Genomic DNA, 53,863 nt, shown 5'->3' on the forward strand with positions numbered 1-53,863 from the left:
CGCGTCCTGTCCGCCATCGGCACCACCAGGGCCGCGTTCGAGCCCGACCGGCTGAACGTCGCCATCAACGGCGTCTGGGTCTGTAGGAACGGTTCCGTGGGTGAGGACCGCGAGCTGGTCGACATGCGCTACCGCGAGGTGCACATCGTCGCCGACCTCGCCGCGGGCGGCGAGACCGCGACCATCTGGACCAACGACCTGACCGCCGACTACGTCCACGAGAACAGCGCCTACTCCTCATGACCACGACGCGGAAACACACGGCACTGCCCAAGGCCCAGATCCTCGTCGAGGCGCTGCCCTGGCTGACCCGGCACCACGGCAGGACCGTCGTCATCAAGTTCGGCGGCAACGCCATGGTGGACGAGGACCTGAAGGCCGCCTTCGCCCAGGACGTCGTCTTCCTGCGGCACGCCGGCCTCAAGCCGGTCGTGGTGCACGGCGGCGGTCCACAGATCAGCGCCGCCCTCGACCGGCACGGCATCGTCAGCGAGTTCAAGGCCGGGCTCCGGGTCACCACCGAGGACGCCATGGACGTCGTACGGATGGTGCTCGCCGGGCAGGTGCAGCGCGAGCTGGTCGGCCTGCTCAACCAGCACGGCCCACTCGCCGTCGGCCTGACCGGCGAGGACGCCCACACCATCACCGCCACCAGGCACCAGCCCGAGATCGACGGCGAGCTGGTCGACATCGGGCGGGTCGGCGAGATCACCGAGATCGACACCGGCGCCATCGAGGCACTCCTCGCCGACGGCCGCATCCCGGTCGTGTCCTCGATCGCCAGGTCACAGGACGACGGACATGTCTACAACGTCAATGCTGATACGGCGGCTGCGGCACTCGCTGCGGCACTGGGGGCCGAGACCCTCATGGTCCTCACCGACGTCGAGGGCCTCTACGAGGACTGGCCGAACTCCGACGAGGTGATCAGCCGCCTCACCGCCTCCCAGCTGGAGAAACTGCTGCCGGAGCTGTCCGCCGGCATGGTCCCGAAGATGGAGGGCTGCCTGCACGCCGTGCGGGGCGGCGTACGCACCGCCCGCGTCATCGACGGCCGGGTGCAGCACTCGATCCTGCTGGAGATCTTCACCGACGAGGGCATCGGCACGATGGTCGTGCCCGACGAGACCGAGGGGGAGCAGTCATGACGGGCAACCAGGAGCTGACCGCGCGGTGGCAGGGCGCGCTCATGAACAACTACGGCACCCCCCGGCTGCCCCTCGCGCGCGGTGCGGGCGCCCGGCTGTGGGACGCCGACGGCAAGGAGTACCTCGACTTCGTCGGCGGCATCGCGGTCAACGCGCTCGGCCACGCCCACCCGGCCGTGGTGGAGGCCGTCAGCCGGCAGATCGGCTCCCTCGGCCACGTCTCCAACCTGTTCGTCGCCGAGCCGCCGGTCGCCCTCGCCGAGCGCCTGCTGCAGCTCTTCGGCCGGGACGGCAAGGTCTACTTCTGCAACTCGGGGGCCGAGGCCAACGAGGGCGCCTTCAAGATCGGCCGGCTCACCGGGCGGACCCACATGGTCGCGACCCAGGGCGGCTTCCACGGCCGGACGATGGGCGCCCTCGCGCTCACCGGCCAGCCCGGCAAGCAGCAGCCCTTCCTGCCGCTGCCCGGCGACGTCACCCACGTCCCGTACGGCGACGCGCAGGCACTGGCCGCGGCGGTGACGGAGGAGACGGCCCTGGTCGTCATCGAGCCGATCCAGGGTGAGAACGGGGTCGTGGTGCCCCCGGCCGGCTACCTCAAGGCGGCCCGCGCCATCACCGCCGCCACCGGCGCCCTGCTGGTGCTGGACGAGGTGCAGACCGGCGTCGGCCGGACCGGCAACTGGTTCGAGTACCAGGCCCACGAAGGCGTCCTGCCGGACGTCGTCACGCTCGCCAAGGGGCTCGGCGGCGGGCTGCCGCTCGGCGCCACCGTCGCCTTCGGGCGCGCCGCCGAGCTGCTCCAGCCCGGTCAGCACGGCACCACCTTCGGCGGCAATCCGGTCGCCTGCGCCGCCGGACTCGCCGTCCTGGACACCATCGCGGACGAGGGACTGCTGGAGAACGTCAAGCGGCAGGGTGAGAAGCTGCGCGACGGAATCGAGGCGCTGGGCCACCCGATGATCGATTATGTCCGGGGCGCGGGCCTGCTCCTGGGTATCGTGCTCACCGGGCCGCACGCGCCACAGGTGCAGCAGGCGGCCCAGGAGGCCGGGTTCCTGGTGAACGCGCCCGCTCCCGACGTCGTACGGCTCATGCCGCCGCTGAACCTGCGCGACGACGAGACGGGCGCCTTGCTGCGGGCACTGCCCGGCATCCTCGACGCAGCCGACGGGGACGGACGATCCGGGGAATGAGACGACGATGAGCCAGGCGCAGGACCACGAGCAGGCGGCGGGTGCCGGACCCGCCGTCCCGCAGACCCGCACCGCACGCCACCGCCGGATCGTGGACATCCTCAACCGGCAGCCGGTGCGGTCCCAGAGCCAGCTCGCGAAGCTGCTCGCCGACGACGGGCTGAGCGTCACCCAGGCGACGCTCTCCCGGGACCTCGACGAGCTGAACGCGGTGAAGATCCGCAACAACGACGGCGACCTGATCTACGCGGTGCCCAGCGAGGGCGGTTTCCGCACCCCGCGCGCCCCGCTGGGGGAGTCGGCGAAGGAGGAGCGGATGCGGCGGCTCTCCCAGGAGCTGCTGATCTCCGCCGAGGCCTCCGCCAACCTCGTGGTGCTGCGCACCCCGCCGGGGGCTGCCCAGTTCCTCGCCTCCGCGATCGACCAGGCCGAGCTGCACGACATCCTCGGCACCATCGCCGGTGACGACACGCTGCTGCTGATCAGCCGCGATCCGGTCGGCGGGCAGGCGCTCGCGGCCCACCTGCTGCGGCTGGCGCAGAACGGGCAGTGACCCGCGTGCGGGTCCCGGCCGACCGGCGGACAATGGCCGTGTGATCTTCCGGAGCCGGGGCGCAATCCCCAGGCGTCGGGCGACCGTATACAGAGGTGTGTCGGGTTACGGGACACGGGTGGACCGCCTTCCGGACGAGGCTCTGCTGTCCGGGCTGTCCACCGGTGACCAGGAACTCGCCGTCGCCTTCGTACGGAGGTTCCAGCACAGGGTCTTCGGTGTCGCGATGGCCGTCACCGGTGATCCGCAGCTCGCCGAGGACATCGCCCAGCAGACGTTCGAGCGCGCGTGGCGTCACGCGCAGATCTACGACTCGCGCCGCGGGTCGGTCACGACCTGGCTGACGACCATCGCGCACAACCTCGCCATCGACGCCGTCCGCGCCCGGCGGACGCAGTCGGTGGCGCCCGAGGACCTCGAGGCGCTCCTGGGCGTCGTCACCGAGACCCCCGAGCGGTGGGCGCTGGCCGACGAGGCCTCGGCCCAGCTCCGGGCCGCTCTGGCGCGGCTGCCGCGGGAACAGGCGCGTGCCCTGGTGATGGCGGGTGTCTACGGAATGACGGCCCAGCAGATCGCCGACCGGGAGAAGATCCCGCTGGGCACCGCCAAGACGCGGATCAGGGCGGCCATGGGCAAACTGCGGACCACCCTCGCGGCTCCGAAGCGAGGCGACCATGTCCAGTGAGGTGACCTGCGGGAGACTGCGGGAGCTCGGTGCCGAGCTGGCCCTCGGCGTGCTCGAAGGACGTGAGCGCGCCTCAGCCGTCGAGCATCTGGACCACTGCGCGGACTGCCGCGAGTACGTCGGGCATCTGACCCTCGTCGGTGACCGGCTGATCGGCCTGCTGCCGTGCCGCGAGCCGCCGCTCGGCTTCGAGACCCGGGTGGCGCGCGCCCTGACCCATGACGCGACGGCGTACGAGCGGCGCCCGCACGCACCCGCGCCCCTTCGCGAGGGGCTGCGCGGGCGCGCCCGGCGGGTCCGGCTGCGGATGGCCTCGGTGGCGGTCGCGTTCGCCGTCGCCTTCGGCTTCGCCGGCTGGGGGATCGGCACCGCCATCGAGGAGGTCACGGCCGCGCCCGCGGCGCCCGCCGGGACGGAGACCATGCTGGTCGGCGATCTGACCTCGGCCGGGGCCGGGGCCCGGCCGGCCGGCGAGGTCTACGCCCACCCCGGGAGCCCCGGCTGGGTGTTCATGACCGTCGACCTGACGGGCCGCGGCACCGCGTACGACGGCAAGGTCACCTGTCTCCTGGAGCGCCCCGACGGCACCACGGTCCGGATCGGCGAGTTCCCGATGCACGACGGCCGCGGCGCCTGGGGCGTGGCCGCTCCCGTCGATCCCGACACGGTGTCGGGCGCCCGCCTGACCTCCCAGGACGGCACCGTCCTCGCCACGGCCCCGCTGCAGACCGGCCAGGTCCGCACCGGCGAGGCGTGAGCCCGGGCGCCGGTACCGCCCTCAGCCGCGGGGGCGGGCGCCGGGCCGGGCGGAACCCAGGGCGGCGGACAGGTCGGTGAGCGAGGGCCGGGCCGGTGGATCGGGCCGCAGGCAGGCGTCGACGGCGGCGGCGAGGGCGGGCGGCAGGCGCCGGCGGGAGGCGACGGGCGGGGCCGCCCGTTCCCGTTGCGGGCAGCGCCGGGCGTCCGGGTCCCCGGTGCCCTCTTCGAGACCGAACGGCGGATCGCCGCAGGCCACTTCGAACAGGGTGACCCCGATTCCCCACACGTCGGCGGCGGCCGTGAGCGGACCACCGAGGGCCTGCTCCGGGGCCAGGTAGCGGAACGTGCCCACGCCCGCGGGTGCCGGGCCGGGCGGCCGGGCGACACTCAGGTCCAGCACCTTCGCGTACCCGCGGTCCACCACCACGTTGGACGGCTTGAGGTCCAGGTGCAGCAGGCCACGGCGGTGGAGGTAGTGGACGGCGGAGCACAGCTGGACCCCGAGGAGTGCCACGTCGGCGGCGGACGCCCGGTGCCGCAGCCGACGCACCAGGTGGGACAGCGTCTCCCCGGTCAGCGTCTCCAGGACCACGAGCGGCTCGGGCGAGTCGAAGATCTCGTAGCCGCGGACCAGATGGGGATGGCTGAACTCCCGCAGCCACCGCCCCTCCCGCAGCAGCCGCTCGCCCAGCCCGGCCTCGTCCCGCCGGTCCGGACGGAGCACCTTGATCACGCACCGGCAGTCCCGTTCCTCGCTCCAGGCGTCGTGGACGTCCAGCCAGCGGGTGCGGGTCAGCCGGCCCAGGATCTCGTAGCCGGGGACCGGCCGTGTGCCCGGCGCCAGGGCCGGGGCCGGTTCCCGGGCGGTCCGGGCGGCGGGCGCGCTCATGAGGGCACCCGTCCCGGGGACGCGACGCCGTTCAGGGCGTTCAGCCGGTGCAGCCGCGCGTAGGCGCCGTCGTGGCCGAGCAGCTCGTCGTGGGCACCCTGCTCGACGACCCTGCCGTGGTCCAGCACCACGATGCGGGTGGCGTCCTGGACGGTCAGCAGGTTGTGGGAGATCACGATGGTAGTCCGCCCGGCCATCAGCCGGCGCAGCGGGTCCATGATCCGCCGGCCCGAGCGGACGTCGAGACCGGTGGTCGGCTCGTCCAGCACCAGCACGGGCGCGTCCCGGATCATCGCCCGGGCGATGGCCAGCCGCTGGCACTGTCCCCCGGACAGGGTCCGGCCCCGCTGGCCGACCAGCGTGTCGTAGCCCTCCGGCAGTGTTTCGATGAACTCGTGCGCGTCCGCCGCGCGCGCCGCCGCGACGATCTCCGCCTCCGTCGCCTCCGGCCGGCCGTAGGCGATGTTCTCCCGCACGGTGCCGTGGAAGACGAGTGTCTCCTGCAGCACCACGGCCACGCTGTCCCGTACGTCGGTCAGGCTGAGCTCCCGCAGGTCCCTGCCGTCGAGGCGGACCGCGCCCTGGTCGGGGTCGTAGAAGCGCAGCTGCAGCTTCGCGATCGTGGACTTGCCGGCCCCGCTGGCCCCGACCAGCGCCAGCGTCTGACCGGGCGCCACCTCGAAGGACACGTCCGACAGGGCCCAGGACGCGGTCCCGGGATAGCGGAACCGGACGCCGTCGAACTCCACCTCGCCGCGCGCCCGACCGGTGCGCCGGGGGTGCGCGGCCTCGACGACCTGCGGCCGCTGGTCCAGCAGTTCGATGATGCGCTCGGCCGAGGCGGAGGCCGCGTAGAAGGTGGGGCCCAGGTGGGACAGGCCGCGGATCGGGCCGTAGAGCTTACCGATCAGGGCCAGGAAGACCAGCAGGCCGCCCAGCGTGAGCTGTCCCTGGGCCAGCTTCCAGGTGCCGAGGCCCATCACGGCAATACCGCCGGCCACCTCGATGATCTCCACGACGGGTCCGTAGACGGCACGGATCCGGGCCGACGCCATCGCCGCCCGGAACCTGCCGAGGTTCTCCCGCTCGAACCGACGCTCCTCCCACCCCTGCCGGTTGTACGCCTGCACCAGCGCGACATTGCCCAGCGACTCCTCGGCGATCGCGCTGATCGAGCCGCTGCGCCGCCTGCGCTCCCGCGACGCCGCCTTGATCAGCCGCGAGAAGTGCCGGGCGGCACCCCAGAACAGCGGCACGATGGCGAGGGCGAGCAGGGTCAGGTCCCAGCGCAGATAGAACAGCAGCCCGAGGAAGACGCCCAGACGGATCACGTAGTAGAGGACGTCCGCGACCCCGGAGAGCAGGAACGTCTCCACGGCGTCCACGTCGCCGGTGACCCGCGACAGCACGTCGCCCAGCCGCCGGCGCTCGAAGAAGCCGAGCGACAGCCCCTGGACGTGCCGGAAGACGTCGGAGCGCAGGGAGAGCAGAAAGCGTTCGCTGACCCAGGTGGACGTCACGTCGTCGCCGAACCCGAGGATGCCGGAGCAGAGGATGAGCCCCAGATAGGCCGGCGCGATCCACAGGAAGGGGCGCAGATCCCGGGGGACGAGCACATCGTCCACGACGATCTTGAAGAGCCAGATCTCGGCCGCGTCCACGGCCGGCCCGGCAAGGCTGAACAGGGTCAGGGGAACGAGCCAGCGCCGGCCGCCACGGGTGTAGGGCCAGAACCGCCGGAACACCTCACGCAGGGGCACCGGGGGCGCGGCGGCGACCACGGCGTCGGAGGTCTCTCCCACCGACAGCAGACGCCGCAGGACCTGCGCCATGGCATGCGTTCCTCGGGAGTCGGCGGCGGAGCGGACCGGGTCCTCCGGTCACCGGTCCGCTCCGCCTCGGGATGCGATCAGTAGCCGCCGTGGCCGTGGCCGTGGCCGTGGCCGTGGCCATGGCCGTGACCGTGGCCATGGCCGTTTCCGTGACCGTGGCGGTCGCCGTGGCCGTGACGGTCACCGTCGTCGTGACCGAAGCCGTTCCGCGAACCGCCGTCGAACGACGTGTCGTCGCCGTTGTCATGGCCGTTGGCCGGCATGAGATTGCTGAAGATGGCCATGCGTTCCTCCTGAAACTTGCTTCACAGGGGGTACGTCGCAGGGCCCGAGTCGGATGGCCTTCGGAGGTAAAAAGACAAGAATTGAACTTTCAGCCCAGCCGTTCCGCCAGACCCCCGGTGCACCGCACCTCGTCCCCAGCCGTGATCAGCAGGCCCTCCACGCCGGGCAGCGATTCCAGCCACGCGAGACCCGCCCGCGACCCCATCGCGAACGCGGCCGTGGCCCAGCAGTCCACCCACGTCAGCCGCGGCCCCACCACCGTCACCGAGACCAGGTCGGTGACCGCCGGGCGGCCGGTGCGCGGATCCACGATGTGCGCGCCCCGCTCCGCCGTACCGGACGTGGCCACGGACAGCTCGTCCACGCCGGCCGCCGAGATCACCGCGGCCAGCCCGCCCGGCCGGAGCGGGTCGGCCACTCCCACCCGCCACGGCCGCTGCGGCTCCGGCGCGCCCAGCATCTGGACGTCGCCGCCGCCGTTCACGCTGACCCCGCACACCTCGTCCACCGCCGCCAGCAGCCGGGCGGCCCGTTCCGCCGCCCAGCCCTTCACGATGCCGGTGGGGTCGAGTCCGCCCTGGTACCGCAGGCTGAACCAGCCCTCGCTGGCCCGCTCCGCCTCGGCCGCCAGCTCCAGCACCTCGGCCACCTCGGGCGCGCACCGCGCCACGGTCAGCTCGCCCCGGGCCAGCCGGGACAGCTCGCTGTCCTCGCGGTAGGTGGAGAACAGCGCGTCGGCCCGGTGCAGTCCGGCGACCGCCCCGGCCAGCGCCTCGCGCACCGCGTCGGGCCGCCCGCCGCGGACGTCGAAGGAGAAGACGGTCCCCATGACCTCCTCCGCGTGCCGCACCACGGCGGGAGGGTCGGCGGGCTCGGTCACCGGGTCAGCCACCGGCCTGGTCGAGCGCCGACTGCAGCGACTGCTTGTAGCCGGTGCTCGTGTACGTCGCCCCGGACACCGCGTCGATGTCGGCGTTGCCGGCGGCCACGGCCTCCTGGTTGAGCTTGGGCACGGCGAGCGCGGTCTTCTGGTCGCTGACTCCGCCCTTGGGCGCCTGCACCGCCTCGGCCCGGGTGATCCTGCCCCCGCTGACCGTGATCCTGACCTGCACCGGGCCGTACTGCGTCTGCGCGACCCGGCCGCTGACGGTCCGGGCCTGCGCCTGCGCGGACCCCGAGGAACCGGCACCCGAGCCCGAACCGGTGCCCGCACCCGCGCCGGACCCGGAGGACGACGCCTTCGCCTTGTCCAGCGCCGACTGCAACGACTTCTTGTACCCCGCGCTCGTGTACGTCGCCCCGGACACCGCGTCGATGTCGGCGTTGCCGGCGGCCACGGCCTCCTGGTTGAGCCTGGGCACGGCGAGCGCGGTCTTCTGGTCGCTGACTCCGCCCTTGGGCGCCTGCACCGCCTCGGCCTTGGTGATCTTCCCGTCCGCGACGGTGAGCCGGACCTGCACGGCCCCGTACTGGGTCTGCGCCGCGTCACCGGTGACCGTGGCCGCTCCACCGCCCTGCTGCCCGCCCTGCGGTGCCTGCTGCGCGGCCGCGCCCGCCTGCGAGGCCGCACCGGCCGCCGGCGCCGCGGCCGGGTCCGAGGCGGGCTTCAGCGACAGCAGCAGCACGACTCCGGACACGGTGGCCGCGGTGGCCAGCACCACGCGCCGAATGGGGTGGCTCTTCCTCATCGCTTCGCAGCTCCCGCTCACATCTCGAACGACTCGTGGTGGATACGGCGCGCGGGGACCCCCGCGCCGCGCAGTGCCTCGAACACGGACTGCGCGAACCCGGGCGGCCCGCACATGAAGACGTCGTGGCGGTCGACGTCCGGGATCTTCCGCTGGAGGTTCTCCGCGGAGATGTCCGGCCGCTCACCGTCCGGGCTGTTGACCGCGTACATCAGGCGCGCACCCCGTTCCTCGGCGATCGCGGCCAGCTCGTCCCACAGCGCCAGGTCCTGCGTGGTGTTGGCCCGGTAGAGCAGGGTGATGTCACCGGCCGCCCCGGGCAGCGTCTCGAACAGCGCCCGCATCGGCGTGATGCCGACACCGCCCGCCACCAGCAGCACCTTGCCCCGGCTGCGCCGCTGCGCGGTGAGCGCCCCGTACGGGCCCTCCGCCCACACCCGGGTGCCGGGCTCCAGCTCGCGCAGCCGGGAGCTGTGGTCGCCGATCGCCTTCACGGTGATCCGCAGCATGTCGGGCCGGGGCGCCGCCGACAGCGAGTACGGGTGCGAGCTGAACCGCATCCCGGGCGCCAGGAACCGCCACCGGAAGAACTGCCCCGCCTCCGCGCCCATCCGGTGCAGCTTCCGCCCGCCGATCAGTACCGACACGATGCCCGGCGTCTCCTCGATCACCGCCTCCACACGCATCCGGTGACGGACGTTCAGCCGGACCGGGGTGAGGATCCGGTACCAGAGCACCAGCGCCGTGACGACGCCGTACAGCCCGTACCAGAAGGTCTTGGCGACCGGCTCGACCGCGAAGTCGTTGCCGGTGGTGATCTGGTGCCAGAACGTCAGGAACACGGCCGCGTACGTCAGCAGATGCACGTGGTACCAGGCGTCGTACGGCAGCCGGCGGCGGATCCCGCCGACCGAGCTGACCCCGATCAGCACGAACAGACCCGTGCCGATGGCGGCCTTGCCCATGTCCGGAAGCTGGTTGACGGAGTCGACGGTCTGCTGCACCACGTCCCCGAGCGACTTGCCCGCCTGCAGCGCGTAGCCCCACATGGTGAGGAAGACGTGCGCGACGATCAGGCAGAGCGTGTAGCGGCCGCTCATGGCGTGCCAGCGGGCCACCCGGTCGGAGCCGACCCGCCGTTCCAGCGCCGGTACCCGTGCCATCTGGAGCACGACCAGCGCCATCAGATAGCCGGCCAGCAGACCGGTGATCCGGCCCGCGTTCAGGATCCTGCCGTTGTTGTCCGCGATGGCCGGGGTGTTGTGCCACCAGAGCCACAGCACGGCCGCCGCGCCCGCCCAGACCGCGATCAGCAGCGGAACGGCCGGGGAGCGGCGCGGGCGGATGCGGCGCATCGTCTGGCGGCGGGCGGCACGTCCGCCTGCGAGCGTGGTGGTCACGGTTCCTCCGTGGGGACTTGACCCTTGGCCCAGAGATACGCGCCGCGTGCGCCGAGTGTTCAGAGGCCCGCCGAGTCCAGCGCGGACTGGAGCGACTGGCGGTAACCGTCACTGGTGTACGTGGCTCCCGAGACCGAGTCGATCCGCGCGCTCTGCGCGTCCAGCGCCTCGCGCCGCAACTGGGGGATGGCGTAGCCGTTGATCTCCTGGTCCCGGGGGTTCTCCGTCGGGTAGGTGACCGCGGTGACGTCGGTGAGCCTGCCGCTCCTGATCGTCACCCGCACCTGGACGGGGCCCCAGCGGGTCGGGACGGAGTCACCGGTGACCGTCCTGGTCCCGGTGGCGGGCGCCTTCGTCGTCCCCGGCGAGGTGCCGGCGCCGCTGCTCGTCGGCGCGGGCGCGGGGGTGCCGGCGGCGAGTTCCGGGCCGGTGTGCGGCTTCAGCGACAGCAGCAGCACCATCCCGGAGACGGTGGCCGCGCTCGCCAGCACGATGCGGCGGAAGGGGCGGTTCTTGTTCAGCGCGTGCACGGAAGAAGCACCCTCACAGCTCGAACGACTCGTGGTGGATACGGCGGTCCGGCACCCGGGCCGCCCGCAGCGCCCGGTACACGTCCTGTGCGAAACCGTGCGGACCGCATAGGTAGACGTCGTGCCCGGCCAGGTCCGGGAAGGTGGCCCGCAGCGACTCGGCCGTGAAGTCCGGGCGCTCTCCGCGCGGCCCGTCGAGCGCGTACAGCACCCGGGCGCCGCGCCAGCGGGCGATCGCCTCCAGTTCGCCGCCCAGCGCCAGGTCCTCGGCACTCCTGGCCCGGTACAGCAGGGTGACCTCGCCGGGCAGCGTCTCGAACAGCGCCCGCAGCGGGGTGATGCCGACGCCGGCGGCGATCAGCAGGGAGCGGTGCGAAGTGGCCCGGTCTCCGGTCAGGGAGCCGTACGGGCCCTCCGCCCACACCCGGGTGCCCGGCCGCAGCAGCGGCACTGCCGCGCTGTGGTCACCGAGCGCCTTGACCGTGATCCGCAGCAGGTCCGGGCGCGGTGGCGCCGACAGCGAGTACGGCGTGGACGTCCGGGCCAGGCCCTCGCCCAGGAACCGCCAGCGGAAGAACTGCCCCGGCCGTGCCCCCAGTTCGTCCAGGTGACGGCCCCGCAGGACGACCGAGTACACGCCCGGCGCCTCCTTGTGCACCGAGTCCACCCGCAGCCGGTGCCGCCGGTTGAGCCGCACGGGCGCGAGGATCCGGAACCACACCACCAGGGCCGCCACCCCGAGGTACAGCACGTACCAGAGGGCGGTGGCCACCGGCCTGCCGTTGAACTGGTCGCCCAGCGTGAGCTGGTGGAAGAAGGCCAGGAACACGGCCGCGTACGTCAGCAGGTGCACGTGGTACCAGAACTCGTGACTGGTGCGGCGCCGCACCGCCCGTGCCGAGGTGACGCCGACCACGAGGAGGATCACCGTGCCGGCGGTCGCCTTCAGCATGTCCGGATAGTGCAGGACCACCGTCACCGTCTCGTGCCACAGCGAGGCCCGGTCCTGCGCCGCGTACCCGGCGAGGACGAACACCACGTGCGCGAGCAGCAGGCAGATCGTGTAGCGGCCGGCCATCGCGTGCCAGCGCGCCACCCGGTCCGAGCCGATCCGCACCTCCAGCAGCGGCACCCGGGCCATCAGCCCGACCAGCACCGCGCAGGCGTACCCGCACAGCAGGCCGGCGATCCGCCCGGCCCCGGTCAGCCAGCCGGCCGTGCCGACCACGGACCCGGTACCGCTCCACCACAGGGCGACCGCGCCCGCGGCCCCCGCCCACAGCACGGCCAGCACGGGCCCCGCTGGGGAGCGCCGCGCGGTCCGGGGCCCGGGCGGAGCCGCCCGTCCCGTCTCCACGGTGGTCATCGAGTGCCGTCCCTTCCGTCGTCGTGCCGGGCAACTGTGCGCGGCCAAGCTCTGAGGAAGCTCTGAGCGGCCCCGCGTTCCGGCCGACTCAGAGGAAACTTACAGCTCCCCCGGAGGCCCGCCGGGCGCCGCACGCGCGATGCTGGGAGACGCCATGAACACCACTCGCTCCGGTCGCCCCGCCCTCACCCGACCCGACGGCACCCCGCTGCGCGTCCTCGTCGTCGACGACGATCCCGACCTCTCGGAGGTGCTGACCGGCGCCCTGCGCTACGAGGGCTGGGAGGTGCGCGCGGCCGGCGACGGCGCCGCGGCGGTCGGTGCCGCGCGCGAACTCCTGCCGGACGCCGTCGTCCTCGACGTGATGCTGCCCGACACCGACGGCTTCGCCGTGCTGCGGCGGCTGCACGAGGTGAAACCCGAGGTGTGCGTGCTGTTCCTCACCGCCCGCGACGCGGTCGAGGACCGCATCGCCGGCATCACCGCGGGCGGGGACGACTACGTCACCAAGCCCTTCAGCCTCGAGGAGGTCGTCGCCCGGCTGCGCGGCCTGCTGCGTCGGGCCGGCATGGCACGCCAGCTCGAGGACGGGCCCCGGCTGGTCGTGGGCGACCTGGTCATGGACGAGGAGGCCCGCGAGGTGACCCGGTCCGGGGAGCTGATCGAGCTCTCCCCGACCGAGTTCGAGCTGCTGCGCTTCCTCATGCGCAACCCGCGCCGGGTGCTCAGCAAGGCCCAGATCCTCGACCGGGTCTGGTCCTACGACTTCGGCGGCCGGGCCCATGTGGTCGAGCTGTACATCTCCTACCTCCGCAAGAAGGTGGACGCGGGCCGCGAACCGATGATCCACACGGTGCGCGGGGCCGGCTACGTGCTGAAGCCGGTGAGCCGGTGAGGGCCGTACGCCGGCTGCCCCGCCCCCGCACGCTGCGCGCCCGGCTCACCGTCGGCCTCGTGGTCCTGCTCGCGGTGAGCTGCGCGGCCGTGGGACTCGCCGCGGTCGTCGAGCTGAACGGCTTCCTGACCCAGCGCCTGGACGAACAGCTCGTCCAGGTCGGCACCCGCTTCCCGGAGAGCATGGAGCACGGCGCTCCGCGCACCGACCACGATGGCGACGAGCGCCTCGACACCCGCCGCCAGGCCACCGGCACCTTCGGCGCCCGCCTGCTGAACGGCAGGGTCACCCACAAGGGCCTCATTCGCTCCGGCGACCCGTCCGCCGACCTGAACGTCGACCTGACGGCCGGGGACCAGCAGCGGCTCGCCCGGCTCCCGGCCGACGGCCGGCCCCACACCGTCGAGTTCTCCGCCCTGCACCACTACCGGGTGATCGCCTCGCCGGGAGGGGACGGGGACGTCCTGGTCGTCGGCCTGCCGCTGGGCCCGGTCGAGGCCACCGTCCACCGTCTGGAAGGGGTGGCGGGCGTCGTCTTCGGCCTCGCCCTCGTGATCACCGGCGTGGCCGGGGTGCTCTGGGTCCGCTGGTCGCTGCGCCCGCTCAGCCGGGTCGCCGCCACCGCCACCCGGGTCAGCGAGCTCCCGCTCGCCAGCGGCGAGGTCGCCCTGCCGCCCCGTGCCCCGGTGTCCGACCCGCGCAGCGAGGTGGGCCGGGTGGCGGCCGCCTTCGACCGCATGCTGGGCCACGTCGAGGGTGCCCTGACCAAACGGCACGCCAGCGAGGAGCGGCTGCGCCGCTTCGCCGCCGACGCCAGCCATGAGCTGCGCACGCCGGTCGCCTCGGTCCGCGGCCACGCCGAACTGGCCCTGCTGCACCCGGGACCGGTACCGGCGGAGGTGAGCCGCGCCCTGGAGCGCATCGCCGCCGAGTCCTCCCGCATGGGCGAGATGGTCGACGACCTGCTCCTGCTGGCCCGTCTCGACGCCGGCCGCCCCCTGGAGCGCCGCCCGGTCGACCTGACCCGGCTGGTGCTGGACGCGGTGACGGACGCCCGGGCCGCGGGTCCCGGCCACCGCTGGACGCTGGATCTGCCCGAGGAACCGGTGACGGTGACGGGCGACGCCCACCGGCTCCACCAGGTGCTGGCCAACCTGCTGGCCAACGCCCGGCTGCACACCCCCGACGGCACCGAGGTGACGGTGACCCTGACGGCCGGGGACGGCACGGCCCGCCTCTCGGTCCACGACGACGGCCCCGGCGTCCCCGAGGACGTACAGCCGGGTGTCTTCGAACGCTTCACCCGCGCCGAACACCGCCGCCGCGCGGACGCCTCCGGCGGCGGCGCGGGGCTGGGGCTGTCGATCGTGGCCGCCGTGGTGGAGGCGCACGGAGGGAGCGTGGAGCTCGAGAGCAAGCCGGGATCGACGACCTTCACGGTGGCGCTCAGTACCGCGTGACCGCCGTGGCGCCGTTCTCCGTCCCGATCGCGATGTGCGGCCCCCGCGCCGGATCCACCCAGCCAAGGATCTTCCGCATCGTGTCCTCGGGCACGGACACGCAACCCGCCGTCGCGGCCTTGCCGTTCACGTGCAGGAAGATCCCGGCGCCGCGCCCGCGCACCGGCCGGTCGTAGTTGAAGCCGATGACGAGCGCGTACCCGTACTGGGGGTCGTAGGAGCCCAGTTCCTCGGACTGCGAGGCCCGGCAGTCGGCGGGCAGCGGCTCGGTCCAGCGGTTGTACGACGTGGAGTCGTTGTCCTGGCACCACCAGGAAGCGGCCGTCACCGGCCGGTACTCGACGCGGGTCCCGGCCGGTGCGGCCTTGATGCCGAAGCCGAACGGGATGCCGTACAGCCCGGTCGGCGTCGTGTTCGTGCCCTGCTCGCGCGTGCCCCCCTCCACCAGCCCGTTCGCCCCGAACCTGGCGGGCGCGGAGCCGGCCTCCGCCCACTGCCCGTCCCGCAGGTCCCACCAGGTCACCGTCCCCGACGTAGAGCCGGTGCCCGGCGCCGACGCGGTGATCAGCTGGGTGCCGCCGCCGGTGTCCGCCATCCGCGCGGGCAGCGGTTCGGGGGCGTGGCCGGGGGAGAGGCCGAGCACGCAGACGGACGCGGACAAGAGGGCGAGGACGACACCTTGGCGCATGGCTCAGACGCTAGACGGGGGAAGCGGCAACGGCAGTCCGGGTAGTCCGTCCAGGCTCGTCGCCACGTGCTCCTTCTTGGTGAAGTACGCGCTCAGGGAGGCGTCGTCCTCCCGCCCGAACCGCTTCCCGTGCAGGTCGCGGTCCTCCTCGTACGCCATGTGGGGGACGGCGTATCCGCAGGTGTCGCGGATCAGCTCGGCGTGCACGACGACGATCGCGCGCAGCCCGTGCGTGCTCGGGTCGATGTCCGGGAAGCGGGCCAGCAGCCCGGCGAAGCGCGGGTCGTCACGGAAGACCGGCTCGCCGCGGCCGTGCACCCGGACGATGTTCGGCGGCCCCTGGAAGGCACACCACATGAGGGTGATGCGGCCGTTCTCCCGCAGGTGCGCGATCGTCTCCGCGTTGGAACCGGCGAAGTCGAGGTAGGCCACGGTGAGTTCGTCCAGCACCGCGAAGGAGCCGCGCAGCCCCTTGGGGGAGAGGTTGATCGTGCCGTCGCCGGAGAGGGGAGCGGTGGCCGTGAAGAAGAGGGGCTGCTCCTCGATGAACGTACGGAGCCTGCCGTCTATGCGTTCGTAGGTCTTTCCCATGTCCGAGGATTATCGACGCGATTCCTTCGGCTGTCTAAGTAATTGCCGCCCGGGGTGCGGGTCCCGTCCGTGCGGCCGGACCGCCCGGGCGTCCCGGAACTCCCGGCTCACCGGAGTCGCGATTGACGAATCATGCGGAGTTCTGCATACTCATGCATGTCAGCGAATGCACTGTGAGGAGAAACCCGTGACCGAGCGCGTCGTACTCGCCTACTCAGGCGGTCTGGACACCTCCGTCGCCATCGGCTGGATCGCCGAGGAGACGGGCGCCGAGGTCATCGCCGTTGCGGTCGACGTCGGCCAGGGCGGCGAGGACCTGGACGTCATCCGCAAGCGCGCCCTCGCGTGCGGTGCCGTCGAGGCCGAGGTCGCCGATGCCAAGGACGAGTTCGCCGACGAGTACTGCCTCCCGGCGATCAAGGCCAACGCGCTCTACATGGACCGCTACCCGCTGGTCTCGGCACTGTCCCGGCCGACGATCGTCAAGCACCTGGTCGCCGCCGCCCAGAAGCACGGCGCCACCACGGTCGCCCACGGCTGCACCGGCAAGGGCAACGACCAGGTCCGCTTCGAGGCCGGAATCGTCGCCCTCGCCCCCGACCTGAAGTGCATCGCCCCGGTCCGCGACTACGCGATGACCCGCGACAAGGCGATCGCCTTCTGCGAGGCCAAGCAGCTCCCGATCGCCACCACCAAGAAGTCCCCGTACTCCATCGACCAGAACGTCTTCGGGCGCGCCGTCGAGACGGGCTTCCTGGAGGACATCTGGAACGCCCCGATCGAGGACATCTACGAGTACACCTCCAACCCGGCCGTCCAGCGCGAGGCCGACGAGGTGGTCATCACCTTCAAGGAGGGCGTCCCGGTCGCCATCGACGGCAAGCCCGTCAGCGTGCTGCAGGCCATCCAGCAGCTCAACGAGCGGGCCGGCGCCCAGGGCATCGGCCGGATCGACATGGTCGAGGACCGCCTGGTGGGCATCAAGTCCCGCGAGGTGTACGAGGCTCCCGGCGCGATCGCCCTGATCACCGCCCACCAGGAGCTGGAGAACGTCACCGTCGAGCGCGAGCTGGCCCGCTACAAGCGGCAGGTCGAGCAGCGCTGGGGCGAGCTGGTCTACGACGGCCAGTGGTTCTCCCCGCTCAAGCGCGCCCTGGACGGCTTCATCGACGAGGCCAACCAGCACGTCTCCGGCGACATCCGGATGACCCTGCACGGCGGCCGCGCCGTCGTCACCGGCCGGCGCTCGGAGTCGTCGCTGTACGACTTCAACCTCGCCACCTACGACACCGGCGACACCTTCGACCAGGCCGCGGCCAAGGGCTTCATCGACATCTACAGCCTGTCGTCGAAGATCGCCGCCAAGCGCGACCTGGCCTGAGCCCGGGCGGGGGACCCCGTACGGGTCGCCTCGCACGCATCGCCTGACAGCCGCCTCCTCGCCTGCAAGGGTGGGGAGGCGGCCGCACAGAGACGACTTTCCGAGGAGCAACGCAAGTGAGCAGCAACAGCGGTGACGTACGGCTCTGGGGCGGCCGTTTCGCCGACGGTCCCGCCGAGGCCCTGGCGAAGCTGTCCGCGTCCGTCCACTTCGACTGGCGGCTCGCGCCCTACGACATCGCCGGCTCCCGAGCCCACGCGCGCGTGCTGCACAAGGCGGGGCTCCTCACCGAGGACGAGCTGACGCGCATGATCGCCGGGCTGGACCGGCTGGAGGCGGACGTGGCGGACGGTTCCTTCGTCGGCACCGTCGCCGACGAGGACGTCCACACCGCCCTGGAACGCGGCCTGCTGGAGCGCCTCGGCCCCGACCTCGGCGGCAAGCTGCGCGCCGGCCGCTCCAGGAACGACCAGGTCGCGACGCTCTTCCGGATGTACCTGCGGGACCACGCCCGCGTCATCGGCGGCCTGATCGCCGAACTCCAGGACGTGCTGATCGGCCTCGCCGAGGCCCACCCGGACGTGGCGATGCCCGGCCGCACCCACCTCCAGCACGCCCAGCCGGTCCTCTTCGCCCACCATGTGCTCGCCCATGCGCAGTCCCTGTCCCGGGACGCCGAGCGGCTGCGCCAGTGGGACGAGCGCACGGCCGTCTCCCCGTACGGCTCCGGCGCCCTGGCGGGCTCCTCGCTGGGCCTGGACCCGGAGGCGGTGGCGAAGGACCTCGGCTTCGAGCATGGCAGCGTCGGCAACTCGATCGACGGCACGGCCTCCCGCGACTTCGTGGCGGAGTTCGCCTTCATCACCGCGATGATCGGGGTCAACCTGTCCCGGATCGCCGAGGAGATCATCATCTGGAACACGAAGGAGTTCTCCTTCGTGACCCTGCACGACGCGTTCTCCACCGGCTCGTCGATCATGCCGCAGAAGAAGAACCCGGACATCGCCGAGCTGGCGCGCGGCAAGTCGGGCCGGCTGATCGGCAACCTGACGGGTCTCATGGCGACGCTGAAGGCCCTGCCCCTCGCCTACAACCGCGACCTCCAGGAGGACAAGGAGCCGGTCTTCGACTCCTGCGACCAGCTCGAGGTCCTGCTCCCGGCCTTCACAGGAATGATGGCCACCCTCACGGTCAACCGCGAGCGCATGGAGGAGCTGGCCCCGGCCGGCTTCTCGCTCGCCACCGACATCGCCGAGTGGCTGGTGAAGCAGGGTGTGCCGTTCCGCGTGGCCCACGACGTCGCGGGGGAGTGCGTGAAGGTCGCCGAGGCCGAGGGCAAGGAGCTGGACGAGCTCACGGACGAGCAGTTCGCGAAGATCTCCGCCCACCTCACCCCGGAGGTCCGTTCGGTCCTCAACGTCCCCGGCGCCCTCGCCTCCCGCAGCGGCCGCGGCGGTACGGCGCCCAGCGCGGTCGCCGTCCAGCTCGCCGAGGTCAAGGCGGACGTCGCGGCACAGCACGCGTGGGCCACGGCGCCCCGCAAGGCGCACGGGGCGCCGCGCGGCAGGTCGTAGGGCACCCCCGCCCTCGCCGAAGCCGCGATCCGGCCGAGTTGTCGGGCGGACCCGGAGGTCATCGCGGGTTACGTTGGTCGTCAAAGCCGTACCGGAGCCGACCGAACGGAGCCTGCGATGCCTTTCGCCCGCCTCGCGACAGTGACCACGCCGACGAGCCACATCGGCCTCGGCCTGGCCGCGGTGGGCCGCCCCGGCTACATCAACCTCGGCCGTGAGCAGGACCTCGGGGACAACCGCAGCGCGGAGGCACTGCGCGAGCGCACCCACGAACTCCTCGACGCCGCCTACGCGCAGGGCGTGCGCTATTTCGACGTGGCCCGCTCCTACGGCCGCTCCGAGGAGTTCCTCGCCGACTGGCTGACCGCCCGCCCGCACATCGACGACGTGGTCGTCGGCAGCAAGTGGGGTTACACCTACACCGCCGGCTGGTCCACCGACGCCGAACGGCACGAGGTGAAGGACCACGGCCTGGCGACCTACGAGCGGCAGCGCGCCGAGACCGGCGAACTGCTCGGCGACCGGCTCGACCTCTACCAGATCCACTCGGTGACCCCGGACAGCCCGGCCCTCACCGACAAGGAACTCCACGCCAGGCTCGCCGAGGCGGCCGCCGGGGGGCTCACCGTCGGCTTCTCCACCAGCGGACCCGCCCAGGCCGACGCCATCCGCGCCGCCCTCGAGGTGACGGTCGAGGGCGTGCCGCTCTTCCGCACCGTCCAGTCGACGTACAACGCCCTCGAGACCTCGGCCGGGCCCGCGCTGGCCGAGGCGCACGACGCCGGACTGACCGTGATCGTCAAGGAGGGCATGGCCAACGGCCGGCTCGCCGCGCCGCACGCCCCGGACATGCTGAAGTCGGTGGCCGAGGAGACCGGCCTCGGCTGCGACGCCGTGGCCCTCGCCCTGATCCTGCGGCAGCCCTGGGCCGGGGTCGTCCTCTCCGGCGCCGCGACGCTCAACCAGCTCGCCTCCAATCTGCACGCGGCCGTCGTGGACCTCGACGTGGACCAGCTCACCCGGCTCGCCACCCTGGTGGAGGACCCGCACGCCTACTGGGAGCGGCGCGGACAGCTGCCCTGGCACTGACGGACACCCCGCTCCGGACCGGCTCCGACCAGCCGTTATGAGTCACGCATGCCCATCATGAGACATCACTGTCTCATATGGGCTACCCTTGTCTCATGGCTCTCGATCGTGACCAGGTGCTGCGCAGCGCGGCCGCCCTGCTGACCCGCAAGTCCACCGCGACGATGGACGAGGTCGCCAAGGCCGCCGGGATCAGCCGGGCCACCCTGCACCGCCACTTCGCGGGACGCGACGCCCTCGTCCGGGCCCTGGAGGCACTCGGCATCGCGGAGTGCGAGGCGGCCCTGGACGCGGCCCGCCTGGACGAGGGCCCGGCGGGTGAGGCGGTCCGCCGCCTGGTCCGCGCCATCGAACCCGCGGCCGGCCTGCTGGCCTTCCTCTACACCGAGAACCAGCTGTTCGAGGGCGAGGAGCAGAACCAGGGCTGGACCCGCCTCGACGAGCGGCTCACGGACCTGTTCCGGCGCGGCCAGGAGAGCGGCGAGTTCCGCATCGACCTCACCCCGGCCTGGCTCACCGAGGCGCTGTACGGCCTGCTGGCCTCCGGCGCATGGGCGGTCGCGGAGGGCCGGGTGGCCGGCAAGGACTTCAGCCACATGGTCGTCGAGCTGCTGCTCGGCGGCGCACGACGTGCGAACGCACCGCGAAGAGAGGAATCATGACCAGCACCCTGCGGCAGGCCCGCACCACCGGGGCGGTGAAGCGCCCGGGCCGCTGGCTCGCGCTCTCGGTCCTCGTCTGGGCCGTGCTGCTGGTGGCCGTGGACGCCACCGTCCTCGGCCTCGCCACCCCCTACATCAGCGAGGACCTGCGCCCCTCCGGCACCCAGCTGCTGTGGATCGGCGACGTCTACTCCTTCGTCATCGCCGGCCTGCTGGTCTCCATGGGCAGCCTCGGCGACCGCATCGGCCGCAAGCGCATCCTGCTCGTCGGCGCCACGGCGTTCGGCGCGATATCCGTCCTCAACGCCTACGCGACCACACCCGAACTGATGATCCTGGCGCGGGCGCTGCTCGGCGTCGCGGGCGCCACCCTGATGCCCGCCACCCTCGCCCTGATCCGCAACCTCTTCCACGACCCGCGCGAGCGCAGCCTCGCCATCGGCATCTGGGGCGCCACCGCCTCCGCCGGCACGGCCGTCGGCCCCATCGCGGGCGGCTTCCTGCTGGAGCACTTCTGGTGGGGCTCGGTGTTCCTGATCAACCTGCCGGTCATGGCGGTGCTGGTCCTGGTCGGCGTCCGCACGCTGCCCGAGTCCCGCAACCCCCACCCGGGCCCCTGGGACCTGAGCAGTGTCGTGCTGTCCCTCGTCGGCATGATCGGCGTCGTGTACGCGGTCAAGGACGCCGCCGCACACGGCCCGACCCCGGTCGCGCTGACCGCGGGCCTGCTGGGCGCGGCCGCCCTGTACGGCTTCGTGCGCCGCCAGCTCACCATGCCGGTCCCGCTGCTGGACATGCGCCTGTTCCGGCGCCGGGGCTTCAGCGGGGCGGTCCTCGCCGACCTGCTGACCGTGCTGGGCATGTCCGGCCTGGTGTTCTTCCTGTCCCAGTACCTGCAACTCGTCCAGGGCAGGCCCCCGTTCGAGGCGGGCCTGGCCGAACTGCCCGCGGCCGTGGGCGCGGTGACGGCCGGACTGGTCGCGGGCCGCGCGGCCCGCCGTTTCTCGGTGCGGGTGGTGGTCTCCGGCGGCCTGGCGGCGGTCGGCGCGGCCCTGGCGGTGCTGACGACGCTGAGCCGGTCGACGGGCTACCCACTGCTCGGTGCCGCGCTGCTCGTCGTGGGCGTGGGCGCGGGTTTCTCCTTCACGGTGACCGCCGACGTCATCCTCGCCGGGGTCCCCAAGAACGAGGCGGGCGCGGCGTCCGCGGTCTCGGAGACGGCGTACGAACTGGGCGCCGCGCTGGGCATCGCCCTGCTGGGCTCCATCGTGACGGGCGCCTACCGCGGCTTCACCGGCCCGGCGGGCACCCCGGCCCAGGCCCATGAGTCACTGGGCGGCGCGGTGGAGGCGGCGGGGAACATGCCGGCCCTCCAGGCACAGCACATGCTGGACGCCGCCCGCGACTCCTTCGTCCACGGCCTCCACCTGGCCTCGGGAGCGGGAGCGGGAGTCCTGCTCGCCACAGCGGCGGCGGCGTGGTTCCTCCTGAAGAACCAGAACCTGGAGAACACGGGCTGAGCGAAACGCCCCGAAAGGGGCGCGGGGAACGGCGCGATCAGCCACCGAGCAGCCGCAGCCGATCATCACCCCCACGGCGGTGACGCGGCGAACCGCCGGAGGCCTACGCCGCCTTCGCCTTGGTCGCGTACATGTCCACGTACTCCTGCCCCGACAGCCGCATGACCTCGGCCATCACCGAGTCGGTCACCGCCCGCAGCACGTAGCGGTCCCGGTCCATCCCCTCGTACCGGGAGAACTCCATCGCCTCGCCGAAGCGCACGGTCACCCGGCCGGGCCGCGGGATGCCCGCACCGCCCGGCTGCAGCTTGTCCGTGCCGATCATCGCGAAGGGGACCACCGGGGCACCCGTCATCAGGGTGAGCCGGGCGATGCCGGTGCGGCCGCGGTAGAGACGGCCGTCGGGGGAGCGGGTGCCCTCGGGGTAGATGCCGAAGATCCGGCCCTCCTCGAGGACGCGGCGCCCGGTCATCAGGGCCGCCACACCGCCGCGGCCGCCGTCGCGGTCCACCGGGATCATGCCGACGCCGGTGAAGAACCACGCCATGAGCCGGCCCTTGAGGCTCTTGCCGGTGACGTACTCGTCCTTGCCGATGAAGACGACCTGACGGTCGCAGACCAGGGGCAGGATCATCGAGTCGATGAAGGTCAGGTGATTGCCGGCGAGGATCACCGGCCCGTCTCCCGGGATGTGCTCCACGCCCTCCACCTGAGGGCGGAACATCAGACGCATGATCGGTCCGAGCACTGCCTTGATGAGCGCGAAGCGGGACAACGGGTCCTCCGATGTCGAGGTGAACGATATGTGTCTGTGCAGGTGAGGACATTACTCGCGGCTCCGGGGGAAGCGCACATCGGGGAGGCCCGGTTCACCGAGGTCTTACGCACTGTTGACACTGGTTTACCTGCGGTGAAGCGCCGGAACCGGGGTGTGGCGTCCGGGTGGGCGATGTGACGGACATCGCGCGGAGCCCGTACCGTCCGGCTACCCGCTCCGCGCCCCGCGACGCGGACGCCCCGTCACATTCCGCCGTCCGCAGGACATCCGGCGGCCCCCGCGTGTTCGGACAAGGGGCTCCCGTACGTCACACCGGCACCCCTACGATCGGCGCGCACCGGCGCCCCGGAACCGGAGCGCCGGGGACGGACACGCAGCGAACGGCAGGAGGGCGCATGGACCGCATGGACGGCGAGCGGGCGAACGAGCGGCAGCGGACCACCGGACGGCGGGCCGTGCTCGGCGCGGCGGTGCTCGGCGCGGGCGGGGCGGTCCTCGGACTGCCCGGCGCCGCCCGGGCGGCCGGTGCCGGGACGGCCGCACACGGCGGGCGCGGGCTGAAGAGCCTCCCGGTGCCGACGATCATCGGCCACCGGGGTGCCAGCGGCTACCGCCCCGAGCACACCTTCGGCTCCTACGAGCTGGCCCTCGACCTCGGCGCGGACGTCGTGGAGGCCGGTGACCTGGTGCCCACCCGGGACGGCCATCTCGTCTGCCGGCACGAGCCCGAGATCGGCGCCACCACGGACGTCGCCTCGCACCCCGAGTTCGCCGACCGCAGGACCACCAAGGTGCTGGACGGCGTCTCCACCACCGGCTGGTTCACCGAGGACTTCACCCTCGCCGAGCTGAAGAGGCTGCGCGCCGTCGAGCGCATCCCGGCCAACCGGCCGCACAACGCCCTCTACGACGGGCGCTGGGAGATCCCCACCTTCGAAGAGGTCCTGAAGTGGCAGGACGAGCAGACCCGCAGGCGGGGCAGGCAGGTCTGGATCTACCCGGAGACCAAGCACCCCACCTACTTCCGCAAGCTGGGCCTCGGCCTGGAGGAGCGGGTGGCGAAGCTGCTGCGCAAGTACGGCAAGGACGGCCGGAACGCGCCGGTGATCCTGCAGTCCTTCGAACCGACCAGCATCCAGCGGCTGAACCGGCTCGTCGACAACCCTCTCGTCGTGCTGCTCTCCTCGGCGAACAGCCGCCCCTACGACTTCGTCGACACGGGCGACCCGCGCACCGTCGCCGACCTCATCGCGCCCAAGGGCCTGCGGGAGATCGCCGGTTACGCCCAGGGCATCGGCCCGACGCTGGACCTGGTCATCCCGAGGAAGGCGGACGGCACCCTCGCCGAGCCGAGCACGCTGGTCGCCGACGCGCACAAGGTCGGGCTGATCCTGCACCCCTACACCATGCGCAACGAGAACCCCTTCCTCCCGGCCGAGTACCGCAAGGGCGGCGCGGCGGACGCCTACGGTGACGCCTTCGGCGCCTTCGCCACCTACTTCGCCACCGGTATCGACGGCGTCTTCACCGACAACGCCGACACCGGCCTGCTCGCCCGGGCCGACTTCCTGGCCCGCTGAACCCGCGAGCCCGAGTCAACGCCCCGGCGGCCACGCACCCGTTCGGGGTGAGCGCGCGCCGTCCCGGAACCCGGCACCGGGACGGCGCGTCGTTCCGCACATGACGCACGACCTGGTGGCCACCCTCGGCCCCCTGCTCACCGCCGAGGCCTCCGCGGAGGCACAGGCGTCCGGGAGCGAACCGGCCGACCTGGAACAGGCCGTATGGCTGCGGCTGCTGGAGCGCCTCGCGGCCGGCCGGCCGCCGCCGGACCCGCAGGGCTGGCTGCGGGGCGCCGTTCGCGCCGAGGCCCGCCGCAGCCGCCGTACCAGCCGGCGGGAGCGGCCGTACGGGGCCGAACCGGCCGACGACGCGCGCCCAGGTCCGGAGCAGCTCGCCCTCACCGCCGCCCGGTACCGCGCCCTGCGCGAAGCGGTCCGCGCACTGCCCGGGCGCTGCCCTCGGCTGCTGGAGGCACTGCTCTCGCCCAAGGACCCGACATACCGGGAAATCGCCGGGGAGTTGGGTATCTCACAGGGAAGTCTCGGACCGGAACGCTCCAGATGTCTGGGATGTCTGCGGCGATTGCTCGCGCCGGAGGTTGCGGCCCGCGAAGCGCGGGGATAGGAGTGGGGGACGACCGGTGATCAGGTGAGCGGGAGGCATGCGCACATGGGCATGAGCGTGACCATCTCGGTGGCGACCGAGCAGGACGCGGAGCAGATCTTCAGGCTCCAGTACCTGTGCTTCCAGAGCGAGGCGGCGCTGTACGGCAACTACCGCATCGACCCGCTCGTGCAGAGCCTGGACTCCGTCCGTCAGGAGGTCGTCGCCGACTGCGTGTTCGTCGCACGGCTCGGCGAGGAGGTGGTCGGCTCGGTGCGGGGCAAGGTGACCGAGGACGGCGCGGCCGCCATCGGCAAGCTCTGTGTCCACCCGCGGCTCCAGGGGCACGGCATCGGCGCGCGGCTGCTGCGCGCGGCCGAGACGGCACTGTCCGAGCAGCGCGGCGCCACCCGGTTCCGCCTCCACACCGGACACCGCAGCGAGGGCAGCCTCAGGCTGTACCGCCGGGTCGGCTACGAGACGGTGGGCCGCTCCACGGGCGCCGACGGTGTGGAGCTGATCGTCCTGGAGAAGCGGGCGGGCACCTACGCTGCTACCGCGTGACGCGCTCGCGCGACCTGCGCAGCCAGTACATCGCCGACAGCGGCAGCAGCACGGGGATGAAGACGTACCCCATGCCGTAGTCGGACCAGACGGTCGCGTCCGGGAAGGCGGAGGGGTCGGCCAGGGTCCACGTACCCACGATCAGCACGCCCGCGAGCTCGGCGGCACAGCACACCAGTGCCGCCCTGCGGGCCTTCCCCCCGCCTCGGACCAGCGAGTACGTGATGAACCCGTACACCAGGCCGGCGACCGCCGACAGCGAGTAGGCCAGCGGCGCCCGGTCGAAGTCCGTCGCGATCTGGTACACCGAGCGCGACACCGCCCCGACCACCATCACGCCGTAGAACCAGACCAGCAGCATCCCCGGACCGCTGATCAGCCGGGCCGGCTTCTCCTGAACCGCCGTCATCTCAGGCTCCCCAGATGTCATAGAGCCGCACCTCCAGCACGGCGAGGACCACACCGCCGGCGGCCACCGTCACGGAGCCCCAGCGGGTCCGCTCGGCCAGCGACATGAAGCCGGCCGCCGGCACGCAGGCGAACGCGCCCAGCAGATACGCCACGAAGATCGCCGTGCCCTGCTCCGGCTTCTCTCCCCGCGCCAGCCGCACGACGCCGACGACCAGCTGGACCACGGCCAGCAGGGACACCACGGCCATGCCGATGAAGTGCCAGTCCTTGGTCGGCTGGTCCCGGTAGGCGGCCCAGCCGCACCAGGCGGCGAGCAGCAGCGCGGTGAGCCCGGTCACCAGCGTCAGGGCATTGAGCATGCGGTGACCTTATTACGGCGGAAACGCCCCGCCGCCGCCGACCCCGTTGTACGCCGTAGGGTCTAGACCATGACGATCCGCGCCCAAGCCCTCCTGTTCGACAACGACGGCACCCTGGTCTCCTCCCTCGAATCCGTCGAGCGCTGCTGGACGCGCTGGGCGCGGGAGTACGGGATCACCGCCGAGGAGTTCGGGCGGGTGGAGCTGCACGGGCGGCCCGCGGCGGAGATAGTCGCCGACCTGCTGCCCACCCGTCTGGTCCCGGAGGCGGTCGCGCGGGTCGAGCAGCTCGAGGTGGAGGACGTGCCCGGCGGAGGGGTGCGGCTGCTGCCCGGGACGCGGGACTTCCTGGACTCGCTGCCCGCCGACCGCTGGGCCGTCGTGACCTCCGCCACCCGGCGGCTCGCCGAGGCCCGGCTGGACGCGGTGGGCATCCTGCCCAAGACGTTCGTCGCCGCCGACGACATCACCCGCGGCAAGCCCGACCCCGAGCCCTATCTGCTGGCGGCCCGGCAGCTCGGCGTGGACCCGGCCCACTGCGTGGTCTTCGAGGACGCCCCCGCCGGGCTCCAGGCCGGCCGCGCGGCCGGTATGACCACCGTGGCGTTGGCCACAACCCACCGGGCCGCGGAACTGCGGGCCGATCTGGTGGTCAGGGACCTCTCGGCCTTGTCCGCACTGGTCACCGACGAGGGAGTGGAGATCTCCGTACGCGACTGAGCGCGTCCCGCCACCGTCCACCGCTGTCCACTATGCGGACAGCGGTCGTCGGTCAGCACCGTCGGTCTGGTTTACTGATCCGCATGACCACGACGAGCAGCCGCACCCCTGCGACCGAGGCGACCATGCCGCCCGGTGCTCGCTGTATGTGTCGAATGTGCGCCTTCTAGAGGGCCCCCGCACCACCTGAGCCTCGCGCCCCGAAGCGAGAGCCGTGGCCTGTCCACGCCGCCGCAGCGGCACCGCGGACTGACGCCTCCCAGCGCACACGACGTTCTCCCCGGTTCCATCGCCACAGCGAGAACCGTGCCGCGTCCCTGACCGAATGCAATGAATGCACCCGTGCCCGGGCACACCCACGCCCGCGCACTCGACAGTGACGGAATTCCTGTGATCACCACATCGGGCCTGACCAAGGTCTACCGCTCCCGCGGCCGCGAGGTCACCGCCCTCGACGGCGTCGATCTCCACGTCCGCGAGGGCGAGGTCTACGGCGTCATCGGCCAGTCCGGCGCCGGAAAGTCCTCGCTCATCCGCTGCGTCAACCTGCTGGAGCGGCCCACCTCCGGCACCGTGACCGTCGCCGGACAGGACCTCACCGCCCTCGCCGGCCACGGCCCGCGGGCCGGCCGGGAACTGCGCCGGGCACGCAGCCGGATCGGCATGGTCTTCCAGCACTTCAACCTGCTCTCCTCGCGGACCGTGCAGGACAACGTCGAGCTGCCGCTGGAGATCCTCGGCAAGTCCGGCAAGGAGCGCTCCCGCAAGGCCCTGGAACTGCTGGACCTGGTCGGTCTCGCCGACAAGGCGAAGTCCTACCCCGCCCAGCTCTCCGGCGGCCAGAAGCAGCGCGTCGGCATCGCCCGCGCCCTGGCCGGCGACCCCAAGGTGCTGCTCTCCGACGAGGCCACCAGCGCCCTCGACCCGGAGACCACCCGCTCCATCCTGCAGCTGCTGCGCGACCTGAACCGGCAGCTCGGCCTGACCGTCCTGCTCATCACCCACGAGATGGACGTGGTGAAGTCGATCTGCGACTCCGCCGCCCTCATGGAGAAGGGCCGGATCGTGGAGTCCGGCACGGTCAGCGAGCTGCTGGCCACCCCGGGCTCCGAGCTGGCCTCGGCCCTCTTCCCGGTCGGGGGTGAGGCCACCGGCGCCGACCGGACCGTCCTGGACATCACCTTCCACGGCGAGGCCGCCACCCAGCCGGTCATCTCCCAGCTCTCGCGCACCTACAACATCGACATCTCGATCCTCGGTGCCGCCATCGACACCGTCGGCGGACTCCAGATCGGCCGCATGCGCATCGAGCTGCCCGGCCGCTACGAGGACAACGTGGTGCCGGTCGGATTCCTGCGCGAGCAGGGGCTGCAGATCGACGTCGTCGAACACGAGGGCCAGGAGCCCGTGCTGGTCAAGGAGGGTGCGAAGTGACCTGGTCCGAGATGTGGTCGCTGCTGGAACCGGAGTGTTGGAACACCGCCTACATGGTCGGCTGGTCCACGCTCATCGCCGTCGTGGGCGGTCTGCCGCTGGGCATCCTGCTCGTGCTCACCGAGCGCGGCGGCCTGCTCCAGAACGTCGTGGTGAGCAAGGTCCTGGGGCAGGTCGTGAACATCACCCGCTCCATGCCGTTCATCATCCTGATGGTGGCCCTCACCAGCTTCACCCGGTGGGTCACCGGGACCAGCATCGGCCGTGACGCGGCCATCGTGCCGCTGGCCATCGGCGCCATCCCGTTCTTCGCGCGCCTGGTCGAGACGGCCGTCCGCGAAGTGGACGGCGGACTCGTCGAGGCCGTGCAGTCGATGGGCGGCAACACCCTCACCATCGTCCGCAAGGTCCTCGTGCCGGAGGCCCTGCCGTCGCTGATCGCCTCCGCGACCACCACCCTCGTCGCCCTCATCGGCTACTCCGCCATGGCCGGCACCGTCGGCGCCGGCGGCCTCGGCGACCTCGCCGTCCGCTACGGCTACCAGCGCTTCGAGACCGGCCTGATGTGGGTGATCGTGGCGATCCTCGCCGTCGTCATCTCCCTCATCCAGTTCGCCGGCGACTACGCGGCCCGGGCCCTGCACCACCGCGGCGCCCGCTCCGGCCCGGCGCCGAAGCTCCGCCTGCTCAAGGCCAAGGAGCCCGCGGCCGCCGACGTCGCCGAGATCGCCTGAGCCACCCCCCCCAGAACTCCCCGTCCACCTGTCACGGGGTCGCACCACCCATAAGGAAAGGCACTTTTCGTGCGTAACACCGCCAAGCTCACCACCGCCGTCCTCGCCGCCGGAGCCCTCACCCTCGGGCTCAGCGCCTGCGGCTCCGACAAGGACTCCGCCGGCTCCTCCGACTACAGCGGCCCGCTGGTCGTCGCCGCGAGCCCGACCCCGCACGCCGAGATCCTGAACTTCGTCCAGAAGAACCTGGCGAAGAAGGCGGGCCTCGACCTCGAGGTCAAGGAGTTCACCGACTACATCACGCCGAACACGGCGACCGAGGACGGCTCGGTGGACGCCAACTACTTCCAGAACCAGCCGTACCTCGACGACTTCAACAAGAAGCGCGGCACCCACATCGCGCCCGTCGTCACGGTGCACCTGGAGCCGCTCGGCCTCTACTCCCACAAGGTCAAAAAGGCCGACGCACTGAAGAGCGGTGCGACCATCGCCGTCCCGAACGACTCCGTCAACGAGGCCCGCGCCCTGAAGCTGCTCGCCGCCAACGGGCTGATCACCCTCAAGGACGGCGTCGGTACCGAGGCCACCCCGCGGGACATCACCAAGAACCCGAAGAAGCTCCAGTTCAAGGAGGTCGAGGCGGCCCAGACCGCGCGCTCCCTGGACGACGTGGACGCGGCGGTGATCAACGGCAACTACGCCATCTCCTCCGGCATCAAGCCCGCCAAGGACGCCCTGGTCCTGGAGTCCGCGAAGAACAGCCCGTACGGCAACTTCCTCGCGGTCAAGGAGGGCAACGAGAAGGACCCCCGGGTCAAGAAGCTCGCCAAGCTGCTGACCTCGCCCGAGGTCAAGAAGTTCATCGAGGACAAGTACCAGGGCTCGGTCATCCCGTCCTTCTGAGCCCATATCGCCACGCACGGGGTCCGCTCACTTACATGGAGTGGACCCCGTTGTGCGATTCGGTGCTTTCATGCTGCATGCTGGGCAGTTCAGCAGCCCCTGCAGGTTTTTCCGAAGGTTACGGAGCGGCGCATGAGTAGCACCTTCCCCAACATCTCCATCAGCACGGAGCGGTTGGTGCTGCGTCCCCTCGACGAGGACGACGTGCCCGCGATGGCCGAGATGATGAACGACGAGCAGATCGCCGCCTGGACCGACGTGCCGCAGCCGTTCACCGAGAACGGCGCCCGGCACTGGATCACCGCGTACGCGCCCGCCGAACGCGCCGCGGGCCGTGGCCTGGACCTCGCGGTCACCGAGTTCCTCACCCAGCGCCTGGTCGGCATCGTCCAGCTGACCAAGACCAACTGGCACATCCGGTCCACCGAGCTGTCGTACATCATCGCGCCCTGGGCCCGCGGCGAGGGCTACGCGTCAGAGGCCACGCTCGCCACCGCCCACTGGCTCTTCGGCGACCAGAAGTTCGAGCGCATCGAACTCCGCACCGCCGCCGACAACACCGCCTCCCAGCAGGTCGCCCAGAAGATCGGCTGCATCAGCGAGGGCGTGCTGCGCAACGCCTGCATAGTCCACGTCCGCACCGCGGACGGCACTTGGACCGACACCCGTACCGACTTCATCGTCTGGAGTCTGCTGCCGGAGGACCTCGAAGGCGGCGACGAGCAGTTCGCCGACAGCGGTGGTTTCAGCTCCTACTCCGACTGGAACTGACACCACCGGGACGCACGCGACCGCGCACCGCGCCGCCCCCCACCGCGCGTCCGCCGGCTTCACCGGGTACGCTCACGGAGCCCACCCAGGGCCCCGTACCCCAGACGACCTGCGAAAACGGAGACTGACGACGATGGCCGACCGGGTCACGGTGATCGGCTGGGACGGCTCGCCGCCGACCGAGGCGGCACGCGCCGCCCTCGGCGCCGCCACGCTCGTGGCGGGCGCGGCCCACCACCTGGAGCTCCCCGAGATCCCGCCCGCCGCCGAGCGCGTCCGCCTCGGCAGCGTCGCCCTGGCCGCCCGCCGCATCGCCGCGCACCGCGGCACCGCGGTCGTGCTCGCCGACGGCGACCCCGGCTTCTTCGGCGTCGTACGGACCCTGCGCGCGCCGGAGTTCGGACTCGAGGTCGAGGTGGTCCCCGCCGTCTCCTCCGTGGCCGCCGCCTTCGCCCGTGCCGGCATGCCCTGGGACGACGCCCAGGTGGTCGTCGCCCACCGGCGCACCCTGCGTCGCGCCGTCAACGTGTGCCGGGCCCACACCAAGGTCGCCGTCCTCACCTCACCGGGCGCGGGCCCCGCCGAACTCGGCCTCCTGCTGGAGGGAGTGCACCGGACCTTCGTCATCTGCGAGGAACTGGGCACCGCACGCGAACAGGTCACCGTCGTCACCTCCGACAAGGCCGCCGACCACACCTGGCGCGACCCCAACGTCGTCATCGTCATCGGCGGCCGTGCGGCGGCAGCGGAGGACGGCGGCTGGATCGCCGGGCGCGACCCGGGCACCGGGCCGCGCGGCTGGGTGCAGCCGGACGAGGAGTACGGCGCGCACGGCGGCCTCGGCGAGGGCGAGACCCAGCTGCTGCGGGCCGCCCAACTCGCCCGCCTCGGACCCCGCGTCGGCGACCTCGTCTGGGACATCGGCTGCGGCAGCGGCGCGTTGGCCACCGAGGCCGCGCGTGCCGGGGCCGCCGTCATCGCCGTCGACCGGCTGCCCCAGGCCTGCGCCCGGACCGAGGCGGCCGCGCGCCGCTTCGGCCTTCAGCTCCAAGTGGTCCACGGCAACGCCCCGCACGTCCTCGAAAACCTGCCCGAACCCGACGTCGTACGAGTGGGCGGCGGGGGAGCGGCCGTGGTCTCCGCGGTCGCCGACCGCCGGCCGCAGCGCATCGTCACCCACGCCGCGACCCGCGACGAGGCCGAACTCGTCGGCCGCGGGCTGACCGAGCACGGATACCGGGTCGAGTGCGCCCTGCTGCAGTCCGTCGAACTGGACACCAGGGCCTGGACGGAGACCGAGCGGAACGTCGCGTTCCTGCTCAGCGGGGTTCTGGTCGATCGCGCCCCGTGATCCTGTTGTCGTACCGCGCGCGGTAGGCTGGCCGATCGTTGTGCCGTACCGGTGGCCCGGAGCTTCGTTCGTCAATGTCCGGAAAGCGCGCCCGGTTTGGGATGGGTGTGGTACGGCAGAACCCGAGGACGCGCAACGTGGCGCAGTCCACAGCGGGCTGTCGCGGATCATGCTGTCGCGACGGCGGAACGGCCGGGACAATGCCACTGAATGGCTTTGTCGCCTTTTCCGGGCGGTCGTTCGTGCCGCTGGGCACGCACGCTCGTTCTTCACTACGGGGCGGTCGGTGCGCCGTTCCGGATGAGCTGGTCGTAGAGAAGCACTAACCGATGGGCGAGGGGTACGCATGACCGACACCGGCCAGGTCCCGGCCGAGGGACAGCCGGAGAGCGCAGGCATGGTGGAGCAGCCGGGCGTCCCCACGCACGGTGCGTACACCTACCTCTCCGAGCTTCCCGCCGAGGACGAAGACCTGCTGCTGCCGGGTGCTCAGGGCGCCTGGGGCAACGAGGTTCCGCCGCCCGCGCCGGAACCGGTCGTCGAGGCCTTCCACGAGCCGGGTCCGCACGAGACGGCCGGCCGGGACAGCGGCTCCGTCGACCTCAGCGGCGTCCGGCTGCCCGACCCGGGTCCGGCGTCCGTGCCCCCTTCCCCCATCCTCTCGGCCCCCAACGAGGCGACGGCGGCAGCGGTCCAGCAGCCGCGCCGGCCACTGCACCTCGGCCCGCCGATCCCCGACGCCTCCGCCAGCCCGGTCCGCTCCCTCGCCGACCGCGGCCCCGCCGGAGTGCCGGCCCGGCAGCCCGGACCGGCCACGACCGGGCCCGAGTACCTCGATGTCCAGGCCCTGCCCGGCGCGGCCCCGCAGAGCGCGGCCCCGCAGAGTGCGGCCCCCTGGGGCGCCGCGCCCGCCGCCGTGGCCCAGGCCGACGCTCAGGCCCCGGCTGCGGAAACGGTTGCTCCGGCCGGTGAGCCCGAGCCCACCCCCGACGCCTCCGGCGCCGCCCAGGCCGCGGTGGCCCGCCTCACCACCCAGGTGGCGGCACAGGCGCCGGCCGAGGAGCCCCAAGCTCCGGCCGCGGCCCAGGCCGTGCACGGCCACGACGGGATCCAGCCCGCGCACGGTCACGACGGGGTGTACAGCGCTCCGGCGGACCAGGAGCAGGGTGCCGAGGGCGGTCCGCTTCCGGTGGACGCCGGTCAGGAACCGCAGGCCGTCGCCGTCCCCGGTGCGGACGGGGCGCACGTGGTGGCGGAACCACCGGTGGCGGAGGCCGCCGAAGTCGCACCCGAGGCCCAGGCCGGGGAAGCGGTCCAGGGCGCCGAGCCCGGTCAGGTGGTCCCCGGTCCGGACGCCGCCGAGGTGGCGGACCAGGCGGCTCCGGGCATGCCGGCCCGGACCGCGGAGGGCCCCGAGGCGGTTCACGCGCCCGAGCCCGTGATGTCCGGCGAGGCCGCCGAAACCGGCGGGCCGGAAGGGAACGCGACGGTCGCCGCCGAACCCGTCCAGCCGGAAGAGAACGCGCCGGTCGCCGCCGAGGCCGTGCCCGCCGGGGCCGTGCCCACCGGCGCTTCTGCCGTAGACGTGGCGTCCGGCGCCGTCCCGGAAGCCGCCGACGCCGCCGCGGCGCCGGATGCGGCCCCGGCGGGGGACCTCGCCGCCACGCCCGAGGGCGGGACCGAGTCGCCCGAAGTCGTTCAGCCGGCCGACGCCGTTCCCGCGCAGGCGCCCGGTCCCGTCGCGGTGCCCGACGCCGTCGAGGCGCACACCGGGGACCAGCCCGCCGCGCCGGTCGAGATGCCGGCCGCCCCGCCCTTGCAGGCCGAGGTTGCCGCACCGGCCCCCACCGCGGAGCCGCTGCCGGCGCCCGAGCAGACCCAGGCGCCGGCGCCCGAGCAGACACAGGTTCAGGCCCCCGAGCCGGCCCACGTTCCCGAAGCGGTGCAGGCCGCCCAGCCCGTCGCCCCGGCACCGGAGGCCGTGACGGCCCCGTCGGCCACCGAGGCACCCGAGCCCATGGTCCCGCAGGCGCAGGGCCCGCAGCTCACCGCACCCGTCGCACAGGACGGCGACGCGGCGACCGCGCCGCAGCAGACCCGGCCCCAGGCCGCACCGGAGGGCACCGCCCCGGCCACCGCCGACGGCACGCCCACCCCGGCCGAGGGCCCCGGCGTACCCGCCGGCCCGCAGCACCAGACCGTCGAGTCGACGCCAGCCCCGGCCGCCGCCGAGGCCGTGGCGCCGCCCGCGCCCGCCGAGGAGGCGGACCCGGCCGCGGCCGCCGAGCCCCTGCGCTCCGCCGTTCCGCTGCAGCCCGGCCCGGAGCAGCCGCTCGGGCAGTTCGTGGCCGTGGACGGCCAGGTGCCGACCACACCCCACCTGGCCCCGACCCCGCCGCACCCCATCGTGCTGCCCACCCAGGACCAGCAGGAGCCGGTGGCCACCGTGCCCGCGCCCCGCGAGGCCGAGCCGGCCGGGGCACCGGCCGCGCCGGACACCGACGCCGCCCCCGATGTCGTACAGCACGCGGAGGACCTGCGGACCAGGGTCGCCGACCAGGAGGAGGGCACGGCCGCGGTGGAGGAACCGAGACAGTCCACCGGACCGGCCGCGCCCGCCTACGACGACGCCGAGCGCGAGGCCGTGCTGAAGGTGATGCGCGAACGCCGCGACATCCGCAACGGCTTCCGCGGCGACCCGATCCCGCACGAGGTGCTGCTGCGCGTCCTGGAAGCGGCCCACACGGCGCCCTCCGTGGGCCACTCGCAGCCCTGGGACTTCGTCGTCATCCGCTCCGCCGACACCCGGCGGGCCATGCACGAGCTCGCCATGCGCCAGCGGGACGCCTACGCCAAGTCGCTGCCCAAGGGCCGGGCCAAGCAGTTCAAGGAACTGAAGATCGAGGCCATCCTCGACACCCCGGTGAACATCGTCGTCACCGCCGACCCCACCCGCGGCGGCCGCCACACCCTCGGCCGGCACACCCAGCCGCAGATGGCCCCGTACTCCGCCGCGCTCGCGGTGGAGAACCTGTGGCTCGCCGCACGCGCCGAAGGCCTCGGCGTCGGCTGGGTCAGCTTCTTCGACGAGCGCGAGATGGTCCGCGCCCTCGGCCTGCCCGAGCACCTCGAGGTCATCGCCTACCTGTGCGTCGGATACGTCGACGAGTTCCCGGACGAACCCGAGCTGATGCAGGCCGGCTGGTCCAAGCGGCGCCCGCTGTCCTGGGTGGTGCACGAGGAGACGTACGGCCGACGCGCCCTGCCCGGAGAGGAACCCCACGACCTGCTTGCCGAGACCGTCGCCCAGATCCGCCCGCTCGACGCCAAGGCCCTCGGCGAGGCCTGGGAGCGCCAGAAGCGCATGACCAAGCCGGCCGGCGCGCTCGGCATGCTGGAGATCATCTCCGCCCAGCTGTCCGGGCTGTCCCGGCAGTGCCCGCCGCCGATCCCGGAGCCCGCGGCCGTCGCGATCTTCGCCGGCGACCACGGGGTGCACGCCCAGGGCGTGACCCCCTGGCCGCAGGAGGTCACTGCGCAGATGGTGGCCAACTTCCTCGGCGGGGGAGCGGTGTGCAACGCCTTCGCCGGCCAGGTCGGCGCCGAGGTGTGCGTCGTGGACGTCGGTGTCGCCGCCGACCTGCCGGCCACGCCCGGACTGCTGCCCCGCAAGATCCGCGGCGGCACCTCCGACATGACCACCGGCCCGGCGATGTCGCGCGAGGAGGCCAAGGCCGCCATCGAGGTGGGCATCGAGACCGCCCGCGACCTGGTGGCGGCCGGCAACAAGGCGCTGCTCACCGGCGAGATGGGCATCGCCAACACCACCGCGTCCGCCGCGCTGATCTCGATGTACACCGGCGCCGACCCGGCCGAGGTCACCGGCCGCGGCACCGGCATCAACGACGAGACCCTGGCCCGCAAGACCGAGGTCGTCCGCCGTGCCCTGGAACTGCACCAGCCGGACCCGGCCGACCCGATCGGCGTCCTCGCGGCCCTCGGCGGTTTCGAGCACGCGGCCATGGTCGGCCTGCTCCTCGGCGGCGCCTCCCTGCGTACGCCGGTGATCCTGGACGGCGTCAGCGCCGGCGCCGCGGCCCTGGTCGCCCGCGCGATCGCCCCCGAGGTCCTCGCGGCCTGCATCGCCGGCCACCGCAGCGCCGAGCCCGGCCATGTGGCGGCGCTCAACAAGCTGGGCCTGCGTCCCCTGGTCGACCTCGACCTCCGCCTCGGCGAGGGCACCGGCGCCCTGCTGGCCCTGCCCCTGGTCCAGAGCACCGCACGCGCGATGCACGAGGTGGCCACGTTCGACTCGGCGGGCGTCACGGAGAAGTAGCGGCCCCGCGAGGGGCGGTCCGGTGTTCCAGCTGCCGGACCGCCCGTGCCCCGCTCGCTCCCACGCCTTAAAATCCGCACGTCAGGGCCGCTCCAAAGCCGCGGCGCGCCCATCGCAGAGCTGCACGAGGAGCCCTCCCTCATGGCCGAACACCCCGCCTACCCCGTAGGCCTCCGCCTCTCCGGCCGCCGCGTGGTCGTCCTCGGCGGCGGCCAGGTCGCCCAGCGCCGCCTCCCGGCACTGATCGCGGCAGGCGCCGACATCGTCCTCGTCTCCCCGGAGGCCACGCCCTCCGTCGAGGCCATGGCGGACGGCGGCGAGATCACCTGGCAGCGCCGGCCGTACGCCGAGGGCGACCTCGGCCAGGCCTGGTACGTCCTCATCGCCACCAGCGACCCCGAGACCAACGCCGCCGCGTCCGCCGAGGCGGAGCGGAACCGTGTCTGGTGCGTCCGCTCCGACGACGCCGACCAGGCGACCGCCTGGACCCCGGCGACCGGACACAGCGAGGGCGTCACGGTCGCCGTCCTCACCACCGACGCCCGCGGTCGCGACCCCCGGCACACGGCGGCCGTCCGCGACGCGGTGGTCGAGGGCCTGCGCGACGGCACCCTCGTCGCCCCGCACCACCGCACCCGCACCCCCGGCGTCGCGCTGGTCGGCGGCGGCCCCGGCGACCCGGACCTGATAACCGTCCGCGGCCGCCGTCTCCTCGCCGAGGCCGACGTGGTCATCGCCGACCGCCTCGGCCCGCGCGACCTGCTCGCCGAGCTCCCGCCGCACGTGGAGGTCATCGATGCGGCGAAGATCCCGTACGGCCGTTACATGGCCCAGGAGGCCATCAACAACGCCCTGATCGAGCACGCGAAGCAGGGCAGGTCCGTGGTCCGGCTCAAGGGCGGTGACCCGTTCGTCTTCGGCCGCGGCATGGAGGAGGTCCAGGCGCTCGCCGAGGCCGGCATCCCGTGCACGGTCGTCCCCGGCATCTCCAGCTCCATCTCCGTGCCCGGCGCGGCCGGCATCCCGGTCACCCACCGGGGCGTGGCCCATGAGTTCACCGTGGTCAGCGGCCATGTCGCCCCCGACGACGAGCGTTCCCTGGTCGACTGGCCGTCCCTGGCCCGGCTGACCGGCACGCTGGTGATCCTGATGGGCGTCGACAAGATCGGGAAGATCGCCGACACGCTCGTCGCGCACGGCAGGTCCCCCGAGACCCCCGTCGCCCTCGTCCAGGAGGGCACGACGGCCGCGCAGCGCCGCGTCGACGCCACCCTCGCCACGGTCGCCGAGACCGTACGCACCGAGGACGTCAGGCCCCCGGCGGTCATCGTCGTGGGCGAGGTCGTGAACGTGGGCCCCGAGCCGGTGGCCTGACCGCGCCCGACCCGGGTTCTCACGCCCGGGGTATCACGCCCTCTCCCCAGCCGCCCGCAACCGACCCACCCCCAGGACAAGGCAGTATCACCCCGTGGCCGAGCTCATCACCATCGAGGATCCCGACGACCCGCGTCTGCGTGACTACACGGGTCTGACCGACGTCGAGCTGCGCCGCAGGCGCGAGCCCGCCGAGGGCCTGTTCATCGCCGAGGGCGAGAAGGTCATCAGAAGGGCCGGGGACGCGGGGTACGAGATGCGGTCCATGCTGCTCTCGGCCAAGTGGATCGACGTCATGAGGGACGTCATCGACGAGATCCCGGCGCCGGTGTACGCGGTCACCCCGGACCTGGCCGAGCGGGTCACCGGCTACCACGTGCACCGCGGCGCCCTCGCCTCCATGCAGCGCAAGCCGCTGCCGACGACGGCGGAGCTGCTGGGGAACGCCCGGCGGGTCGTGGTCATGGAGGCGGTCAACGACCACACCAACATCGGCGCGATCTTCCGCTCCGCGGCCGCCCTCGGCATGGACGCGGTGCTGCTCTCGCCCGACTGTGCCGACCCGCTGTACCGGCGCAGCGTCAAGGTCTCGATGGGCGCGGTCTTCTCCGTGCCGTACGCCCGCCTGGAGACCTGGCCCAAGGGCCTGGACCCGGTCCGCGAGGCCGGTTTCACCCTCCTCGCGCTCACCCCCGACGACAAGGCCCGCACCCTCGACGAGGCCGCCCCGCACCGGATGGACCGGGTGGCCCTGATGCTCGGCGCCGAGGGCGACGGCCTGTCCCCCAAGGCCCTGGCCGCCGCCGACGAATGGGTGCGCATCCCGATGTCCCACGGCGTCGACTCCCTGAACGTGGGCGCGGCCGCCGCGGTGGCGTTCTACGCGGTGGCCTCGGGACGCCCCGGGACCTGAACCGGCGACATCGGCCGCCCCTCGGCGGACGGGTGCGAACCCTGCCCCACGTGCTGCTGCCGCCGCCCGTCGTCGCCCAGACCACGCGCCGGACCCTGGCAGCCCTGCGCGACCGCGATGCCGAGCGCGACCAGCAACGTCACCACGACGAACACGAACAGCCGCTGACGCAGCAGCCGCGGATTGGCCGGCCGCAGCCGGCTTCCCGTCGGGCGCGGCGCCGGCCGCCCCGCACCGCTGCGTGGAGCGGGCCGGCTTCCGGAGCGCGGGCCGCCGCCGCGCGGGGGCGGGGTGGTCCGGGCCGTGCCCGGCCGCGAGGCCGCCCCGCCGCCCCGCGAAACGCTGCCGCCTCTGGCGGGCACACCGCCCCTGGCGGGCGTGTTCCCACGGGGCGCCGGAGTGCCGGGCGCCGGGCGCCGCTGCGCGCGCTGCTGCTCGGGGTAGGTGTCGACGAGCCGTCCGGTCGGCAGGTCCGCCTCCGCGACACGAGGTGCGGGCGGCCGTACGTCGGCCAGGCCCTGTGCCTCGCGGGCGGCGATCTCCTTGAGCCGGAGCGACAGTTGCAGCGTGCTCGGCCGGTCGTCGGGGTCCTTGGCCAGACAGGCCCGGACCAGCGGGGCGAGGGCGTCCGGCACACCGTGCAGCTGCGGCTCCTCGTGCACCACGCGGTACAGCATCACCTCGGAACTGCCCTGCCCGAACGGCGAGTCACCGGTCGACGCGTAGGCCAGCGTCGCCCCCAGCGAGAACACGTCGGTCGCCGGCGTCACGGATGCGCCGCGCACCTGCTCGGGGGCGAGGAAGCCCGGCGAGCCGACCGCCGTGCCGACGTGGGTGAGCGTGGAGGCGCCGGTGGCCCAGGCGATACCGAAGTCGATGATCCGCGGTCCCTTCGGGGACAGCAGGATGTTGGACGGCTTCAGGTCCCGGTGCACGACGCCGGCCTCGTGTACGGCGACCAGCCCCTCGGACAGGGCCGCGCCGATCGCCGCCGCGTCGGCCGCGCCGAGCGGGCCGTCATCGGCGACCTTGTCGTGCAGGGAGGGTCCGGGCACGTACTGCGTGGCGAACCAGGGCCGCTCGGCCTCCAGGTCCGCGGCCACCAGCCGGGCCGTGCACCCGCCCCTGATCCGCCGGGCCGCCGAGACCTCACGGGCGAAGCGCGACCGGAACTCCTGGTCCTCCGCCAGATCGGGCCGGATCACCTTGAGTGCGACCCGCTGCCCCTTCTTGTCGGAGCCGAGGTAGACCACGCCCATCCCGCCCGCGCCGAGCCGTCGGTGAAGCCTGAACGAGCCGACGACGCGCGGGTCCTCGCGCCTCAGGCGCATCATCGCCATGTTCATCCCCGCTGCCCGGTCCCTGTGACGTGGCCCAGCTTACGTTTCCGGGGCCGCCCGCGCGCATAGGCCGCGCCCTCTCGGCCCGAGGGATTGTGCACCGCGCACGGGTGAGGTGAGGCAAGGTCAGGAAGCCGTTCAACGCAGTGCCCTTGAGGCCGGTGCGACTCCAACCAGGCCGCCCCCCAAGGGCGTTGACCTGACACCCGACGACACGGGGCAGGCCGCGGCGGCCGGGGCGCGGCACCCGCGGGTGAACCGGACCGCACCCGGCGGGGCCTGCCACCGGACGATCAGGACACCCACCGCCGACCGCCCGGAAGAGGAGGAAGTGATCGAACTCACTCGAAGTGATGCCCGGGCAGGTCCGGACATGACGGGACACAGCGGGCGCCCCCTCCGGGAAGACCCCGAGAGCCGGGTCCATGTCTCCACCCAGGGGAGTACTCCACCGGTTGTCGCTCATCCTCCGGGAGGCCCGCCAATCGGTACGAGGGCATGACGCCCGCCCGGCCCCGCGAGCCTAGATTTGAGGTCAAGCGGCGGGTGCCAGCACTCGTCCCCCGAGGTCAGACACCCGCCGCTGCTGGAACAAGAGCCAGTACGACAGACACGGTCAGGAGAGGGACCATGGCCCACACGGCACCGCGGCGCACGACGTTCGCCCCCCGCCGCACAGGCCGCCGCCACCCCCTGGTGGCGACGCTCATGGCCCTCCCTCTGGCGGCCCTGCTCCTGCTCGTCTTCGACGGCTGGGAGACGGTGGCCACACAGGCGTCGTCCGTGGGTGTGATGCTGGGGCGCTGAGCGGCGACCCCAGGCCCGGAAGAGCGGTCCGGGCGGGGACATCCATCCATGAAACCCCGTGGGGACGGGGGTGCGGCGGACGGCACAAATGCCGGCGCAGCTGGGGAGCTGCGCCGGCATTACGCCGTTCCACACCAGAAATGTCGCTTCGCTCTGGTGGCACCGGCCCGCCCGCCTGCGGGCACCCGGGCCGCGTAGCTGCGGGCGTGCGTGCCTCCCCAGTGCCTTGAGGGCCTGGGGCCCCGGGGGTGGCGCGGGTGGGCGGTGGGGTCCCCCGCTCGAGCGAAGCCGAGAGTGGGGGAGGCGTCCCGCGAGCGCGGGGCAAGCGAAACGCCCTCCGGCCGGCACCAGCACCGCCCACCACCACAGCGCCGGCCCCCAACCCCGCCGAGCCCGGACACCGTCCACCATCACAGCACCCCGGCCCCAGGCGTACGCTCACCCCGCGCACCCCACCACCCCCCGAGGTCGAAGTAACCCCGTGAACCTCCTGACCGCCCTGACCGAAGTGGCCACAACCGCCGCCCACCCCCACCCGCACCCCGGCGGAGCCCCCTGCCCCTGCCCAGGCACAACCCTCGCCGACCGTCCCGACGCCACCGTCGTCCGCCACGCCGGCACCGTCGCCAAGGCCCATGCCCCGGACACCGACCCCGCCGACCTCGCGCTCCGCCTGGTCACGGCCGCCCGCGTCCCGGACATCCTCCTGCCCCCGCTCACCACCACCCCCACCGACCTGCACGACCGCCTCGTCACGCTCTGGCCGTACGGCACCCCCGTCGACCCGGACGACCCCGACGCCGCCCCCTGGGAAGCGGCCGCCGCCCTCCTCGCCCGCATGCACCGGACGCCCCCCGGCGACAGCGTCCCCCCACCCCCCATGCGAGGCCCCGTCAAGGCCGCTCGCGCCCTGGCCCGCCTGCGCACGGCCCTGAGCGCCGTCCCCCACCCGGCCGGCGCCCCCGTCCTCCGCGCCTGGACCGCTCTCCCCGCCTGGGCTCGCGCCGAGGCACCCATGACCGGCACCCCCGTCCTCTGCCACGGTGACCTGCACCTCGGTCAGCTCGTGCGGCACCCGGCACCCGACGGTCCCTGGCGGCTGATCGACGTGGACGACCTGGGCCTCGGCGTCCCGGCCTGGGACCTCGCCCGCCCCGCCGCCTGGTACGCCTGCGGCCTGCTCCCGCCCGACGAGTGGACCCGGTTCCTGGCCGCCTACCGCGCGGCCGGCGGCCCCGCCGTACCGGCTGACGGCGACCCCTGGCCCGCCCTGGACGTGCCCGCCCGCGCGCTCACCGCGCAGACCGCGGCCCGCGCCCTCACCAAGGCGATCGCCACCGGCCGCCCGCTGGACGAGGTGGAGCAGGCCCTGGTCGACGCCTGTGCCCGAATGAGTCCCGTACCCCACCAGTTGACGCGCGGTTTCCCGGCGTAGGGTGCAACCGACTGGGGCCGCACGGAGTCTGTCCTGGGGAAACACGAAGCAGGACCTACCGGCGAGGAGTTGAGCCGAGCATGCAGTGTCCGAAGTGCCATGCGCCGATGCACACCTACAACCGCAACGGCGTCCAGATCGAGCAGTGCAGCGGCTGCCGCGGCATATTCCTCGACTACGGCGAGCTGGAGTCGCTGACCCGCCTGGAGTCCCAGTGGTCCCAGCCGGCGCCCCCGCCCCCGGCCGCCCCGCAGGCGTACCCGGCGCCGTCCGCTCCCGCCTGGGGCGCCCCGCACGGCGGTGGCCACCACGGCGGCCACTACGGCGGTCACCACCGCCACAAGAGCTTCGGCCACATGCTGTTCTCCAGCTGAGCCCGGACCACGAAGAAGCCCCCGGCCGTACGAGACGGCCGGGGGCTTCTTGCTGTGTGGACGATACTGGGATTGAACCAGTGACCTCTTCCGTGTCAGGGAAGCGCTCTCCCGCTGAGCTAATCGTCCGCGGGCTGTGACCCGTGAGTCACAGACAGTGCGCGATACTGGGATTGAACCAGTGACCTCTTCCGTGTCAGGGAAGCGCTCTCCCGCTGAGCTAATCGCGCGGGTTCGGGCCCTGCCGTACGAGCCGGCGGATCCAGTGGACGATACTGGGATTGAACCAGTGACCTCTTCCGTGTCAGGGAAGCGCTCTCCCGCTGAGCTAATCGTCCTTGGAGGTGGAGACGGGATTTGAACCCGTGTAGACGGCTTTGCAGGCCGTTGCCTCGCCTCTCGGCCACTCCACCAGGAGTGTAGGGGATCGGGATGACCCCTTCTTCCTTCGAGCGGACGACGAGGCTCGAACTCGCGACCTCAACCTTGGCAAGGTTGCGCTCTACCAACTGAGCTACGTCCGCCTGTCGTTTCGGTCCGCTCTCGCGTCCCGGCGACGTGTTGAACTCTAGCGGATTCCCGGGCCAGTACAAAAACGCGTTTGCGCAGCGTGCTGCGGTGCGCCCGGCTAATGAGGCGGCCGGCCGCTCCCGGGGGACATCTCGCGGCCGCGATTCGGACACCAGCCCTAGACTCGACCTCGTGCTTCACCACCCTTCCGGCCCACCTCCCCTGGCCCGCTTCGGCACCCGCCTTGCCACCGGCCTGCTCGACGTCACGGACGACCCCGCCGCCCTGGACTCGGCCGGGTTCTGGGCCGTGTGCGCGGACTTCGAGGGCCGGCTGACCTGCGCCCGCTTCGCCGAGGTCCGGCAGGAGCCGGTCCCCGCCCCGGCGCCGGGCGGCTGGCGCGGCCCGGCGGCGGCCGACTGGACCTCCTCCCTGGACCGCGCCGGGTACACCGCGGCCGTGGACCGGATCCGCGGGCACATCGCCGCCGGCGAGGTCTACCAGGCCAACCTCTGCCGGGTGCTGAGCGCGCCCGTCGCCCCCGACGCCGACGTGGACGCCCTGACCGCCCTGCTGGCCCGCGGCAACCCGGCACCGTACGCGGGCACGATCCGGCTGCCGGAACACGGCGTGGAGATCGCCACCGCCTCGCCGGAGCTGTTCCTGCGCCGCGCCGGCCGCACCGTCGAGTCGGGCCCCATCAAGGGCACCGGCCGCACCGAGGCGGACCTGCTGGAGAAGGACTACGCCGAGAACGTGATGATCGTGGACCTGGTCCGCAACGACATCGGACGGGTCTGCGCCACCGGCAGCGTGAGCGTCCCCGACCTGTGCGCCGTGGAGAAGCACCCCGGCCTGGTCCACCTGGTCTCCACGGTCCGCGGCGAACTGCGCCCGGACACGGGCTGGCCGGAACTGCTCGCCGCCGCCTTCCCGCCCGGCTCCGTCACCGGCGCCCCCAAGTCCAGCGCGCTCAGGATCATCGAGGCCCTGGAACCCGCCCCGCGCGGTCCGTACTGCGGCGGCATCGGCTGGGTCGACGCCGACCGGGGCGTCGGCGAGCTGGCCGTCGGCATCCGCACCTTCTGGATCGACCGCTCCGCCCCCGGCACGCCGGTGCTGCGTTTCGGCACCGGCGCCGGCATCACCTGGGGATCCGACCCCGAGGGGGAGTGGCGGGAGACCGAGCTGAAGGCGTCCCGGCTGCTCGCGGTAGCGTCGGGGCTGTACCAGGAAAGTGGAGGGGCTCTCACATGAGGATCTGGCTCGACGGCGCACTGCGGGACATCGACTCCGCCCGGGTGTCCGTCTTCGATCACGGGCTGACCGTCGGCGACGGCGTCTTCGAGACGGTGAAGGCCGTCGACGGCAGGCTCTTCGCGCTCACCCGCCACCTGGACCGGCTGACCCGCTCGGCCCGCGGCCTGGGCCTGCCCGACCCCGACCTCGACGAGGTCCGCCGCGCCTGCGCGGCCGTGCTCGAGGCCACCCCGATGCCGCTCGGCCGGCTGCGCATCACCTACACCGGCGGTCACGGACCGCTCGGCTCCGACCGCGGCGAGCACGGCCCGACCCTGGTGGTCGCCCTCGGTGACACCGCCCGCCGCCCGGAGACCACCGCGGTGATCACGGTGCCCTGGACCCGCAACGAGCGGGGCGCGCTCACCGGCCTGAAGACCACCTCGTACGCGGAGAACGTCGTCGCCCTCGCCCGCGCCCACCAACACGGGGCATCCGAGGCGCTGTTCGGCAACACGGTCGGACAGCTCTGCGAGGGCACCGGGTCGAACGTCTTCGTCGTCCTGGACGGCGAGATCCACACCCCGCCGGTCGCCTCCGGCTGCCTCCCCGGCATCACCCGCGCCCTTGTGGTGGAGTGGACCGGCGCCAGGGAGACCGAACTGCCGCTGGACGTGCTGGAACGCGCCGAGGAGGTCTTCCTCACCTCCAGCCTGCGCGACGTCCAGGCCGTGCACCGGGTCGACGACCGGGAACTGCCCGGTGCCCCCGGTCCGGCGACCCTCAAGGCGATGCGGATCTTCGACGAGCGGTCCGGACACGACCTCGATCCGTGACCGGCGGAAATTCGGCTGACCCGGGGCCGCCGAGCGGGTAGAACACCCGTGATGACGACGACCCTGCGGCCGGCCGAGCCGCTTCAGCGCAACGCCGACGGAACACGCTCACGCCGGTACCAGGTGTGTGTGAACAGCCGTCCCGTCGGCGTGCTCCACCTCGGCACCTCGGCGAACCTCGGTGACTCGGTGGCGCGCATCATCGAGGTGCGGATAGCCGAGCCGGACCGGCGGCGCGGCAGGGGGACGGTGGCCGCGCTGGCCGCGGAGGAGGTCGCCCGCGGCTGGGGCTGCACCCAGATGGAGGTCGTGGTCCCGGCGGCGGCGGAGGGGGCGCTGCGGCTTGCCGGCGCCCTCGGCTACGCCCTGCGCAACCGCGGCATGGAGAAGCGCCTCGGCGGCACTCCGCCCGAACTGCCCCCGGAGAGCCGGGCGCGGCCGATGACCCCCGCCGAGTTCGCCGCCTGGCAGGAGCACGAGTCCGCGGACTACGCCCGGATGTGGATCGAGCGGGGCGTCCCCGAGGCGGCCGCGTACGCCAAGGCCCGCAGGGACCACGAGACGCTGCTGCCGCAGGGGGAGTCGACGGGGAGCATGCGCTTCAGCGTCCTGGAGCACGCGGGGACGCGGGTGGGCGTGCTGTGGCTGGCCCTGCAGGAGGACAAGGCGTTCGTCTTCGACGTCGAGACCGACCCGGCACACCGGGGACGGGGACACGGCCGGACGCTCATGCTGCTGGCGGAGCGCCAGGCGATCGCCGCCGGCCGGCCGGTCCTCGGGCTCAACGTGTTCGCCGGCAACGCCCCGGCCGAGCGGCTGTACGAGTCACTGGGCTACGAGACGACGGACTCCGCCTTCACCAAGCCGCTGCTCTAGCCGGGCCGGGTCACGCCTGCTCGGCCAGCAGCCGGTCGGCGACCTCCGTGATCCGCTCGCGCAGCCCCTCCTGGCTCTTTCCGCCGTCGAGGCGTTCGCCGCCGATGACGTACGTCGGGGTGCCGGTCACGCCGATGGCCTTGCCCTCGGCCTGGTCGGCGTCGACGATCAGGATGTGCCGGCCGTCGATCAGCGCGGTGTCGAACTCCTCGGCGTCCAGGCCCAGTTCGCGGGCCACCTCGACCAGGAGGGGTTCTCCCGCACGGTCCAGCTCCGCGACCCGCTCCAGCACCGCTTCCACGTACGGCCAGCCCTGCCCCTGCGCCAGGGCCTCCTCGGCGGCCTGGGCGGCGGCGAAGGCGTGCTTGTGCTTCTCCAGCGGGAAGTGCCGCAGCCGCAGCTCCAGCCGGTCCCCGTAGTGGGCGCGCAGGGCGCGGACGTCGTCCAGGGCGCTCAGGCAGTCGGGGCACTGGAGTTCGCACCAGACGTCGAGGACCAGGGGTTCGGTGCTGTGGGATGAGGAGTCGCTCATGGTCACCAGTCTTCCAGGCGAGCCCTCGGGGGCCGAATCGGGCGCTGCCCCGGAGCCCGTCGCGGCCCCGGGTCTCTCGACCGGGCCGGATCCGTGGGCCCCGGAGCCTCTCGCGCGGACCGGACCGGATCAGGCGAGGGCGCGGACCGGACCGGACCGGACCGGATCAGCGGAGCACGCGGACCGGACCTGCGGAGGAGGCGACCCGGAGATCTCCCTGATGTCGGGCCGGAGCATGGCCTCGCGGGACCGGGACGGTGCAGGATGGAACGGACGAAGCGCACGCCCCGTGCCGCTCACGTCCCGCCACCCGACCGAGCCCGCCAGGAGGACCGGATGATTGCCGAGACCGTCTGCTCCGCCGTCTCCGCGGCGGGCCTGGGCATAGCGGTGGTCACCGCCTACCGCAAGCGTTACCTCACCGCCGCGCGGATCGCGGCCTACTCCCTCGTGCCGATCGGCCTGGTGATGACCGGGATCGTGGGCTGGCTCTCCGACACCGCCTTCAGCCCCACGGCCTGGGCCGGCTTCGGTGTGCTGGGCGCGGCCTGGCTGCTGTTCGCCGGGACCCGCGCCGTCGAGCGCCGGCGCGGCGGCACCCGTGCCGAGCGCAAGGCGGAGCGCGCCGCCGCCCGCGGCGCCCGGACCGACGCGGTGGCGCCGGCGGCCTCGGCCCCCTCGCTGGGCGCCGGGAAGAGCCCCGCGACCCGGCCGGCCGCCCCGCCGGCCGGTACGACCTCCGCCGACGATTTCAGCGACATCGAGGCCATCCTCAAGAAGCACGGCATATGACCTGAAACCGTTCACAAACGGAACCAAGGTGAACCCGTCAGTGGGGAAAACGGTGAACACCCGCACTCGGTGAGTGTGTTGATCGCCAACGGGGTGTCGCCTGGGCCATCATCGGCCGCGAGATGCTGGACACGTCAGAGAGCGAGGCCGCGCCGCCGAAGGACGAGCCGCGCGGGTGCCTCTTCGCCCTTTCCCAGCCACCGCTGATGATCTTCCTTGCGGTGATCGGGTGTCTCATCCTCATGGCTGCGCTGCACGACCTGCTGTTGCTGTGAGCCGTACACGTCCGTCCCGGCGTCACCCGCCGGGACAGGCGTCGCCCGACGAGCGCGAGCGCCCCGCCCGGCCGTCAGCCGGCCGCCTCCTTGCGCCGTGCCCGGTATGCGGCCACGTGCAGCCGGTTGCCGCAGGTCCGGCTGTCGCAGTAGCGGCGCGAGCGGTTGCGGGAGAGATCCACGAAGGCCCGGCGGCAGTCCGGGGCCTCGCAGCGCCGCAGCCGCTCCTGCTCCCCGGCCACCACGAAGAAGGCGAGCGCCATGCCGCAGTCGGCGGCCAGGTGGTCCGCCACGGACGCTCCGGGAGCGAAGTAGTGCACATGCCAGTCGTAGCCGTCGTGGTCCGTGAGGCGCGGGGTGGTGCCGGCCGCCGCGACCAGCTCGTTGATGTGCCCTGCCGCGGCCCGGGCGTCCGGCGCGGCGAAGATCCCCGCGAACCGGCTCCGGACCTTGCGCACCGCGGACAGGTCGAACTCCGACAGCACCCCGACATCACTGACGTTGTGGCTTCGCACGAAATCGGCGAGCGCCGCGACATCCGGCAGTCCGTCCGCCGCCTCGTCGTCCGGCGCGGAGTTCACCAGATCCACCACGGTGTCTAGGGCGCAGCGGGTGTCGTGGGTGATCAGCACGTTTCGCTCCCTGGCCTGGAGGTCGGGCGGGCGCCCGCCGATGCCGGCCGATAGTAGCGACAACCGCGCCCACCGCACCGGGTACCGCCCAGCCGGCGGACCGCCGACACGGCGCCCCCGTACCCCTGGGGGGTCCCGAGTCTCCCACGCCCGGACGCGCGCGGTACACACGCAGGCGGGCGCCATCACCGTGAGCGCTCACGGTGACGGCGCGTGCCTGTGCCGTATGCGGTTGTCCTGAGCCCGAGCCGTCTCCCCGAGTGGACGGCGCCGGGCGGCTTCGAGAGGCGCGGCCTAGCTCTCCGCCAGGATGTGCGAGAGCTCCTGATCCAGGTCGAAATGCCGGTGTTCCGTGCCGGGCGGCACGGCGGCGTCGGTTCGCTTCAGGAAGGACTCCAGGGCCCGCGCCGGGGCCTCGAGCAGAGCCTCTCCCTCAGGGGAGCTGAGGGCGATGCAGACCACGCCCTGCCCATGACTGCGGGACGGCCAGACACGGACGTCTCCGGTGCCGGTGGGACGGTGGAGACCCTCGGCGAGGAGGTCGCGGGCGAACACCCACTCGACGGTCTCCTCGGCTCCGGTGTGGAAGGTGGCGTGCACGGCGTAGGGGTCGGCCGTGTCGTACCGCAGTCCTGCGGGGACAGGCAGGGAGGACTCGCTCGACACAACGAGGCGCAGGTGCAGCTCGCAGCTGACCGTGGTGTTCATAAGCGCCAGGGCCTTTCGCTCAGTGTGCGCTCGGGGATTCGCACGTCGGCGAAATCGACATGCCACCTACGGTGCCGTTGTAAACCCCTCTGAGGGTTTTGCGTGTCTTTACGTAACTCTTCCGGCCGAGAACTCCTGTGAGACCTGCGACCATTCCAGTGACTGATTCACTACGGTAGGGTTTGTCTGTATGAATACGGGGAGTGACGAGCCGGGCGACGTTGCCGTGGCCATCGACGAGGCGGACGAGATGAAGGCAGGCGAGGAGCGGACCGAGCGGGGACTCGGCTCCCGGGCTCCGCAGTTCGTCAAGTCACGCAGAGTGCTGCATCTGAGCTGGCAGGTCGGCGTCTTCGTGATCGGCCTCGCGGTCGTCGCGGCCGGTGTCGTCATGCTGCCGCTGCCCGGCCCCGGCTGGGTGGTGATCTTCGGCGGCATGGCGATCTGGGCGACCGAGTTCGTCTGGGCCCAGCTCGTGCTGCGCTGGACCAAACGCAAGGTCACCGAGGCGGCCCAGCGGGCCCTCGATCCCCGGGTGCGTCGGCGGAACATCACGCTGACGGCGATCGGCCTGGTGATAGTCGGCGTGCTGGCGGGGATCTATCTATGGAAGTTCGGCTTCGTCATGCCCTGGAAGATCGAGGACCAGTGACCAGGGCCGCCACCGGTGCGCCTGCCAACCGGCGGCCGCGCGTCCGGCCCCTGGTCGGAGGCACCCCCTGACATGGGGTAATGTTCTTCCTGCGCCCGGGCGATTAGCTCAGTGGGAGAGCGCTTCGTTCACACCGAAGAGGTCACTGGTTCGAACCCAGTATCGCCCACCCGGAAGACGGCCCATCTGCTGACAGCAGGTGGGCCGTCGTCGTTGGTCCGTGCCGGCCGCCACCGGATCCCCGTGGTCGCCCGTGAAGGGGCCGGCGCGCCGCCGTCCGGCGCGGCGGAGCCGATTCCGGCCGCCTCGGTGATCGCCTCCGGTGTTCGGCTCCTCGGCCGCACCTCCTGTCACCTGCCGGGTCACTCCTCGTCCGCCTCGCACCCGTGCCTCCCGGCGCCCGATGGCGGAAGAAATTCCCGTCCGAATCATTTGACGCACCCCGAGCCCCTCCGTGACTTATATCGGCAAGCGCTTGCTTGAAACGATTCATAAGCGCCGGTGACGCTGCGGTGAGGGCCCGACTGCCGGAATCAGCAGGAATCTTGAGAGGCGTACGATCCTGAAGGCGGCCGGGACTTCGGCCGTCACCCTGGGGCTCGCGGCGACGACCGGGTGCGGCGGGGGCAGTGGTTCCGGGGACGGCCCGGTGACGATCCGTTACTCCTGGTGGGGTGCCGAGGAGCGGCCCAAGAAGATCAACCGGACCGTCGCGCTCTTCGAGGAGAAGTACCCCAAGGTCAACGTCAAGACCGACTTCCAGACGTGTCAATCCTTCTGGGAGAAGTTCCAGACGCAGGCCGTAGGGGGAAATCCTCCGGACGTTTTCCAAAACGCCGTCACCTTCCTTCAGAAGTACGACAAGCGCGGAATTCTCCTCGGCCTCAAGTCCCAGGTGCAGTGCAGGAAGGCAATCTGAGCCTGGATCACTTCCGGGCGGGCGTCACGAAGGCCGGCGAGGTCGACGGCAATCAGCTCGGAATTCCCGTCGGCTCCAACACCATGGCACTGGTCATCGACAAGAAGCTCTTTGCCAGGGTCCGCGTGCTGCCCCACGATGGAGGGCATCGCCGTCCGGTCCACAGGCTTCGTGCAGGGCAGCGGGCTCTACGACCCGGACACCGGGAACTTCGCCGTCGCCGCCGAACCCGTGGTGGCCGTCTCCCACCTCTGCGCGGTCTTCGGCCTCAACGAGCTGGGCGCCGAGCGGAGTCACCTGGTCGACATGCCGAAGTTCAAGGAGGCGTACCTGGACTGGCGAGCTGGGTCTCCACCGACGACACCGCGCTGCACGGCCTCGGCGGCCATGGAGAACCCGGCCCTGCTCGGCGACAGGATGCCCCGCCAGAGGGAGTGATGGGGGAGCGCCGTCGCACGGGCGGCGGCGCTCGTCCCCCGAGTGTGGTGCGCGTCACCCAGGGGCGCATGAGTACGCGTACTCAGATCCGCGCGACGCCGCGGGCAGACTCGGGCCATGGACTGGAACCACTACCGCTTCCGCACCCTGTGGTCACTGCCCGCCCCGCCGGCCGCCGTGTTCGCCGTGCTGGAGCGGCCCGAGGACTATCCGCGCTGGTGGCCCCAGGTGCGCTCGGTCATCCGCCTCGACGCCGCCACCGGCGTCCTCACCATCCGCTCCCTGCTGCCGTACGACATGACGCTCACCGCCCGCGAGACACGCCGCGACCCCGCCGCCGGCGTCCTGGAGGTCACCGTGTCCGGCGATATCGAGGGCTGGGCCCGCTGGACCGTGACCCCCGCGGGCCCGGGCACGCTCGCCCGCTACGACCAGGTCGTCGACGTGACCAAGCCCCTGCTCAGGCGGCTCGCCGTACCCGGCCGGCCCCTCTTCCGGGCCAACCACGGGCTGATGATGGCCGCCGGCCGCCGCGGACTGCTGCGCCACCTCGAAGCGGTTTGAACCAACCCCGCGGAGCCCTGTATTGTTCAGTGCGTTCCCGGGCGATTAGCTCAGTGGGAGAGCGCTTCGTTCACACCGAAGAGGTCACTGGTTCGAACCCAGTATCGCCCACCGGGAAAGGCCGGTCCGCAGCAGCGGGCCGGCCTTTGTCATCCCCGGCCGGGCACTCACGCGGCCGCCGGTAGCTCGGGCCGCAAGGGCCAGTCCGTGCTGACCACCTCTTCCGAGCCGCTGCGGGCGAACCAGGCCTGCAGGCCTCGTGCCTGGGCCGCGTGCCAGTTGGCCTGGAGGGTGTGCAGCTCGGTGGGGGAGAGCCGCTCAAGGCGGGTCGCGAAGCGGCGGCCCACGGCTCGTACGACCTCCAGCGCGGCCAACGCGTCCGCCGCCGCGTCGTGCGCGCCCTCCAGACCGACGCCGTAGTGCGCGCACAGGTCGGTCAGCGTGCGGCGGCCCTTGCGGTAGCGGTCCAGGTGCTTGTCCAGCACCCGCGGGTCCAGCACCCGCAGCGGGGCCGCCCGGAGCCAGTGGTCCAGCGAGGAGGCCCGGTGCCGGCGCAACTCCCGGTCCAGCAAGGTGAGATCGAAGGGCGCGTTCATCACCACCAGCGGCCGTCCCATCGCCGCGTGCTCGGCGAGCTGATCGGCTATCTCGTACATCACCGGCGCCGGCCAGCGGCCGTTGTGCTGCAGGTGTTCCTCCGTCAGTCCGTGTACCGCGGTCGCCTCTTCGGGCACGGGCACACCGGGGTTCACCAGCCAGCGGACGATCCGCGGCCGGGTGCCCGGCGCGTCCTGGACCACGACGGCGGCCGACACGATCCGGTCGGCCTCGACGTCCACACCCGTCGTCTCCGTGTCGAAGGCGGCCAGCGGCCCCTCGTACCAGCTCGTCATCGCAATACAACTCCTCGTTCACCCATGGCAGGTGACATCCCGTCTTCTGCCTGTTTGGTGATACCCGGGCCGTTTGCGCCGTACGCCGGGAGGACACAACAGGAGTACGGGTCTTTGCAGTTCAGCGGCCCGCAACGGGGAAACCCTTGGCTCGGAAGGCTGTTGGTCATGGCCATTGCGCAGCCCGAGCGGGGCGGGCTGCTGCCCGAACGCGCGGGTCACCTCCGCGGCACGCTCGCCACCACCGCCTGCATGGAGACACTGCAGGTCGGCTATCTGCACGCGGTCGCCGCCGCGTCCGGCTGCTCGCTGTCCCAGCCCTTCCCGGACAACGGCATCGACTGGCACGTCAGCCACAGCGCACCCGGCCACACCGTCGACGACGAGGTCACCATCAAAGTGCAGCTCAAATGCACCTACCAGGTCGCGCCGAACCCCCCGGGCCGCTTCTTCTCCTTCACGCTCGACAACGACCACCTGCGCAAACTCGCCCGCACACCGGTCTCGGTGCACAAGATCCTGGTCGTCATGCTGGTCCCGCGGTCCCAGGACGACTGGCTGCGCGCCAGCCACGACCGGCTCGACCTCAGGCACTGCTGCTACTGGGTCAACCTCGCCGGTCAGCCGGTCACCGGCCGGCACCGGACCACCGTGCGGATACCGACCTCACGCATCTTCGACGACCGGGCGCTGTGCGAGATCATGACGCGGGTCGGAACGGGAGGCAGGCCATGAGGAGCCGACCCCAGGAGGAACTTCCGCGTCAGGCCAGGCCGCACCCCGACGACCCCGCGTGGAACCGGCCGCCCGACCCCGCCGCCGTCGACCCCGCCGTGCTCGGCGCCCTGCTGCACCGGCACGGCTGGCAGCGGCGCGGGGGAGCGGCCGGGCGCTACGGCCGCTGGACCCCGCCGGGTCCCGGCGGAGCCGGCACCAGCCTGCTGGTCCCCGAGAGCCGTGCCTTCCCCGACAGCGACGACCTGCTCGGCGAGGCCCTCGACGCGCTCGCCCGCAGCGACACCCCGTCCGCGCGAGA

The 53,863-nt window shown here is 72.6% G+C and carries 55 protein-coding genes, 7 tRNA genes and 2 pseudogenes (2 of these 64 only partly in view); 41 read left to right on the top strand and 23 right to left on the bottom strand.

Going from position 1 to position 53,863, the window contains the following annotated elements; genetic code table 11:
• The 6 genes from argJ to ACZ6B1_RS21335 all read left to right on the top strand — a co-directional run.
• On the top strand, window positions 1–243 hold the final stretch of the coding sequence (gene argJ / locus ACZ6B1_RS21310) for a bifunctional glutamate N-acetyltransferase/amino-acid acetyltransferase ArgJ (RefSeq protein WP_468780558.1). The gene continues 909 nt to the left of window position 1, outside the view; only the last 243 of its 1,152 coding nucleotides appear in the window; the start codon falls outside the window, past its left edge; its stop codon occupies window positions 241–243.
• Entirely contained in the window at window positions 240–1,148 is a 909-nt protein-coding gene (gene argB / locus ACZ6B1_RS21315; RefSeq protein ID WP_468780560.1) for an acetylglutamate kinase, read from the top strand. Before argJ ends, argB begins: the two co-directional genes overlap by 4 nt.
• Entirely contained in the window at window positions 1,145–2,344 is a 1,200-nt protein-coding gene (locus tag ACZ6B1_RS21320) for an acetylornithine transaminase (RefSeq protein WP_468780562.1), read from the top strand. The genes argB and ACZ6B1_RS21320 overlap by 4 nt, the downstream gene beginning before the upstream one ends.
• 7 nt (window positions 2,345–2,351) lie before the next feature.
• Window positions 2,352–2,897: an arginine repressor gene (locus ACZ6B1_RS21325; RefSeq protein ID WP_468780564.1), complete on the top strand. Its 546-nt coding sequence runs from the start codon at window positions 2,352–2,354 to the stop codon at window positions 2,895–2,897.
• A 97-nt stretch (window positions 2,898–2,994) separates the two neighbouring features.
• Window positions 2,995–3,582 carry an RNA polymerase sigma factor gene (locus ACZ6B1_RS21330; RefSeq protein WP_468780566.1) on the top strand — a complete coding sequence of 196 codons (588 nt, stop codon included), beginning with the start codon at window positions 2,995–2,997 and terminating at the stop codon, window positions 3,580–3,582.
• Window positions 3,572–4,339, top strand: coding sequence for a hypothetical protein (locus tag ACZ6B1_RS21335; protein ID WP_468780568.1), 768 nt, complete (start codon window positions 3,572–3,574; stop codon window positions 4,337–4,339). Before ACZ6B1_RS21330 ends, ACZ6B1_RS21335 begins: the two co-directional genes overlap by 11 nt.
• A gap of 21 nt (window positions 4,340–4,360) precedes the next feature.
• Here ACZ6B1_RS21335 and ACZ6B1_RS21340 read toward each other — a convergent pair whose 3' ends face one another.
• The 8 genes from ACZ6B1_RS21340 to ACZ6B1_RS21375 all read right to left on the bottom strand — a co-directional run bounded on the left by ACZ6B1_RS21340 (window position 4,361) and on the right by ACZ6B1_RS21375 (window position 12,331).
• Window positions 4,361–5,230 (bottom strand): serine/threonine-protein kinase, encoded by an 870-nt coding sequence (locus ACZ6B1_RS21340; RefSeq protein WP_468780570.1) that lies wholly within the window; start codon window positions 5,228–5,230, stop codon window positions 4,361–4,363.
• On the bottom strand, window positions 5,227–7,062 hold the full coding sequence (locus ACZ6B1_RS21345) for an ABC transporter ATP-binding protein (RefSeq protein ID WP_468780571.1): 1,836 nt from the start codon (window positions 7,060–7,062) through the stop codon (window positions 5,227–5,229). Before ACZ6B1_RS21345 ends, ACZ6B1_RS21340 begins: the two co-directional genes overlap by 4 nt.
• Window positions 7,063–7,139: 77 nt before the next feature.
• A complete protein-coding gene (locus ACZ6B1_RS21350; protein WP_468780573.1) occupies window positions 7,140–7,346 on the bottom strand; it encodes a hypothetical protein in 207 nt (68 codons plus the stop codon).
• Between the two features lie 89 nt (window positions 7,347–7,435).
• Entirely contained in the window at window positions 7,436–8,239 is an 804-nt protein-coding gene (locus ACZ6B1_RS21355; protein WP_468780575.1) for an FAD:protein FMN transferase, read from the bottom strand.
• A complete protein-coding gene (locus ACZ6B1_RS21360) occupies window positions 8,232–9,035 on the bottom strand; it encodes an FMN-binding protein (protein ID WP_468780576.1) in 804 nt (267 codons plus the stop codon). Before ACZ6B1_RS21360 ends, ACZ6B1_RS21355 begins: the two co-directional genes overlap by 8 nt.
• Before the next feature lie 17 nt (window positions 9,036–9,052).
• Entirely contained in the window at window positions 9,053–10,435 is a 1,383-nt protein-coding gene (locus ACZ6B1_RS21365) for a ferredoxin reductase family protein (protein WP_468780578.1), read from the bottom strand.
• Between the two features lie 59 nt (window positions 10,436–10,494).
• The gene (locus tag ACZ6B1_RS21370) at window positions 10,495–10,965 is read right to left on the bottom strand and encodes an FMN-binding protein (protein ID WP_468780580.1); all 471 of its coding nucleotides are present in this window, start codon (window positions 10,963–10,965) and stop codon (window positions 10,495–10,497) included.
• Between the two features lie 13 nt (window positions 10,966–10,978).
• Window positions 10,979–12,331, bottom strand: coding sequence for a ferredoxin reductase family protein (locus tag ACZ6B1_RS21375; protein ID WP_468780582.1), 1,353 nt, complete (start codon window positions 12,329–12,331; stop codon window positions 10,979–10,981).
• A gap of 154 nt (window positions 12,332–12,485) precedes the next feature.
• On the opposite strand from ACZ6B1_RS21375, the gene ACZ6B1_RS21380 reads away from it, so the two are divergent.
• Together ACZ6B1_RS21380 and ACZ6B1_RS21385 are read left to right on the top strand one after the other, a co-directional pair.
• Window positions 12,486–13,226, top strand: a complete 741-nt coding sequence (locus ACZ6B1_RS21380) for a response regulator transcription factor (protein ID WP_468780584.1) — start codon at window positions 12,486–12,488, stop codon at window positions 13,224–13,226.
• Window positions 13,223–14,686: a sensor histidine kinase gene (locus ACZ6B1_RS21385; RefSeq protein ID WP_468780586.1), complete on the top strand. Its 1,464-nt coding sequence runs from the start codon at window positions 13,223–13,225 to the stop codon at window positions 14,684–14,686. Before ACZ6B1_RS21380 ends, ACZ6B1_RS21385 begins: the two co-directional genes overlap by 4 nt.
• Here ACZ6B1_RS21385 and ACZ6B1_RS21390 read toward each other — a convergent pair.
• Window positions 14,673–15,374: a L,D-transpeptidase family protein gene (locus tag ACZ6B1_RS21390; RefSeq protein ID WP_468780588.1), complete on the bottom strand. Its 702-nt coding sequence runs from the start codon at window positions 15,372–15,374 to the stop codon at window positions 14,673–14,675. The genes ACZ6B1_RS21385 and ACZ6B1_RS21390 overlap by 14 nt on opposite strands.
• A 3-nt stretch (window positions 15,375–15,377) precedes the next feature.
• Entirely contained in the window at window positions 15,378–15,965 is a 588-nt protein-coding gene (locus ACZ6B1_RS21395) for a pyridoxamine 5'-phosphate oxidase family protein (protein ID WP_468780590.1), read from the bottom strand.
• 187 nt (window positions 15,966–16,152) lie between these two features.
• Between ACZ6B1_RS21395 and ACZ6B1_RS21400 the strand changes: the two genes are divergently transcribed.
• From ACZ6B1_RS21400 to ACZ6B1_RS21420, 5 genes are all read left to right on the top strand, one after another.
• Window positions 16,153–17,346: an argininosuccinate synthase gene (locus tag ACZ6B1_RS21400; RefSeq protein ID WP_468780592.1), complete on the top strand. Its 1,194-nt coding sequence runs from the start codon at window positions 16,153–16,155 to the stop codon at window positions 17,344–17,346.
• A 116-nt stretch (window positions 17,347–17,462) separates the two neighbouring features.
• Window positions 17,463–18,920, top strand: coding sequence for an argininosuccinate lyase (gene argH / locus ACZ6B1_RS21405; RefSeq protein WP_468780594.1), 1,458 nt, complete (start codon window positions 17,463–17,465; stop codon window positions 18,918–18,920).
• A gap of 117 nt (window positions 18,921–19,037) precedes the next feature.
• Window positions 19,038–20,009 carry an aldo/keto reductase gene (locus ACZ6B1_RS21410; protein WP_468780596.1) on the top strand — a complete coding sequence of 324 codons (972 nt, stop codon included), beginning with the start codon at window positions 19,038–19,040 and terminating at the stop codon, window positions 20,007–20,009.
• Between the two features lie 95 nt (window positions 20,010–20,104).
• Window positions 20,105–20,671, top strand: coding sequence for a TetR/AcrR family transcriptional regulator (locus ACZ6B1_RS21415; RefSeq protein ID WP_468780598.1), 567 nt, complete (start codon window positions 20,105–20,107; stop codon window positions 20,669–20,671).
• Window positions 20,668–22,191, top strand: a complete 1,524-nt coding sequence (locus tag ACZ6B1_RS21420; RefSeq protein ID WP_468780600.1) for an MFS transporter — start codon at window positions 20,668–20,670, stop codon at window positions 22,189–22,191. The genes ACZ6B1_RS21415 and ACZ6B1_RS21420 overlap by 4 nt, the downstream gene beginning before the upstream one ends.
• Before the next feature lie 103 nt (window positions 22,192–22,294).
• Here ACZ6B1_RS21420 and ACZ6B1_RS21425 read toward each other — a convergent pair whose 3' ends face one another.
• Window positions 22,295–22,966, bottom strand: coding sequence for a lysophospholipid acyltransferase family protein (locus ACZ6B1_RS21425; RefSeq protein ID WP_250401287.1), 672 nt, complete (start codon window positions 22,964–22,966; stop codon window positions 22,295–22,297).
• Window positions 22,967–23,364: 398 nt separating this feature from the next.
• Here ACZ6B1_RS21425 and ACZ6B1_RS21430 point away from each other — a divergent pair, with 398 nt between their 5' ends.
• The 3 genes from ACZ6B1_RS21430 (at window position 23,365) to ACZ6B1_RS21440 (ending at window position 25,699) form a co-directional block, all read left to right on the top strand.
• Complete coding sequence (locus tag ACZ6B1_RS21430; RefSeq protein ID WP_468780602.1) at window positions 23,365–24,549, top strand: glycerophosphodiester phosphodiesterase; 1,185 nt, start codon at window positions 23,365–23,367, stop codon at window positions 24,547–24,549.
• A 100-nt stretch (window positions 24,550–24,649) separates the two neighbouring features.
• Window positions 24,650–25,156, top strand: a complete 507-nt coding sequence (locus ACZ6B1_RS21435) for a sigma-70 family RNA polymerase sigma factor (RefSeq protein ID WP_468780604.1) — start codon at window positions 24,650–24,652, stop codon at window positions 25,154–25,156.
• 45 nt (window positions 25,157–25,201) lie between these two features.
• Window positions 25,202–25,699, top strand: coding sequence for a GNAT family N-acetyltransferase (locus tag ACZ6B1_RS21440; protein ID WP_468780606.1), 498 nt, complete (start codon window positions 25,202–25,204; stop codon window positions 25,697–25,699).
• Here the strand turns inward: ACZ6B1_RS21440 and ACZ6B1_RS21445 are convergent.
• Window positions 25,689–26,108 (bottom strand): hypothetical protein, encoded by a 420-nt coding sequence (locus ACZ6B1_RS21445; RefSeq protein ID WP_468780608.1) that lies wholly within the window; start codon window positions 26,106–26,108, stop codon window positions 25,689–25,691. The two genes, ACZ6B1_RS21440 and ACZ6B1_RS21445, sit on opposite strands and share 11 nt — an antisense overlap.
• A gap of 1 nt (window position 26,109) precedes the next feature.
• Window positions 26,110–26,469: a hypothetical protein gene (locus ACZ6B1_RS21450; protein WP_359547005.1), complete on the bottom strand. Its 360-nt coding sequence runs from the start codon at window positions 26,467–26,469 to the stop codon at window positions 26,110–26,112.
• Window positions 26,470–26,538: 69 nt separating this feature from the next.
• Between ACZ6B1_RS21450 and ACZ6B1_RS21455 the strand changes: the two genes are divergently transcribed.
• From ACZ6B1_RS21455 to ACZ6B1_RS21495, 9 genes are all read left to right on the top strand, one after another.
• Entirely contained in the window at window positions 26,539–27,189 is a 651-nt protein-coding gene (locus ACZ6B1_RS21455) for an HAD family hydrolase (RefSeq protein ID WP_468780610.1), read from the top strand.
• A 390-nt stretch (window positions 27,190–27,579) separates the two neighbouring features.
• Complete coding sequence (locus tag ACZ6B1_RS21460; protein ID WP_468780612.1) at window positions 27,580–28,623, top strand: methionine ABC transporter ATP-binding protein; 1,044 nt, start codon at window positions 27,580–27,582, stop codon at window positions 28,621–28,623.
• Entirely contained in the window at window positions 28,620–29,357 is a 738-nt protein-coding gene (locus ACZ6B1_RS21465) for a methionine ABC transporter permease (protein WP_468780614.1), read from the top strand. The genes ACZ6B1_RS21460 and ACZ6B1_RS21465 overlap by 4 nt, the downstream gene beginning before the upstream one ends.
• 69 nt (window positions 29,358–29,426) lie before the next feature.
• The gene (locus ACZ6B1_RS21470; RefSeq protein ID WP_468780616.1) at window positions 29,427–30,260 is read left to right on the top strand and encodes a MetQ/NlpA family ABC transporter substrate-binding protein; all 834 of its coding nucleotides are present in this window, start codon (window positions 29,427–29,429) and stop codon (window positions 30,258–30,260) included.
• Window positions 30,261–30,392: 132 nt separating this feature from the next.
• Window positions 30,393–31,031 (top strand): GNAT family N-acetyltransferase, encoded by a 639-nt coding sequence (locus tag ACZ6B1_RS21475; protein ID WP_468780618.1) that lies wholly within the window; start codon window positions 30,393–30,395, stop codon window positions 31,029–31,031.
• Window positions 31,032–31,164: 133 nt separating this feature from the next.
• Entirely contained in the window at window positions 31,165–32,382 is a 1,218-nt protein-coding gene (gene cbiE / locus ACZ6B1_RS21480; RefSeq protein WP_468780620.1) for a precorrin-6y C5,15-methyltransferase (decarboxylating) subunit CbiE, read from the top strand.
• 346 nt (window positions 32,383–32,728) lie between these two features.
• Entirely contained in the window at window positions 32,729–36,718 is a 3,990-nt protein-coding gene (gene cobT / locus ACZ6B1_RS21485) for a nicotinate-nucleotide--dimethylbenzimidazole phosphoribosyltransferase (RefSeq protein WP_468780622.1), read from the top strand.
• Between the two features lie 141 nt (window positions 36,719–36,859).
• Window positions 36,860–38,092: a uroporphyrinogen-III C-methyltransferase gene (gene cobA / locus ACZ6B1_RS21490; RefSeq protein ID WP_468780624.1), complete on the top strand. Its 1,233-nt coding sequence runs from the start codon at window positions 36,860–36,862 to the stop codon at window positions 38,090–38,092.
• A 94-nt stretch (window positions 38,093–38,186) separates the two neighbouring features.
• Entirely contained in the window at window positions 38,187–39,005 is an 819-nt protein-coding gene (locus ACZ6B1_RS21495) for a TrmH family RNA methyltransferase (RefSeq protein ID WP_468780626.1), read from the top strand.
• Here ACZ6B1_RS21495 and ACZ6B1_RS21500 read toward each other — a convergent pair.
• Window positions 38,972–40,351 carry a serine/threonine-protein kinase gene (locus ACZ6B1_RS21500; RefSeq protein ID WP_468780628.1) on the bottom strand — a complete coding sequence of 460 codons (1,380 nt, stop codon included), beginning with the start codon at window positions 40,349–40,351 and terminating at the stop codon, window positions 38,972–38,974. The two genes, ACZ6B1_RS21495 and ACZ6B1_RS21500, sit on opposite strands and share 34 nt — an antisense overlap.
• Window positions 40,352–40,975: 624 nt before the next feature.
• On the opposite strand from ACZ6B1_RS21500, the gene ACZ6B1_RS21505 reads away from it, so the two are divergent.
• The 3 genes from ACZ6B1_RS21505 (at window position 40,976) to ACZ6B1_RS21515 (ending at window position 42,961) form a co-directional block, all read left to right on the top strand.
• Window positions 40,976–41,152 carry a hypothetical protein gene (locus ACZ6B1_RS21505; RefSeq protein WP_185091440.1) on the top strand — a complete coding sequence of 59 codons (177 nt, stop codon included), beginning with the start codon at window positions 40,976–40,978 and terminating at the stop codon, window positions 41,150–41,152.
• Between the two features lie 481 nt (window positions 41,153–41,633).
• Window positions 41,634–42,587 carry a phosphotransferase gene (locus ACZ6B1_RS21510; RefSeq protein ID WP_468780629.1) on the top strand — a complete coding sequence of 318 codons (954 nt, stop codon included), beginning with the start codon at window positions 41,634–41,636 and terminating at the stop codon, window positions 42,585–42,587.
• 80 nt (window positions 42,588–42,667) lie between these two features.
• Window positions 42,668–42,961 carry a TFIIB-type zinc ribbon-containing protein gene (locus ACZ6B1_RS21515; protein WP_451204180.1) on the top strand — a complete coding sequence of 98 codons (294 nt, stop codon included), beginning with the start codon at window positions 42,668–42,670 and terminating at the stop codon, window positions 42,959–42,961.
• A 57-nt stretch (window positions 42,962–43,018) separates the two neighbouring features.
• Here the strand turns inward: ACZ6B1_RS21515 and ACZ6B1_RS21520 are convergent.
• The 5 genes from ACZ6B1_RS21520 to ACZ6B1_RS21540 form a co-directional block, all read right to left on the bottom strand.
• A tRNA-Val gene (locus tag ACZ6B1_RS21520) sits at window positions 43,019–43,090 on the bottom strand.
• A gap of 29 nt (window positions 43,091–43,119) precedes the next feature.
• A tRNA-Val gene (locus tag ACZ6B1_RS21525) sits at window positions 43,120–43,191 on the bottom strand.
• A 36-nt stretch (window positions 43,192–43,227) separates the two neighbouring features.
• Window positions 43,228–43,299 (bottom strand) — tRNA-Val (locus tag ACZ6B1_RS21530).
• A 1-nt stretch (window position 43,300) separates the two neighbouring features.
• Window positions 43,301–43,374 (bottom strand) — tRNA-Cys (locus ACZ6B1_RS21535).
• 38 nt (window positions 43,375–43,412) lie between these two features.
• Window positions 43,413–43,485, bottom strand: a tRNA-Gly gene (locus tag ACZ6B1_RS21540).
• Window positions 43,486–43,663: 178 nt separating this feature from the next.
• On the opposite strand from ACZ6B1_RS21540, the gene ACZ6B1_RS21545 reads away from it, so the two are divergent.
• From ACZ6B1_RS21545 to ACZ6B1_RS21555, 3 genes are read left to right on the top strand one after another with little or no spacing between them, the layout of a single operon-like run.
• Window positions 43,664–44,728 (top strand): chorismate-binding protein, encoded by a 1,065-nt coding sequence (locus ACZ6B1_RS21545; RefSeq protein WP_468780632.1) that lies wholly within the window; start codon window positions 43,664–43,666, stop codon window positions 44,726–44,728.
• Window positions 44,725–45,546, top strand: a complete 822-nt coding sequence (locus ACZ6B1_RS21550) for an aminotransferase class IV (protein WP_468780634.1) — start codon at window positions 44,725–44,727, stop codon at window positions 45,544–45,546. The genes ACZ6B1_RS21545 and ACZ6B1_RS21550 overlap by 4 nt, the downstream gene beginning before the upstream one ends.
• 51 nt (window positions 45,547–45,597) lie before the next feature.
• Window positions 45,598–46,422: a GNAT family N-acetyltransferase gene (locus tag ACZ6B1_RS21555; protein WP_468780636.1), complete on the top strand. Its 825-nt coding sequence runs from the start codon at window positions 45,598–45,600 to the stop codon at window positions 46,420–46,422.
• Window positions 46,423–46,432: 10 nt separating this feature from the next.
• On the opposite strand, the gene ACZ6B1_RS21560 is transcribed toward ACZ6B1_RS21555, so the two are convergent.
• Window positions 46,433–46,954, bottom strand: a complete 522-nt coding sequence (locus ACZ6B1_RS21560; protein WP_468780638.1) for a DsbA family protein — start codon at window positions 46,952–46,954, stop codon at window positions 46,433–46,435.
• A 336-nt stretch (window positions 46,955–47,290) separates the two neighbouring features.
• On the opposite strand from ACZ6B1_RS21560, the gene ACZ6B1_RS21565 reads away from it, so the two are divergent.
• Window positions 47,291–47,746 carry a hypothetical protein gene (locus tag ACZ6B1_RS21565; protein WP_468780640.1) on the top strand — a complete coding sequence of 152 codons (456 nt, stop codon included), beginning with the start codon at window positions 47,291–47,293 and terminating at the stop codon, window positions 47,744–47,746.
• 122 nt (window positions 47,747–47,868) lie between these two features.
• Window positions 47,869–48,021: a hypothetical protein gene (locus ACZ6B1_RS21570; protein WP_174266498.1), complete on the top strand. Its 153-nt coding sequence runs from the start codon at window positions 47,869–47,871 to the stop codon at window positions 48,019–48,021.
• A gap of 74 nt (window positions 48,022–48,095) precedes the next feature.
• Here the strand turns inward: ACZ6B1_RS21570 and ACZ6B1_RS21575 are convergent, their stop codons facing one another.
• Together ACZ6B1_RS21575 and ACZ6B1_RS21580 are read right to left on the bottom strand one after the other, a co-directional pair.
• The gene (locus ACZ6B1_RS21575) at window positions 48,096–48,653 is read right to left on the bottom strand and encodes a CGNR zinc finger domain-containing protein (protein WP_468780642.1); all 558 of its coding nucleotides are present in this window, start codon (window positions 48,651–48,653) and stop codon (window positions 48,096–48,098) included.
• A 294-nt stretch (window positions 48,654–48,947) separates the two neighbouring features.
• Window positions 48,948–49,361 carry an SsgA family sporulation/cell division regulator gene (locus ACZ6B1_RS21580; RefSeq protein ID WP_004002642.1) on the bottom strand — a complete coding sequence of 138 codons (414 nt, stop codon included), beginning with the start codon at window positions 49,359–49,361 and terminating at the stop codon, window positions 48,948–48,950.
• Between the two features lie 190 nt (window positions 49,362–49,551).
• Here ACZ6B1_RS21580 and ACZ6B1_RS21585 point away from each other — a divergent pair, with 190 nt between their 5' ends.
• From ACZ6B1_RS21585 to ACZ6B1_RS21610, 6 genes and pseudogenes are all read left to right on the top strand, one after another.
• The gene (locus ACZ6B1_RS21585; protein WP_468780644.1) at window positions 49,552–50,013 is read left to right on the top strand and encodes a TIGR02611 family protein; all 462 of its coding nucleotides are present in this window, start codon (window positions 49,552–49,554) and stop codon (window positions 50,011–50,013) included.
• Between the two features lie 97 nt (window positions 50,014–50,110).
• Window positions 50,111–50,182 (top strand) — tRNA-Val (locus ACZ6B1_RS21590).
• Window positions 50,183–50,545: 363 nt separating this feature from the next.
• Window positions 50,546–51,075 (top strand): annotated as a pseudogene (locus tag ACZ6B1_RS21595) (ABC transporter substrate-binding protein); the annotation flags it as partial.
• Window positions 51,065–51,271, top strand: a pseudogene (locus tag ACZ6B1_RS21600) (exo-rhamnogalacturonan lyase family protein); the annotation flags it as partial. The pseudogenes ACZ6B1_RS21595 and ACZ6B1_RS21600, both read left to right, overlap by 11 nt.
• Before the next feature lie 216 nt (window positions 51,272–51,487).
• Window positions 51,488–51,934 (top strand): SRPBCC family protein, encoded by a 447-nt coding sequence (locus ACZ6B1_RS21605; protein ID WP_468780646.1) that lies wholly within the window; start codon window positions 51,488–51,490, stop codon window positions 51,932–51,934.
• A 39-nt stretch (window positions 51,935–51,973) separates the two neighbouring features.
• Window positions 51,974–52,045 (top strand) — tRNA-Val (locus ACZ6B1_RS21610).
• Between the two features lie 56 nt (window positions 52,046–52,101).
• Here the strand turns inward: ACZ6B1_RS21610 and ACZ6B1_RS21615 are convergent.
• Window positions 52,102–52,827, bottom strand: a complete 726-nt coding sequence (locus ACZ6B1_RS21615; protein ID WP_468780647.1) for an exonuclease domain-containing protein — start codon at window positions 52,825–52,827, stop codon at window positions 52,102–52,104.
• A gap of 168 nt (window positions 52,828–52,995) precedes the next feature.
• On the opposite strand from ACZ6B1_RS21615, the gene ACZ6B1_RS21620 reads away from it, so the two are divergent.
• Together ACZ6B1_RS21620 and ACZ6B1_RS21625 are read left to right on the top strand one after the other, a co-directional pair.
• Window positions 52,996–53,562 (top strand): DUF4365 domain-containing protein, encoded by a 567-nt coding sequence (locus tag ACZ6B1_RS21620; RefSeq protein ID WP_468780649.1) that lies wholly within the window; start codon window positions 52,996–52,998, stop codon window positions 53,560–53,562.
• Window positions 53,559–53,863, top strand: the start of a protein-coding gene (locus ACZ6B1_RS21625) for a hypothetical protein (RefSeq protein ID WP_468780651.1). 928 nt of this gene lie beyond the right edge of the window; the window shows 305 of its 1,233 coding nt (coding positions 1–305); it begins with the start codon at window positions 53,559–53,561; its stop codon lies beyond the right edge, outside the window. The genes ACZ6B1_RS21620 and ACZ6B1_RS21625 overlap by 4 nt, the downstream gene beginning before the upstream one ends.

It is taken from the genome of Streptomyces sp. NPDC041129, assembly GCF_055592265.1.

What these genes read in the sequence shown, in the direction of transcription:
- argB (WP_468780560.1), top strand. Translation starts at nt 240, where the DNA reads ATGACCACGACGCGGAAACACACGGCACTGCCCAAGGCCCAGATCCTC.
- ACZ6B1_RS21320 (WP_468780562.1), top strand. Translation starts at nt 1,145, where the DNA reads ATGACGGGCAACCAGGAGCTGACCGCGCGGTGGCAGGGCGCGCTCATG.
- ACZ6B1_RS21325 (WP_468780564.1), top strand. Translation starts at nt 2,352, where the DNA reads ATGAGCCAGGCGCAGGACCACGAGCAGGCGGCGGGTGCCGGACCCGCC.
- ACZ6B1_RS21335 (WP_468780568.1), top strand. Translation starts at nt 3,572, where the DNA reads ATGTCCAGTGAGGTGACCTGCGGGAGACTGCGGGAGCTCGGTGCCGAG.
- ACZ6B1_RS21340 (WP_468780570.1), bottom strand. Translation starts at nt 5,230, where the DNA reads ATGAGCGCGCCCGCCGCCCGGACCGCCCGGGAACCGGCCCCGGCCCTG.
- ACZ6B1_RS21345 (WP_468780571.1), bottom strand. Translation starts at nt 7,062, where the DNA reads ATGGCGCAGGTCCTGCGGCGTCTGCTGTCGGTGGGAGAGACCTCCGAC.
- ACZ6B1_RS21350 (WP_468780573.1), bottom strand. Translation starts at nt 7,346, where the DNA reads ATGGCCATCTTCAGCAATCTCATGCCGGCCAACGGCCATGACAACGGC.
- ACZ6B1_RS21360 (WP_468780576.1), bottom strand. Translation starts at nt 9,035, where the DNA reads ATGAGGAAGAGCCACCCCATTCGGCGCGTGGTGCTGGCCACCGCGGCC.
- ACZ6B1_RS21375 (WP_468780582.1), bottom strand. Translation starts at nt 12,331, where the DNA reads ATGACCACCGTGGAGACGGGACGGGCGGCTCCGCCCGGGCCCCGGACC.
- ACZ6B1_RS21380 (WP_468780584.1), top strand. Translation starts at nt 12,486, where the DNA reads ATGAACACCACTCGCTCCGGTCGCCCCGCCCTCACCCGACCCGACGGC.
- ACZ6B1_RS21390 (WP_468780588.1), bottom strand. Translation starts at nt 15,374, where the DNA reads ATGCGCCAAGGTGTCGTCCTCGCCCTCTTGTCCGCGTCCGTCTGCGTG.
- ACZ6B1_RS21395 (WP_468780590.1), bottom strand. Translation starts at nt 15,965, where the DNA reads ATGGGAAAGACCTACGAACGCATAGACGGCAGGCTCCGTACGTTCATC.
- ACZ6B1_RS21410 (WP_468780596.1), top strand. Translation starts at nt 19,038, where the DNA reads ATGCCTTTCGCCCGCCTCGCGACAGTGACCACGCCGACGAGCCACATC.
- ACZ6B1_RS21415 (WP_468780598.1), top strand. Translation starts at nt 20,105, where the DNA reads ATGGCTCTCGATCGTGACCAGGTGCTGCGCAGCGCGGCCGCCCTGCTG.
- ACZ6B1_RS21420 (WP_468780600.1), top strand. Translation starts at nt 20,668, where the DNA reads ATGACCAGCACCCTGCGGCAGGCCCGCACCACCGGGGCGGTGAAGCGC.
- ACZ6B1_RS21430 (WP_468780602.1), top strand. Translation starts at nt 23,365, where the DNA reads ATGGACCGCATGGACGGCGAGCGGGCGAACGAGCGGCAGCGGACCACC.
- ACZ6B1_RS21435 (WP_468780604.1), top strand. Translation starts at nt 24,650, where the DNA reads ATGACGCACGACCTGGTGGCCACCCTCGGCCCCCTGCTCACCGCCGAG.
- ACZ6B1_RS21440 (WP_468780606.1), top strand. Translation starts at nt 25,202, where the DNA reads ATGGGCATGAGCGTGACCATCTCGGTGGCGACCGAGCAGGACGCGGAG.
- ACZ6B1_RS21445 (WP_468780608.1), bottom strand. Translation starts at nt 26,108, where the DNA reads ATGACGGCGGTTCAGGAGAAGCCGGCCCGGCTGATCAGCGGTCCGGGG.
- ACZ6B1_RS21450 (WP_359547005.1), bottom strand. Translation starts at nt 26,469, where the DNA reads ATGCTCAATGCCCTGACGCTGGTGACCGGGCTCACCGCGCTGCTGCTC.
- ACZ6B1_RS21455 (WP_468780610.1), top strand. Translation starts at nt 26,539, where the DNA reads ATGACGATCCGCGCCCAAGCCCTCCTGTTCGACAACGACGGCACCCTG.
- ACZ6B1_RS21475 (WP_468780618.1), top strand. Translation starts at nt 30,393, where the DNA reads ATGAGTAGCACCTTCCCCAACATCTCCATCAGCACGGAGCGGTTGGTG.
- cbiE (WP_468780620.1), top strand. Translation starts at nt 31,165, where the DNA reads ATGGCCGACCGGGTCACGGTGATCGGCTGGGACGGCTCGCCGCCGACC.
- cobT (WP_468780622.1), top strand. Translation starts at nt 32,729, where the DNA reads ATGACCGACACCGGCCAGGTCCCGGCCGAGGGACAGCCGGAGAGCGCA.
- cobA (WP_468780624.1), top strand. Translation starts at nt 36,860, where the DNA reads ATGGCCGAACACCCCGCCTACCCCGTAGGCCTCCGCCTCTCCGGCCGC.
- ACZ6B1_RS21500 (WP_468780628.1), bottom strand. Translation starts at nt 40,351, where the DNA reads ATGAACATGGCGATGATGCGCCTGAGGCGCGAGGACCCGCGCGTCGTC.
- ACZ6B1_RS21505 (WP_185091440.1), top strand. Translation starts at nt 40,976, where the DNA reads ATGGCCCACACGGCACCGCGGCGCACGACGTTCGCCCCCCGCCGCACA.
- ACZ6B1_RS21515 (WP_451204180.1), top strand. Translation starts at nt 42,668, where the DNA reads ATGCAGTGTCCGAAGTGCCATGCGCCGATGCACACCTACAACCGCAAC.
- ACZ6B1_RS21550 (WP_468780634.1), top strand. Translation starts at nt 44,725, where the DNA reads ATGAGGATCTGGCTCGACGGCGCACTGCGGGACATCGACTCCGCCCGG.
- ACZ6B1_RS21555 (WP_468780636.1), top strand. Translation starts at nt 45,598, where the DNA reads ATGACGACGACCCTGCGGCCGGCCGAGCCGCTTCAGCGCAACGCCGAC.
- ACZ6B1_RS21560 (WP_468780638.1), bottom strand. Translation starts at nt 46,954, where the DNA reads ATGAGCGACTCCTCATCCCACAGCACCGAACCCCTGGTCCTCGACGTC.
- ACZ6B1_RS21565 (WP_468780640.1), top strand. Translation starts at nt 47,291, where the DNA reads ATGATTGCCGAGACCGTCTGCTCCGCCGTCTCCGCGGCGGGCCTGGGC.
- ACZ6B1_RS21570 (WP_174266498.1), top strand. Translation starts at nt 47,869, where the DNA reads ATGCTGGACACGTCAGAGAGCGAGGCCGCGCCGCCGAAGGACGAGCCG.
- ACZ6B1_RS21580 (WP_004002642.1), bottom strand. Translation starts at nt 49,361, where the DNA reads ATGAACACCACGGTCAGCTGCGAGCTGCACCTGCGCCTCGTTGTGTCG.
- ACZ6B1_RS21585 (WP_468780644.1), top strand. Translation starts at nt 49,552, where the DNA reads ATGAATACGGGGAGTGACGAGCCGGGCGACGTTGCCGTGGCCATCGAC.
- ACZ6B1_RS21605 (WP_468780646.1), top strand. Translation starts at nt 51,488, where the DNA reads ATGGACTGGAACCACTACCGCTTCCGCACCCTGTGGTCACTGCCCGCC.
- ACZ6B1_RS21615 (WP_468780647.1), bottom strand. Translation starts at nt 52,827, where the DNA reads ATGACGAGCTGGTACGAGGGGCCGCTGGCCGCCTTCGACACGGAGACG.
- ACZ6B1_RS21620 (WP_468780649.1), top strand. Translation starts at nt 52,996, where the DNA reads ATGGCCATTGCGCAGCCCGAGCGGGGCGGGCTGCTGCCCGAACGCGCG.